This window comes from Halorubrum vacuolatum (assembly GCF_900188065.1).
GTDB lineage: Archaea > Halobacteriota > Halobacteria > Halobacteriales > Haloferacaceae > Halorubrum > Halorubrum vacuolatum.
Window position 1 is genome coordinate 1 of record NZ_FZNQ01000011.1, and the last position, 56,552, is coordinate 56,552.

Below are 56,552 nucleotides of genomic sequence, written 5' to 3' on the forward strand. Positions count from 1 at the left end.
GATATGAGTAACGGTCGTTTGGCAAGGCCAGTAGCCTACTTGTTCAACCAAACCTCGGGGCGTTTCGCACCGAACGAACAGGCGGGTTGCAAACCTTAATATCCCAACGCTCGGGAATCCTCGCGCTTCAGCGCGGGGAGGATGTCAAGACCGCGGCGTTACACGGCGATGAACTCAACGGCGTCAAGGTGTTACAGGAGGCCGCAGCCCGGTACGATCCGGCCGAGATCGCCGGGACGCTCGTGTTGTTACACGTGGTCAACGTCCCCGGCTATCTCGCACAGCAGCGCTATATCCCCATCTACGACCAGGACCTGAATCGGTCGTTTCCGGGGAAGGAGCGTTCGAACACGGCCGAGCGGATCGCGAACGCGGTATATAAACGGTTCATCGAACCCTGCGATTACGGCCTCGATTTTCATACCTCGACGCGGAACCGCACGACGATGTATCATGCACGGGCCGACATGACGGATCCGGAGGTGAACCGGATCGCGCGGGCGTTCGGGGCGAACCTCATCCTGAGCGGGGAGGCCGACCCCGGCAGCCTTCGGTCGGTCGCGACGCGGAACGGCACGCCCACGATCACCATCGAGATGGGGAAGGCCCACCGGTTCCAGCCGCCGCTCATCAAGCGCGCCCTCGACGGCGTCGAGTCCGTGCTCGCCGAACTCGGCGTGTTGCCCGGCGAGTCGGTCGACTGGCCCGGCTGGCGGCGGGTGATCGACTCCGCAAAGGAGAAAACGTGGCTCCGTGCCGACCGCGGCGGCCTCGTCGACATGCGATATGATCATCCGCTTGTCTATGAGGGCGACGCAGTCTGCCGGATTTCCGATCACTTCTCCCGGGAGGAGACCGTCGTCAGGGCGCCGTTTACGGGCCTGCTCGTCGGCGTCCTCCAGAATCCGGTCGCCGCGCCCGGGCACCCGCTCTGTCACCTCGTCGGCGTCGACGGCGAGACCCTCGCGGAGATCGAACGCGAGATCGAGACGGGCGAGTTCACGGAGGAACCCTGGGCCTGATCCGGCATCCTCCCGCCCTGATCCTACCGGCCATCATCCCGTCGGGATCGGTCGCTCACTCCGCTCGTTCGGCATCCGCCGTTTCGGTCACGACGCCCTCCGGCGCGGCGGTATCGGTCACGACGTTTTCGGTCCACGTCCCGCGGAGGAACCACGCGACCGTGATGATCGCTGCGCCGACATAGGAGATGGCGACGGCGTACCAGACGCCGACCACGCCCATTCCGACGACGGCGAGGAGGACGAAACCGATCGGGATGCGGAACACCCAGAGTTCGGTCGTCGAGAGCACCATCGCCGTGCGGGTGCTGCCGCTTCCCCGGATCCCGCCGAGGACGATCTGAAAGACCCCCAAGAACACGTATGCCGGGCCGGCGATCCGGATGTACTGGGCACCGATCCCGATCACGTCGCCAGTCGCGACGCTCCCACCTGCATCGACATCGAGGAAGATCGCGACGATCCCCTCGGCGAAGGGGTATGCCGCGGCGATGACGGCGGCGAAGGCGGCGACGACGATGGCCGTGCTCATATATATCGTCCGTCTCGCCCGATCGACGTGGCCCGCCCCGAGGTTCTGGCCGACGACGGTTTCGGTCCCACGGGCGAGCCCGAGCGCCGGGAGGAACATCAGCGATGAGAGACGGTTGACGATCCCGTAGGCGGCGACCGCGTCGTCGCCGGCGAGCGCGATGATCACGGTGAGCGCGGCGATGCCACCGGCCCGAAGCCCCTGTTCGGCCGCGATGGGCGCGCCGATATCGAGGATCTGTCGAACCGTCCCCGTCTCCAGCCGGAGGTCATGGACGGTGAGTTCGAGTCCGACCCGTCCGTCAAACAGCAGGTACAGACCGACCACCGCCGCGAGCCCGCGTGAGAACACCGTTGCGATGGCGGCCCCAGCGACCCCGTAGCCCGCGAAACCGGTCGCCTCGAACAGGGTCGCTTCAAGCGATTCCAGCCCGAGCCAGATGAAAAGCGGGTTGTCCTCGAAGCCCAGGATGAGGATCGGGTCGATGGCGACGTTGAGCATGACGCTTATAAACATGAGATACAGCGGCGTCCGCGTGTCTCCCCAGCCGCGCGAGAGCGCATCGAAGATGAAAAACCAGAACATAAACGAGATGCCGATGAAGATGATCCGCGTGTAACTCACCGCCATCTCGAACGGTGGGGTTCCGGGGGTCGCCCCGACGAGCGAGATGAGCGTCGGCGACAGGACGTAGCCGAGGATCGCGACGGCGACCGAGATGAGCGTCACGAACGAGAGGGTCTGCCCGGCGACGTGGTTCGACTTCGTGAAGTCCGCGGCACCCTTGTATTGGGCGACGAGCACGGTTCCGGCGACAGTGAACCCACCGCCGACGCTCACCATCAGAAAGACGATGGCCCAGGAGTACGAGAGCGCGGCGACCGGGTCACCGCCGAGCTGGCCGACCCAGAAGGTGTCCGCGAGGTTGTATCCGACCTGGAGGAGCTGTGAGAGGACGATCGGCGTCGAGAGGATCATCAGGGGTTTAAAAAGGGCCCCGTCGGTGACGTTCACCGAACGGTCCGTTCGCTTCCCCTCTGATCCCGCTGCATCCATCCTGACTGAACGTTCAGTCAAGGTGAGTATATCGATTGCGATCGACTGTGCATCGGCCGCCGCGACAGGCGTGCTTTGTGCACACGTTTCTCGAAGTGGTGTTTATATACGACAGACTCCACCCTAGACCGTGATGCGACGCATATTCACCGGTTGCGAGAGAGCAACTGGGTCGTCCGATAGACACCAATTCACGACGATCGAACCGACGACGAGACGGTGAAGAATGAACACGCAGGCACGATTTGGAATCGCCGTTGGATTGGTCGTTGTTTCAGCGATCGTGAGCGTCATTGCAGCCCCTGAGTTGCCCGATCACGTCGTCTCACACTGAAACGCTGCAGGCGAGCCGAGTGGCACGATGCCGAGGGAGACTGCACTCTGGGCGATACCGGCGGTTAGTGCGGGATTGCTCGCGCTGTTCGCGCTTATTCCCCGAATCGATCCGCTTCGTGGGAACATCGAGGCGTTCCGCGCCGAATATGACTGGTTCATCGTCATCTTCACGGCCTTCCTCGCTGCTATTCATGTCGGCATTCTCGCGTTCAACCTCGGCTATGAATTTGACATGATCTCGCTGATCCTGATTGGTATCGCCGGCCTCTTTTATTACTGCGGGGTGCTGCTCTCGAAGGCGAAACAGAACTGGTTCGTCGGGATCCGGACGCCGTGGACGCTCACCAGCGAGGTGGTGTGGGACCGAACTCATGCGCTTGGCGCGAAACTGTTCAAGCTGACAGCTGTTCTCGCGGCGATCGGCGCCTTCGCGAACGAGTATGCAATCTACTTGCTTGTCATTCCATTACTGGCGACGGTGGTGATCACCATTGCCTACTCATATTACGTCTATCAGCAACTGGAGAGCGAAGGGACGAATTCGGGATCGGCGTAGCCGCGTACAAGCATTGGAGGCCGGTCTCGGACAAAACTCCGCCCGGGTGGACTGACCCGAGGTGTTTTTGATGCGCCCCAAAAAAGGATGTGAACGGTGAACACGTGAATGGTCGAAGTCGGGCTCGCAAGCGACGTGGCGATCATCCTCGTGGCCGCCGCGTTCGCCGGCATCCTCGCGGTTAGACTCGGCCAGCCGACCATCATCGGCTACATCCTCACGGGCGTCGTGATCGGTCCGGTTGGGGTGGGAATCGTCGAACCGAGCCTCATTACGGAGGCGATGGCGGAACTCGGTCTCGCGTTTCTGTTGTTCTTACTCGGGATCAAGATGCGGATCAGCGAGATCCGTCATCTCATCGCCCCGATCGTGAAGATATCGATCCCACAGATGGCGGCGATCGGGCTGATCGGCTTCGGCCTGGCCGCCCTCCTGCCGTTCACGTTCGAACAATCGGTGATCATCGGCTTGGCGGTCATGTACAGCTCGACCGCAGTCGTGATCAAGATGCTCAACGACAAGGGCGAAGCGACCTCGTTACACGGCAAGATCGACGTCGGCATCCTCCTCGCACAGGACATCGTCGTCGTCATCATCCTCGCCGTGTTGGCCGCGGGCCGCCCGGAAGGTATCGGCGACGTCGCGACCTCGCTCGGGATCGTGTTGGTGCTCGTTACGGCCACGACGGCCGCCGCGATCGCCGCCTCCAGATACCTGTTACCGTCGCTTTTCAGGCGGATTGCCGAGGATACGACGTTGTTTTTCCTCGTCGCCATCTCGTGGCTCTTCATCTTCGTGCTCGTCTCCGATCAGGTCGACGTGTTGTTGGCTCCCGTGGGCATCGAGGCGTACCTCTCCGTCGAGATGGGGGCGTTCCTCGCCGGACTCGCCATCGCACAGCTACCCTACAGCAAGGACCTTCAGGGCCGGGTCAACCCGCTCACGGACCTGTTCGTGATGGTCTTTTTCGTCTCCGTCGCGCTGGATTTCGAGGCCGCGGATCTCCTCGCATACTGGCAGGAGGCGATTGTCGTCGCCGTGGCGCTGATGATCGCCAAGTTCGTCGTCTTCTTCGCGCTGTTGAACTGGCAACGGTTCGACCTCGAAACGACGTTCCTCGGCAGCGTGGGGATGCTCCAGGTGAGCGAGTTCGGGATCGTCGTCGCCGTCGCCGCCGCCGAGAGCGACCCGCCGTTTATCGGCACCGAAGAGCTCGGATTCATTACACTCGTGGCGCTCATGACGATGAGCGTCTCGGTGTATTTCATCCAGTACAACCAGCAGCTTTTCGAGCGGGTCGAACCGTACCTCACGCGGTTCGAACAGTCCGATCCCGTCAAGCCGGCCGGTACGGACCACAAAAACCACGTGCTCGTGATCGGCTACGACGAGATCACCCGCCGGGCGATCCGTATCCTCGAAGCACAGTACGACGACATCGTCGTCGTCGACCGCAACGTCGAACACATCAAGGCGGTCGAGGGGGCGGGTTACGAGGCGCTCTTCGGCGACTTCAAGTACGCGAAGATCCGAAAGGATGCCGGCGTCGCCTACGCCGATTTCATCTTCTCCTCGTCGGTCCAACTCGAGATCAACGAGATCCTCTTAGAGGAGGCGAGCGAGGAGACGACCGTGTTCGTCGAGGCCGCCACGACGGAGCAGGCCGATCGGCTCTACGACCTCGGTGCCGACTACGTCATCATGGCCCCACAGCTGAGCGTCGTGCAGTTCATCGAGTACCTCCGTGCCTATTTCTCGGATCGCTCGACGTTCGAGCGGGCGGTCGCTGCGGACATGGAGCTGTTGGAAAGCGGACTGCTGTTTCCGGAGATGAAAGACCGCGGAGGTGAGGATAATGACTGACGTCTCGCTGCTCACAGCGCTCGCGATCCTGTTCGTGATCATCGGACCGCTCCTGCTCATTGCCCGAAGCTTACGCCTTTCGGTCGTCCCCTCGCTCATCCTCGCGGGATTGATCGTCGGCCAACTCGGAATCATCGATGAGGAGCTCATGCTCGAACTCGCTCGGCTCGGGATCGCGTTCCTGATCTTCGCGTTCAGCGTACAGATCCACACGGAGCGGGTCCGTACGACCGTTTCCGATACGGAAGTGGTGGCGATCGTTCAGGCACTCGTGTTGGGGGCGCTGGGTGTCGTTTTCGCGCTCGGGATCGGGATCACACTGGAACTGGGCCTCCTCGCTAACGTCGGCTTCGAGGGGACGTTGGGGATCGAACAGGCGCTGTTCGTCGGGATCGCGGCGGCGCTCTCCTCGACGATCGTCGGCACCGCGCTGTTCGCGAAGGGACAGTCGGACATCGTTCACGACTATCTCTCCGCCGAGATCGACTCGTTCAACGACCTGCTGGCAGTGATCATTTTGCTCGTTGTGAGCGCCGGCGTCTTCACGCTGGAACCGATCGCGACACAGCTCGGATACGGCGTGATCCTCTTTGCGGCGGCGGTGATCGTGAATCGATACTTCTTCGGGGTCATCGAGCTGCTCACCGGCGGCTCCGATGAATCGATGCTCATCAGCATCGTCGCGCTGTTGATCGTCTTCCTCGCGGCGGCGGAGTTCCTCGAGACGTCTATCGTCGTCGGCGCGTTCGCCGCCGGCCTCGCCGTCAGGGACAACCCGGTCACCTACTCGGAGGTCTTCAACGGGCTGACTTCGATCCGACAGTTCTTCGTCGCGATCTTCTTTGCGACCGTCGGTGCGCTGGTGACGCTTCCCGCGCCGGGAGCCGTCATCGCCACCCCGGCCGAGACGCTCTCGCCGTTCCTGCCCGTTGCCGCCCTCGCGTTCGGGCTTGTCGTCTTGACGGTTATCGTCAAACCGATCGTCACGGTGGCGTTGCTCGTGTACAACGGCTACGATCGGCGCTCCGCGACGGTCGCGGGGCTCGATATGGACCACGTCGGCGAATTCAGTATCATCGTCGCTATCGAGGCGCTCATCCTCGGGTTGTTGATCGAGCCGGTGTTCGAGGCGATTATCCTCGCGGCCGCGGTGTCGATGCTGCTTTCGAACCTCACACAGACGTATGCAGAAGACATCTATCGGGCGATGCTCGATCGGGGGTGGCTCGGGCGACCGTATCACAACGTCGACGACTGGCACACCGTTCCCGAAGGGATCACGGACCACGTCGTCATCGTCGGCTACGGTCGACAGGGCCGACGGCTCGCACAGTTCTGTGAGGAGATCGATCAGCCGTACGTCGTGATCGAGAACAACCCACAGGCGCTCTCTGCCCTCCGTGATGAGTGTGCGGCATACGTGCTCGGCGATGCGATCGAACCGGAGACGGTTGAGGTGGCGAACTACGATCGCGCACGCCTCATCATCTCGACGGCCGAGCTGCCGGCGCTGACGGACTACTTCCTCTCGCTGAGCGACACCGTCGACGTGATCGTCCGGACCCGAGAGCTGCCGATGGCTGCCGAACTCCTCGAACGCGGTGCGACCTATGTCATCGTGCCGGACTTGCTTGCGGCCGATCAGCTCGCCTCCCGCCTTGAAGGGCTTTTAGATGGGACGTATGGGCCCGAGGAGATCCGTTCGGTCGGGCTCGAAGCGCTTGGCGTCGGGGACACAGCGCCCCACCCGTCCAGTACGGACCTGCCCACACAGACTGACGATTCCGAAGTGTAACGGTCGTGATTCAGCTGTCAACAGCCGAGACGTTCGAGGCGACCCAGTCGGCGAACGCTTCGGGTACGTCAGACTCCTTGAATCGCTCGATACACGGGACGTCGTGCGGGTGGAGCTCCTCGATCGCTTCCCGTAGAGCCGGGTAGGCGTCGGCGGTCGTCTTGATAAGCAGTATCCGCTCCGATTCGCTGTGGACCGCGCCGTCCCAGCGGTAGGTCGACTCGCAGTCAACGACGTTGACGCAGGCGGCGAGACGCCGTTCGACGAGGGTTTCGGCGAGTTCGTCGGCGTCCCCCTCCGGAGCGGTGACGTAGACGGTCGTCACGGGCGCTCCGTTATCGGGACGAAGGTCCCGTTGATGTCCCACTCGTGGAGGCAGTAGATTTGGCCGGCGTCCTCATCGATCCGCCACCCTTCAACGGCGTCATCCCATCGTTCGCTCCGCCCACATCGCTCACAGGTCCGCTCGGTTGGGGGGGTGATACGCACGCCCATAGGTGTATGCAGGACCAGCGAGATATATAAGCGTGTCCTGACCGCTTGGCGGCTCGGTCGGGATGTTCTTGCCGTACTGCCTATCGTTTGTCCACATATTCAGCTAGAATCAAACGATCAAAAATATAATTGGTATAAACATAGATGTTCAATATCAGGGCGGGACTTATATTCGTTTGTATGTAATCTCCCCCCATGACACGGAACCTCACATCGATCGATCCGTACAGTCCCTCGACGGGGTACTACGAGTGTCGTCTGTGTTCGTTCCGGTTGCGTTCGGATGACCGAGTGGAGCGCTGTCCCGAGTGTGGCGGCGCGGTTCGGAACATCGCGGTCCCGCGCGAGTGACGAAGACGCGGGAAACCAAAATGCCGCCAGGTCGGTCGAGGGGTGACGAGGCCGGCCGTTTCGGGCGACGGCGGTCGTCGGCCGTCCATCAGTCGGTGAACTCGATCCTGATCGTGGTCTGATGAATGAGGAACTCCGCGTCCGACCCCGGCTCGAAACATACCGTGACGTCACCGTCACCCTCACACTCCGGGGTGTCGCCGTCGTCCAGACGGATCTGCGAGTGTTCCGCCGCGAGCTCCTCGTAATGCCGCTCCCAGACGGACGCCCGCGGGGAGTCGATCTCCATCGTTACCTCCTCTGTGTCCCGCGGTCGGTCGACCACCTCGCGATCGGCGTTCGATCCAACCACCAACACGGTTCGATCGCCCGCGATCGAGCGGCTCACGCCGCCGATCCGAATCACCGAGACGATGATTCCGTCGTCGTTGACGAGCAGGTCGGGACCGTTGAGGACCGTGCCGTGATCGCCGTCGGTCACCAGCACCGCGCCGTTCTCGTAGGCGACCGCCGAGTCACCAGCCCCGCGATAGACGATCGGTCTGGTACGTTCGACGTACTCGCCATCTTCCGCCCACCCCGTTCCATTGAAGCGGATCTCCGTCCGCTCTTCAAGCGTGAGGGTGCCGCCGGCAAGCCGGATCTCGGTCGCCCGGCTCGGCACGCCGTCGCGTGAGATATCCCGCAGGTTGTCATGCATGACGTCGAAGGCCCGCTCCACGTTGGTGTCGCGTTCGGCGAGTTGGGCGTCCTCCAAGCCGCCGAGCCCGAAGGTGAACGTCACGGCGATGGTCGTGGTGACGAGCGCGAACACGAGGACGAACCCGAGGGTCTCGCTGACGGCACGCGACTCCCCGGTTGTCCCTGGATCGGTACGGATGGATGTGAAACCCGACGAGTCGTTCCGTCCCGAGCCGTTCACACCTCGACCAGCTTCGCGTTTCGGACCGTTCACGTCTCGATCACCTCGATTCTATCGTCATCCCATCGGATGATGAGGTCGCCACCGCCGACCGTCGTCGGCTCCACGTCATTGGTTGCCCGATACGGCACCTCGACGCTCACGTCGCTCCGTGGATGCGTCAAAATGACCACCTGCGATCCCGCGTCGATCTCGACCGTGTAGTCGTCACCGGAGACCCGTGGGGGGAATTCGGCGGTTCGCGTCGCCGTGAGCTCTTCGGCATCCCCCGAGTCGCTCGCGAGCCGATCGACGGTCATGATATCGGCGGCGACGCGTTCGCCGATCACGGTCATTTCCCCGTGGATCGCCTGCTCGCGTTCCCCCTGCACGAACGAGCCCCCGGCGATAAACAGCCCTGACAGGAGGAGGGTAGCGATAGTGAGCGTGAGGACGTAGCCGACGGTGACCGAGACGGCGCGTTCCTCCCGCCGTGTATCGAACGACGCCCGGCGACGATCACGCATCGCGCTCACCCGGGGCGACCCGAACCTGATCCTCATACCGGAGTTCCGGCGTGTGGTGACGCATCTCGAGATTGACGTCGTAGACCGCTTCGACGGCGTACGGCGACCCGGCAGTCGGGTCGTCATAGAGCGGCTCGTCCGGCCCGGCCTCCGCGGCCGGGTCGGGCGTGTCGAGGATGAACTCGTAGGTCCCGGACACCGTGTCGCCGTTCGCGTAGCTGATCGTATACGTCGTCCGACCGGTCAGATCGTCCGCGTCGTCCTCGACGCCCGCGGCCCACGCGAGCGGCTCCTCCCGTTCTCCGTCGATCGTTCCGCCGGTGAGATCGAGGGACACGTCATCGCCGTCACCGGTCCACGACTCGGTTCCATCCTCCGACTCGACCATCACGGTCACGTCCTCGTTTTCGAGTTGATAGACATAGAGCGTCCACTCGTCGCCGTCGTCGGACTCGACGTGGAGCCGAAACGCGTCCGATTCCCTCTGAGTGACGTTCTCAAGCTCGGTCTCGACCTGCAGATCGAGCACATATGATCGGGTACGGGTCGCATCCTCGACGAGCGTCCACTCGTCGCCGGCAGTCCCGGAGTTATCGAGATAGTCATCGCTCGGATCGAGCGTCCGGTTCTCCTCCTGTGCGATGTACGTCCCGTCCGTCAGCTCGCCATCGATACGGGCGAGTACGCCCTCACGGGTCCGGTGTTCGGCCGTCGTCTCCGCGTACCGGTCGAAGTCGTCTTCGAAGTCGTCGGTCGCATCCGGCGCAGACCAGTTCGCCCGCGTGAGGAGTCCGGTGACGTCGGCCGCGGTGCCTTCCCGGAACTCGGTCGCTTCGGTGCCGCCGGCATCGACGCCGCGGGTGGCGAGGTTCTCGGTGTAGATGGCGGTATTTAACAGCAACACGACGGCGACGAGGATGACCGCGAGGGTTAGCCCCGTGATGATGATAAGTTGGGCGCGCTCCGACTCGGTGCAGCCGCGTGCATCCGACCCGCCGTGGGTGTCCGGCCTCAGAGCTGCCATACGGTAATTCGCACCTCCACGACCGCATACAGCAGCTGACCGTCCTCCTCTCCCTCGATGAAGAAGGCGTCCGACTCGCCGAGCGGTGTTCCGTTGTATGCGCCATCGAGGTCGTCGCCGTCGGGATCGAAGAGTCTGTCGTCGGTATATAACGTGACGCGTGTCGCTGCCGTCGCCGCGTTGTCGCTCGGCTCGCCCATGTTGACGAGTCGCTGTCGTTCCCGCGTTTCGCCGGGCTCGGCGGGCCCGTACACGTCGATATTGAACGCGACCTGCCGCGAATCGAACGCCTCATCGAGCGGGTCGGAAAGGGGATGTTCATCCTGCGGCATCAACCCGGAGTAGTGGTCGGCGTTGGTCGCGCCCGTAAACTCACGGTCGCTTTCGTTCCATGCGAGCAGTCCCTGTTTGAGATCGCCGCGCTCTTTCGTCGTCGCGAGCAGATCGGCGGCGGCGATCTCCCCCTGATTTTCGACGTGCTGGTTCGACGTGCTCGCCGACAGCGGGGTCACGGCGGTCGCCTGCGTCGCGAAGATCAATCCCGTCACGAGCAACAGCGCGGCGACGAACGCCTCCAGCGTGTGTGCCTGTCCCCGGTCTGAAAGGTGTTCGATGAACATGGCTACCACACCCGCACCGTGAGACGGTGCGTCTCCCCGTTGAGGTCGACGATGCGACTCGCCGTCGATATGCTTGCATCCGGCGGCGGATCGTCGCCGCCAGCGAGCGACTCCCTCCCGATGCTTACGACCTCACCACCTCGTGTAATGGTGACGTTCACCGAGGTGAACTCGCCCGCGCCGATCTCCTCCTCGAGCGCGTCGGCGTCGTGCGTCCAGCCACACGCTTCACCACTGGGATCTTCCCCCTCGAAGAAACCGACCGTACACGCCGTTGAGAGCACTCCCGGCGCGCTCCCCGCCGAGAGGGACGTCTCGGTGAGATGGGCCGCCCCGCGCTCGGCGATGATGGTGTTCGCACCCTTGTTCGTCGCGAACGGCTCCAAAAGTGACGGCACGAACGCGAAGACGAACGCCACCGCGAGCAGGAAGACGGACATCCCGATGGCGAAATCGAGGACGGTTTGTCCCCGGTCGATCGCGCCGCTCCGGGAACGTGCCGGTGGGTGCCCGCACGGCCGCTCATCCGACATAGATCCACACCCCGAGCGCGAGCGTCATCAACGAGACCGCGAACTTGACCCCCGAGAGGACGTCGGCGTTCCTGATGTATCCGGCGATGAACCCCGAGAGCACCGCTTGGATCGTCACGGCGTGGAAAAAGAGCATCGAGAGGACCTCCGGGTCGACGCCGCCGCCGAAGTCCATCTCCCCGGGTGCGTCCTCCGCGCCGTTGCCGCCCTGCTCGACGAGCCCGCCCATGACGTCTATGAACTGCGTCTGGAGGATGGCCATCACGCCGAGCAGCGTGACGTACGTCATGAGGATGATCGCCACCTGCATGCGGGTCCGTGAACGACGTTCCCGCTCGATGTCGTCCTGGTTCTCGGAGGCCTGTGCGGCCGTCGTCAACACATCCGTGATCTGTGAGGAGGCCTCCTGTGCCTTCGAGATGAGTTTTACCGTCCGGGCCAACCGCGGGACCGCATAGCGGTTGTTGAACTCGATCATCGCCTCCTTGAGGCTCATCCCGTAGTTGACCTTCGCGTGCATCACCTCGAACTCATCGGCGAGTTTCCCCGAGGAGGTCTCCGCGACCGTCTCCAACGATTCAAGCAAGGTCTGTCCGGTGTCGTTCGCCGAGGAGAGCTTCCGGAGGTTCTCGGAGAGCGTCCCCGTGACCGCACGACGTGAGTGCTGGTTCCACTCGTGAAAGACCGCAAGCGGGACCAACACGAGGTAGGCCGGTACGTAGACCCAGATGAACGCCGACCAGACGGGACGGTCGATCCAGCCATCGACGGTGAGGGGCGCGCTGTCCGCCGCGACGGCGATGACGAGCAGCGCGAGCGCGGCCGGGACGGTAAATGCCATCGTGTAGAGCGGGTTCTCCTTTAAGAAGAGATGTGGGGCGCTCAGCAGCTGTTTGGTCTTGTAGGTCCCCTCGCGGTCCCGGATCCGCTCGAAGACGGTGAACTCCCCGACGAAGCCCTCGATCAACCCGAAATGAAACAGGCCCTCCTGGCTGGACTGTTCCAAGCGTTCGCTCTCGCCCTCGGCGCGGAGATAGCCCGTCCCCGGTTCGTCCTGTTTGACCGTCGAGACGAGCACGAGGAAGCCGATCCCGGTTAGGGGAATGAGCAGGTAGACGGTGGCATACAGCAGCATCTCGTCCGATTCGCCCATCATACCCATAATGACCAGAATGATGATGAGCAAAAGCGGGAACAGCGAGAGCGTCATATACATCTCGCCGAACAGCTCCAGCGTCTCCAGGGTCATCTCCTGTTCCTGTTTGGAGGTCCGCATGTGTTTGTCCTTCTTGTCGGACAGAAAGCTCTCCATATCGCCCCCGGAGTTGACGATGGAGAGCATATCCGCGAGAAACTGTGAGAGCTCCTCCGAGGGGGTTTCAAGCGACTGCTGGCGGATCGCGCTCCGATAGTCGGTGCCGAAGTACTCCGTCTCGTTGATGATGCTCTGGAACTCCGTGGAGACCTCCCCGTAGGTGTCTTCGGCGTTCGCCATCGCCCGCAGGATCTCGAGCTGGTTCAGCCCGCCGACCGAAAGGGCGTACATGAACGAAACCGCGTCGGCGAGCAGCAGGTTTATCTCCCGTTCGCGTGCGGACGCCCGGGAGTACGGAATGACGAGGAGGCTCCCGAAGCCCAACAGAAACCCCACGGTTCCGAAGAAGAGACCGCTTAAAAACACCGCCGTGGGAACGACGAGCGCCCGCAGCAGCTCCGCGGTGGCCGGATTCGGCGCGGGGATGCCGAGCGAGAGCACGTCCGGATCGAGAAACCCGAGCGCGAACACGCCGTACCCTCCCACCGTCCCAACGATCCAGAGAAGTATCCCCGCGATCAGGCCGAGCCCGAGCGATCGAGAGAGGTACATCTCGACGGGGTCCGGCATCCGGGCCTCGATGAGTTTTCGTTCGACGTCGGCGACGAACTGACCGTCCGGATCGAACAGGAACCGAAAGACCGGATAAAACAGCGCGGTGAAGAGGTCCTCACCGGCGGTTCCGCCGCCGGGCTGTTCCGTGAGGCTCATACGGAACGCCTCGCCGCGAACATCACCACACCCCCACCACCGTAGTCGATGCCTCGTGGTGCATTCCGCTCATTGTTCTTCCTCGTCGACCTCACGGCCGTCGGCGTCCGTTTCCCCTCCGGCCTCCCGTTTATCGACCGGATCCTTCTCATTCCTCTCACCTTCGATTTCGATCGACGGATCGGATCCCTGATCCCGGTCGTCAGGCTCTTCGGCCGGCTCCGTCCCGTCGGGTTCATCGGTATCGGTCCTGCCGTCGGGTTCCTCGACATCGGTCCTGCCGTCGGGTTCCTCGACATCGGTCCTGCCGTCGGGTTCCTCGACATCGGTCCTGCCGTCGGGTTCCTCGACATCGGTCTCAGCGGTGAAGCCGTCGGTCCCCACACGGTGGTCCTTGTGACCGCCGTCATCGACCGCTCGGTTCGGCTTCGAGGGATCATCGTTCGACCCTCCCATCGAGGGCGGTGCCGATCGATCAAGTGGCGTCGCGGAGACGGCGTCATCGTCCGGTCCGTCGGGCTCCTTCCGACTGACGTCGAGATACGGCTGGTCCTCCGCTCTGGCGATCGGATCGGGTTCCAACACGTCGATCCCTTCGTTCGGAAGGGCATCGAAGTCGGGCCGAGCCTCCGCATCAGCGGCGGTCGCCATCACCTCGGCGTCCCGCGTTTCAGCCTCGCGAGCGGTTGCCTCAAGCAACTCGTGCTCACCGTCCGGATCGGCCTCGACCGTCGGCGCGGATGTGATCTCGAGGAGGGCGTCCGTGACCGAATCCGGCGTCCCGCCACGATATTGCTCCAACAGATCCTCCGCCTCCTCGAGGATCCCTTTTGCCTCCTCACGGCCCGCCTCGTCGGGGTCGGGACGGGGAACCTGCGCTTCTTTTTCCGGGTCGACGTTGATAAGCACCGACTCCATCTGTCGGAGATCCTCGAGGGATCGCTCCAGTTTGTCGGTCGCTATCAGCGCGAGGATCGTCTCCGGGTCGTTAATGAACGCCTGGAACGTCGCCGCCACCTCGGCGTAGGTGTTAAGCCCCCTGTCGATCAGGTATGCGAGCACGACCCGCCGCTTTTGCAGCTCGTCATCGAGCGTCTCACGGCTCCATCCCCGGTCGAACATGATCTCCTCCAAGGTGTTCGAATTACCCATTCGGAGGAACTCGTCCGTCTCAGCTTGCCACTGGAAGACGTCTTGGACGTTTATTTCGTCGTTTTCGGCGTCGTAGTGGTTGATCTCGGTGATCGACTTGTTCCGGCGGACCTTCCGTCCCTGCACCCGGGTTGACGACTGGACGGACACCAGATCCAGCGCCGTGAACATCGTCTTCGAGACGTTGATCGGGTCCGTCGTGAACCGCTTGAGCACCTCCCCGACGCTATCCGCGTGGAAGGTCGTGTAGGTGGTGTGACCCGTCGACATGACCTGGAACGCCGTCCTCCCTTCCTCACCACGGATCTCACCCATGACGATGTAGTCGGGGCGCTGGCGAAGCGCCGCCTCCAGCAGGTCGAACTCGTCGACGTCGCCCTTGTCGTCGTCCGAAAAGGAGGGCCGGGTGACGCTCGCGATCCAGTTCCGCTGTGGCAGTTCGACCTCCCGGGTGTCCTCGATGGAGACGATCTTCGCGTTCGAGGGAATAAACAGCGAGACGGCGTTCAGGCTCGTCGTCTTCCCGGAGGCGGTTCCGCCGGCGAAGATCAGGCTCTTGTGGTTCTCGATACAGAGCCAAAGGAACGCCATCTCATCGAGCGAGAAGGTCCGCCAGTTGACCAGATCGACGGGGGTGTAGGGAACGTCGTTGAACTGGCGGATGGTGTAGTTCGTGCCGTGATCCGACACCTCCCGTCCGAGCGTGAGCTGTGCGCGGGAGCCGTCCGGGAGCGTCGCATCGACCTGCGGCCGACGTTTCGAGATCCCCTTCCCGGACCGCTGTGCAAGCTTGACGACGAAATCGTCGAGTTCGTCGGTCCCGTGGTGGATGTTCGAGATGATCTGTTCGTATTCGGTGTGATAGACGAACACCGGCGAGCTGTAGCCGTCACAGGAGATGTCCTCTACGTTGATGTCGTGTTTGATCGGATCGATCCGCTCATACCCGATGAAATCCCGGACGAGATAATAAAGCAGCTTCTCGACCTGATATTCGGTGAGCGTCTCGGCGTCCTCCGCGAGCACCGCCGGCTCCGGTCTCGCGGCGATCCCCGAGAGTCCCGGTCCGGACTCACGCGGTGGACGGTAGCCGAGCGCGTCAGCGATGCGCCCGAGCCGCCCTGCGGTCGGATCGACCCCGATCCGCTCCTCGACGGCACCGGGACCGCCGAGCCAGTCGAGCAACTCGTTCGCGATCCCCCGATCGGTCCCCTCCTCGTAGAGGTCATACCGGGCGAGCAACCGACGGGTCTCATCGACGATAATGTCCCGACGAAATTCCTCGTCGCCGCCGGCTATCGACTCGTCGGCGTATTTGATCGAGGTCCGAAGCTTTCCGGTTAGAAACTCCTTGAGGTCGGCTTCGATCCGCGTCAGATGTGGCTGAATCGCGTAGTACTTTCGCTCGTTCTCCTTCGTCGAGTGGAAGACGATCACGAACGCGTACGGCTCGTTCACCCAGTAGCGCTCGACTTCGCGGAAATGGGTTTTTTTTCGACGATGGAACCGCCTTCTCGAGGTCATATCGGTTGGCGATCGTCGTCTCGCCGTCGACGGTCGAAAAGAAGGCGTCCTCATCGAGGTCCGGATCGACGGTGACGGTCCGCTCATCGACCAGCGTACCGAGGGCTTCGGCCGCTCCCGCTCCGTTCGCCAGTCGGTCGACGAGCTCATTCGGATCGAAGCCGAGCGCCTCCGTTTTGTCCTCGTGGGTGAGTTCTGCCGATCGATCCTCCGAGTCGGTCGGTCCCTCCTCGTCGGCATCGACGACGAACTCGCGGCGATAATCCTCCCACGTGTACTCCCCTTTTCGGACCGGTGTCGCGAACCGCTCGGAACGGTCGCGACATCGATCGAACACCTCCTGTGCGGTCCGAACACCCGATCGGAGCGTGGACTCCGTCTCCGCCGGATGAAAGCCGAGAAGCTCGACCGGATCGACAGCCATCCGATCCCACTCCGCCGCCGTCGGCGGTCGTTCGGGCTGGGTTCCGACGTCCGTGGCCGCGACGAGGACCGGACCCGTCGAGCCGATCGCCTCGCCGTCGGGGGTTCGTTCGGAGCCGACGACCGCATGGCCGCTGACGACGACATCGTTGCGGTCGGTGTCATCGTTGCGGTCGGTGTCATCGTCGCGGTCGGTGTCATCGTCGCGGCTTTCGATCCCGTCGCGCCCGACGCCGTCGTCGCCATCGGCGCCTCGACCATCGTCCACCTCGTCCGGCCGTGTCCATTCCGTGCCGTCGCGGACCCACTCCGGTTCGAGCGTGTCTCCATTGAGCGTCGCTTTGACGGCCGACGCCGGAACCGCGGGCGCCGTTCCGATATCACGGTACAGCCGCTCGGCGGCCTCAGTGTGTCCGTGTTCCGTGAGAAACGTCCACCACGTGTAACGCTTTCCGGACACGTCGCTCATGGACGCCGACGACTCCCTCCCGCCCGTCCCGCCGGGCGAGCGTTCGGCATCCCTCGTAGCCATGGTAACTTCCATACCGTGCCCGGTGAAAAAGATTCCCCGCCGATGCTGATATTTGATAACGCCGGGGCGATCGATTTCATCGGATCCTGTGGCCCTCAATTCGGCTCTCGACCGTCGATCGGTTCACGCTCCGATCGCGGGAGTTCTATAGCGTTGACGACCGAACCCCGACCGTGCGTCGTCTCGAACGGATCGGTCGCCTCCGCGACCCCGTCGTCCGCCGTCTGGTCAGGGACGCCTTCGCCGAGGAACTCCTCGGCGAGCCTCGGAGCCTCGGCGTCGTCGTGGTCCTGACGGCGTTCATGTTCCTCGTCGGGGTCGCCTATTACGTCCCCACACTCACGGACGTGCCGCCGATACTCTGGCTGCTCTATGCGGACTCGGCGGTCGCCGTCGGCTTGGGGTTGCTCTCGCTCGCGACGCTCGTGCCGACGGTCCGCTCCGGCGAGGATCTGGGCGCCGTTCCGGCGAACCGCCCGCTCGCATACCTCCATACGCTCGCGTTCGTCTGGCTCGTCACCTTCGGGCTGTGGCCGCTCGTGGCGTTGAACCTCGCGTTCGAGGCGTATCTCACCGCGCCGGACGCGTGGATCTACTACTGGGGCGTTCTCGGAACCCACCTCTGTTTCGTCGCGCTCGCGCTGTTGTTTCCGGCCTTCGGATACACGACGCCCGGAGCGCTCGCGCTCGCGGCGGGGCTCGGCGTCGCCAACGTCATCGTCGACTACGGGTTTGGCTATCACCCGCCGCTTTTATACGAGCCTGGGCCCGGGCTCGCGGCGGCGACGCTCGGCATTACGGCGTTCGCCGTCTGGCTCGCGGCCCGATCGTTTCCGTGTCTCGGGGCGGACACACACGTCGAATAGGCGTCTCGGGAAGCACACACACGTCGGATAGGGATGTATGCCACCTTCAGGAGCTACCGTCGGCCTCCTGCAACGTGATGACGACCTCCTCGCCGTCCTCGGTCGTGTTTCGGGTTAGTTGTCCACCGTTCGATTCCGTGATCCACCGAGCGAGCCACAGGCCGAGGCCGCTCGCATGTGTCAACTGGTCGACTTCCTCTTGCCCGGAGATCACCGCCCATTCGTGATCGGGGATCCCGGTACCGCCGTCGATCACGGCGACTTCGACGGTATCGGCAGTCGAAGACCGGACCGCAACCGTCACTTCCGGTTGTGATCCGCCGTGAAGGATGCCGTTTTCAATGAGTTCCCTGATCGCTCGCTGGATCGTTTCATCGGATTTGACATGGATGGTCTCCGTGGTGTCGGTTTCGAACTCGAGTGAAATCTCTGCATCCGGATGCTCGGCCGCCGCCCATGAAACGACGTTTTGAAGCGGCTCGCTCAGATCCACCTGCTCCCGCTCGTCACTGCGGGTACCGATCACCTGCTCGATCTCTTTGGCTTTCTCCCCGAGGGTGACGACCCGTTCGGCGTTTCGACGCAGGATCTCCGCCCGCTCGGCGAGTTGTTCATCCTCAACTTCGGTCGCTCCGTCGAGTTCAACTACTCCGAGACGTGGCTCGCCTACTCCATGCTCGGGTTACGACTCGTGATGGCGTGGGTGTTTCTCCAAGCCGGCCTGGAGAAGCTGCTCGACGGCGGGATCGGTGACCCCTTGGCGTGGTCGTCCGCCGGGTTCCTTCAGAACGCCGTTCCCGAGGCCAACCCGCTGCAGGGGCTGTTCTTGTGGTTTGCGAACTTCTCGACGATCATCGACCCGCTCGTGATCTTCGGGCAGATCCTCATCGGCCTCGCGCTGCTTTTCGGCGTCTTCTTCCGATTTGCGGCGCTTATGGGGGCCATCCAGATGGCGATGTTCTGGACGGCCGCCTGGCAGGGTGGGCTGATGGAGGGGTTCCCCGTCGAGAACGGCTACTTCATCGACAGTTCGTTCGTCTACATGCTGTTGCTGTTCGGACTCGGCGCGTGGGGCGCGGGCCGGCTGCTCGGTGTCGATCGGGCGTTGGAGGGGACGGCATTCGTACAGAACAACCCTTGGATGCGCTACCTCCTCGGCTAGCGCCACCGTTTTATAACCACCGGTGACGTCACCGATTCCAGGCGGCCGCCTCGGGATCGATCTTCCGGTCGCCGTCGACGAGTCCGTCGATGGCGGCGAGATCCGCATCATCGAGCTCCAGTTCTAAAGCCGCCAGATTTTCGGTCACGTGGTCCCCGGTCGCTTTTGGAATCGGAACGACGTTCCGCGCGAGCGCCCAGGCGAGCGCGACGATCGCCGTGCTCGTTCCGTTTCGTTCGGCGACCTCGACGAGCGTCGGCTCATCGAGGATCTCCCCCCGGCCGAGCGGCGAGTAGCCGACGAGGTGGTGGTCGAACTCCGTTGCAAGTTCACGGAGTTCGGGCTGTTTAAATAGGGGATGACACTCGACCTGATGGGCGGCGATCGGCGCATCGAGGATCTCGCGTGCTTCACGGAACAGTTCGGGAGTGAAATTGGAGACTCCGATGTGTTCAGTTACACCCGCCTCATGGAGGGCATCGAACGCCGGAAGCGTCTCCTCGGGGTCGTACTCGCCCATCGGCCAGTGGACATACAGGAGGTCGATCCGTTCGAGGCCCAACCGTTCGAGGCTCTCGTGTGCGGTTTCCCGGACGTCCTCGGGCGCGAGGTTGTCGTGGTGGATCTTCGTCGCGATCACCACGTCCTCGCGATCGACGTCGCTGGCGCGAAGGCCCTCGCCGACGGCCGCCTCGTTGCCGTACATCTGTGCGGTGTCGATGTGACGGTATCCCGCCTCGAGCGCGGCTTCGACCGTGTCAGCACAGATCTCCGGGTCATCGAGCCCGGACGTTCCGAGCCCCAGTTCCAGCGTGAGCGATGGCATACCCACATGTCCTCCCCGACGGGATAAAAATCGGCCCGTTCGGGGTCACCGGGACGCCCGGTCACGGAACGAACCGACCGCTGCCCGCGTCGGCAACGACGACATCGCTCCCCGACCGGTCGTACTCCGGGCCGCCACCGCGTTCGCGAACGCGAGCGTCTCACGGAGGCGATCATGGGGTTCATCCTCGACGCCGACCCCTCCCGTACCGTCATTCGTCGTTCTCGATTCCGCATTCGGCCCTATCGCCCCGGAGAGTGCGGCGATAGATCCCGCGGTGAAGGCGTCGCCTGCTCCGGTCGTATCGACCGCATCGACCGAATAGCCGGGGTGTTCGACCACGAGGGGATCGTTCGTCGGATTCCACGGTGCCTCCGGCTCCGCGCGAACGAGTGACCCATCGGCACCGCGCGTGACGAGCGCCGTGTGCGGCCCGTATTCACAGACGGTCTCGGCGACGACGGCTGCGTCATCGTTCGTGGTTTCCGACGGGACGAGCCCCGCGACTTGGAGGTCCTCCACCGTCGTCTTCACCACCCCGGCGCTCCTGAAAGCCCGTTCGAAGCTCGCTCCAAGCTCGTGTCCCTCGAACAGCTCCGGACGGGCGTTCGGATCGAACGAGACGACCACGTCCTCGCGTGATCCCGCCCGTTCGAGGAGTTCAAAGGTCGCCTCACGGCTTGAACCGGACGTGAGCGTCACCCCGCCAGCATGGACCCAGTTCACGGTGGAAAGCGTCCCATCCGGTATCGTCCCGGGCTCCATGCGGGTGTCGGCGGTGTCGTCACGGTGGAAGCTGAAAGAACTCACCGCATCCGAGTCGAGACCCACGAACACGAGCGACGTCTTCGCGTCCGGGTCCCGCATCACGTAGCGGTCGTCGACGCCATTGTCCGTGAGCGTCTCACAGAGGAACTCGCCGAACGGGTCGTCGCCGACCCGCGTCCAAAGCAGCGGACTCGTTCCCAGCCGGGCGAGGCCGACGGCAACGTTGGCGGGTGCACCGCCGGCCCGACGGTGAAACGTCTCGACAGTCGGCAACGGCCCCTCAGTCTCCGGAATAAAGTCGACAAGCGCCTCGCCGGCAACGAGAATCTGTGTCATATTCGGTCGGTCGATGCGATCGGATAAGTGGATTTGGGTCCGATCTATTCGGCCACAACCATCTGTCCACATCGGTCCGGCCACATCCAACATCCTTCCAGGCACTGCCGACCCCACCCGCAGGCTTATTCGGCTGGATCGGCTCTCATGAACCGATGGCGACGATCCCCGCGCTGGAACTCGTCTCGGGGACCCTCCGATTTGACCGATATGTGGAGCCGTTGCTTGTCGATCCGGACCCATCGCTGTTTCAGTCCACGGTCGAGACGCTACGCTCGTCGCTCCCGGCGGTCGAAACTGACCACGATGCGGCGAACACCCGTCATCCTGAACCGTCCGACCCGAACATCCCTCGGCTCCGTGTTCTCGCGCGTGAGTCGACGCTGACAGCGATCACCGACGGGTTCCATCCGGCGGGCCGGGTTGCGGCGCTTCTCGAACGTGACTTGCTCTCGCTTCGGGTGTTGTCCACCCCCCAGCCGAACACGGTTCTGCTCGGACGAACCGAGACGACGGTACTGGTTTCGACGCCGGCTGGGGTGTATGCGATCGAGGCCGGAAACGACAGCCGTCTCCGGGACCGCTACGAGCCACGGTATCTGGAGAGCGACCGCTTCCGGCTCAGGGTTCCGAGCCGCCGGCGGATCCACCAGGCGTTCACGGCGCGCTGTGGTGCGTCGGTCGCATCGGACGTCCTCGCGGTACTTGCGGCCGGGGCCGACCCCGACGAGGACACGCTCGACGCCAGGCACCGGGCGGCGCTCGCCGCCGCTCGGTGTGGGGTCGACGACTACGAGTTCCGACGGGCCTGTGAGGAAGCCGGCCTCGGGAGTCCCTCGACGTTCACGGCGGTCAAACGGCGGCTCGTCGATGCCGGACTCCTCACCACCGAACGTGTTCCACAGCCGGTCGGTCGGCCACGCCAGCGACTCCGACCCGGAACGGTGCTCGATGAACGTGTCGACACGGACGATCCACCGGCGACGCTGCTGTCGGTCGCGAGGGAGCGACTCGACGTCTCGGACGCCACCGTCGACCCGGACGATTAACGTCACGCCCGCGAAGACACCACTCATGTACGTCCTCTCCGACGACGATGTCGCGGCCGTGTTGGACCTCGAAGCGCTCCTTGACGTGGTCGCCGACGGGTTGCGGGCACAGGGTCGCGGCGACGTGGAACGACCGCCCCGCCCGCACTTTCCGGTCGGGATCGACCTCGACGATGACTTCGAAGAGACTGGGGGGCGGAACGACGGTTCCGCTCCCGACGGGAACGACCGCGCGCTCGGTACGGGACTCGTTATGTCGGCGTACGTCCACGGCGCGAGCACGTACGCGACGAAGATCGTCGGCGTCCACGAGGGTAACTCGGCCCGGGGACTTCCGACCGTCAACGCCAGCATCACGCTCACCGCGGCCGACACCGGACGCCCGCTCGCGACGATGGACGGGACGCGGATCACGAACGCGCGAACGGGTTGTATCGGCGGGCTTGCTGCCCGCCATCTCGCCGTCGACGGCCCGGTGCGCGTCGGGGTCATCGGCGCGGGCCAGCAGGCGAGGTGGCAGACACGGGCGATCGCGGCCGCCGTCCCGGTCGAATCGGTCCGAATATACGCCCCGAGCGAGTCGCGGGAGCGCTGTGCGGCCGATCTCCGTGCCCGCGATATTCGGGCACAGACGGTCCCGTCCGCGGCCGATGCCGTCCGCGACGCCGACGTGATCGTCACCGCGACGACGGCTACCGAACCGGTGTTCGATGGGCAGGACCTCCAGCCCGGTGCGCTGGTCGTCGCGGTCGGCGCCTACACGGCGACGACGCGGGAGCTTGACGACCGAACCGTCGAACGCGCGGCCGCGATCTATGCTGACGTCCCCGAGGAGGTCGCGGCGACCGGCGATTTTCCGACACACGATCCGGCGGATCTCCTGCCGTTCGCCTCGGTGTTGGCGGGCGATCGTGGCCGGGAGCGCGAGACCGACGTGATCGTCGTTGCCTCCGTGGGAACCGCCGTGATGGATGCGGTCGCCGCGGAGGACGTCTACGAACGGGCGGTACGCGAGAACGTGGGAACTGACGTTCCGCTATCGGGGGACGAATACGGCCGGTGAAGCGGATAGACGCTCAGCCGTCGAATCCCTGAAACAGCTGTTCGAACTCGTCGTGCTCGTCGACCTCCGAAAGGACCCGATCGAGATCCGCGCGTAACTCCTCGATGCGTTCGGTTAGTCGCTGGTACTCCTCGTTGTCCGCGAGTTCGCTCGCGTTCTTTTCGGCCTCGAGGACCGCGCGTTTCGAGGTCAACGAGAACAGCTCCTGGACGCCGGCATCGTAGCTCCCGCGACGGAGCAGTCCCTCGACGGTCTCACGGAGTGCCTCCTTCGTCACGGGCTTGACGAGATAGTCGTCGAAGCCCATCTCGAGGATATCGAAATCCGGCTCGACGGCCGTCACCATCGCGACACGGCAGTCGATGCCGCGCTCGCGAACCTCCACGAGCACCTCGTCGCCGGAGAGCCCGGGCATGCGTCTGTCGAGGAGAATGGCATCCACGTCCGGATCGAGTTGGTCGAGCGCCTCCTGGCCGCCGTAAGCCGTCCGGACACGGTAGTCATCGCCGAGCCACGCGGCGTAGAGGTCTGCGAGATCTCGTTCGTCCTCGACTACGAGGATCAGCGGAGGATGCTCATTCATATGTCACCGAACGGGCGACGGACTCGCTCACACTCATTATCTCGGCGCACGCTATATGAAAATACCCCTTCATCGCTCGCCGTCCTCGACCAGTGCCGGCATACATCTCCGCGATCCGGAACACGTGGGTACCCCGACCGCGGGGTTGGTCTCCACGGATACTCGCGCACCGTCGGCCTCACGCATCGATCCCTCCCACGGCGACGTCCGTCGGATCGTCGATCCCGGTGATGGTAAGCCGGGTTGCCTCGACGTCCTCGACGACGGCCCCCCACCCGCCGACGGACACACGGCGCTCCCCGTCGTCAAGCTCGACGGTCACCTGTCCGGCGAGCTGGCCGATCGGGATCTCGCCGTCGGCCCGCGAATCGCCCGAGTAGACCACATCGACGATCTCGCCGGCCACAGTGACCGCCCGACCGGTTCCGACCTCCGAGCCTTCGACGGTCGCCTCGACGGCGAATCCCTCCGCGAGCAACGGTTGCACGTCACGGACGAACCGGCGGAGGTTCGCGTACACGATGGGTGGATCCGTCGCCCGATCATCGTACACGACGTCCCAGACCTCCCAGAGGCTCGTATCGAAGTACCACCGGAAGACGTAGGTCAGGGAAAAATCCTCGACCAACACTCCATATTCGTTGATCGACCGGCGATGCGGGGCGAAACAGGTCGTCGTTCGATCGACGATCGCGACGAACGGCGTCGGAAGGGTTCGATGGCGGATCTCGGTCGCCGCATCCTCGTAGCCGGTCGGAAGGCTCGCGGTCTCATCCTGTGTATGTATCGATACCTTGACCACCGCGCCGTTCGCCTTCGCGGTCGCGAGCGAGTCGCGCAACGTTTCGAATCCCTCGGGGGTGACCGCGACTTGGACCTCGGTCGTCGCTCCCTCGATCGCGCTCGCAGCGTGCTCAAAGACCGTTTCGAACCGCTTGACGATATCGACTCGGTGGTGATCGAGTGCCGGTGCCTCCCATCGGCGTTCTATCTCCTCGGCCGCGGCCGTCAGCCGCTCCGAGCGGCTTCGGAGGTCGGTGAGAACTTCCGCTGGGTTGCCCGCTCTGGCCCTGAGGCTATCGCTTTCATATGTTTCGACGTAGCCACGGTCCTCCAGATCACGGAGTACGTCGTAGATCCGCGCGGCCGGTACGTCGCTGGCGTTCGCGAGCTCCGTGGCGCTCGCGGTCCCCAATCCCAAAAGCGTCGTATACGCTAGCGATTGGTATTTCGAGAGCCCGGCGTCCCGCAGGACGCCACGCAGCTCGGCTGAATCCATACCCATATCACGGTCACCGTCGGCTTAATCCCTGTGTTCGGGGCAGTCCGCTTTCGGCTCGCCGGATCGGCGTGTCGGTGCTCGTTGGGCCGGCGCGTCGGTACTCGTTGGGCCGGCGCGTCGGTGCTCGTTCGGCCGTCCTCTCGTTCACTCGGTCGGGCTGTAGTTCGGGGCCTCGTCGGTTATCATTACGTCGTGGGGGTGGCCCTCGGTCTGTCCCGCGCTGGAGACGCGCACGAACCGCGCACGCTCGTGGACCTCCGGGATCGTGTGCGCGCCGACGTACCCCATCCCCGAACGCATCCCGCCGGTCAACTGGTACAGTTCCGACGCGAGGCTCCCTTTATACGGCGTCGCGGCCTCGACGCCCTCGGGAACGAACTCCTCGTCCTCGTCGGCGTCCTTCAGGTAGCGGTCGCCCCCGCCGGACTGCATCGCGCCGACGGAGCCCATCCCGCGGTACTGTTTGTACTTCTTCCCCTGCATCGTGATCACCCGACCCGGAGCCTCGTCGGTTCCCGCGAAGTACGACCCGAGCATGACCGCGTCCGCGCCCGCGGCGATCGCTTTGATCGCGTCGCCCGAGTAGCGGATCCCGCCGTCGGCGATAACCGGCACGTCGTGGTCGCTCGCGACGTCCGCGACCTCCGAGACGGCGGTGATCTGTGGCATTCCCGCGCCGCTCACGACCCGCGTCGTACAGATCGACCCGGGACCGATCCCGACTTTTAATCCGTCGGCGAACTCGACGGCGGCCTCCGCGGCCTCCCGTGTCCCGATGTTGCCGACGACGACGTCCGCCTCGACGGTGCCTTTTATCTCCGCCGCCGAATCGAGCACGTTGAGGTTGTGCGCGTGGGCACAATCGATAAAGAGCACGTCCGCGCCCGCCTCGTCCGCGGCGACCGCGCGCTCCTCCTCGAACGGCCCGACGGCGACACCGACGAGCAGGCGACCGTCCTCGTCGCGTGCGGCGTTCTCGTGCTCGCGCCGCCTCAGGATTTCGCCCATCGTGACCAATCCAACGAGCCGATCGTCGTCGACGATCGGTACCCGTTCGATCTTGTGGTCGTACATCAACTCGAGTGCGCCGCGCGCGTCGATGTCCGCGGAGGCGGTGATCACCTCGTCCGTCATCGCCTCACTGACCGCGTCCTCCTCGCCGACCTCGAGGTATGGACGGATGTCGGTCCCGGAGATGATCCCGAGGACGACGTCGTCGTCGTCGACGACGGGGGCACCGGAGACACCCTCACGCTCCATCGTCGCGTCGGCCTCGCTTATCGTGTCCGTCGGGCTTACGGTGACGACGTTCTCACGCCGGATGATGAGTTCGTGTGCCCGCTTGACCCGCTCGACCTCCGCGACGGTCTCCTCCACGGTCATGTTCCGGTGGAGCACGCCCAGGCCCCCCTCACGGGCCATCGCGATCGCGAGGTCGCTTTCGGTCACCGTGTCCATCGCCGCCGAGAGCACGGGGACGTTCAGATCGACGTTTCTCGAGACGCGGGTCGAGAGGTCCGCGTCGTCCGGCTCGACCCGACTCTCCATGGGTCGCAACAGCACGTCATCGAAAGTCAACGCCTCCGGCACCTCGAGTTTCGCCGAAAATCGTCCGGAATCGCTCGCCATGTAAACCGTCGTCAGGCCCCGCTCAAAAGGATTGCGAGTCGGCGAGGACGAGTGCGAGGAATACCGACCCTCCGTGCTTGATGTTAACGGAGCGAGCTGACTTCGGCCACGAGTACGGAGAGCCCCTCGGAACGCGCTTCCGAGTCGCGTTCGCTGAACCCATGATCGTGATAAAACGCAGCCACACCGGGTATGTCCGACTCGACGGTCACCCGGACCCGGGCGATCCCCCGTTCGGTCAACGCGGTTGCGACCCTCGTTAACAGCCGGTCGGCAACACCGCGTCCGCACCGTTCGGGATGGACCCACAGCGCCAGCAGTTCGGCCTCCCGGCCGTCCTCGTCCGGATGGGCGATGGCGATACCCACCGGTTGGCCGTTCTCCTCGACGACGAACGAACAGTCGGCCTCGCCGGCCGCCTCACGAACGCTGGCGGGCGAGGCGGGGAGCGGCGGGAGGTCGGCGTCCGCAAGCACCGACTCCCCTCGGGACCGTGCGACCGCCGCACGCAACCGCTCGGCATCGTCCGGGTATGCCGGTCGAACGCGCATGTTCGGATCCAAACCGCGACGCCGCCTATACCTTTTGGGCGGGGCAAAGAGCGTCGGGGGAGAGACGTATTCACTCGGATGCGTGTATCGACTATTCGCAAAAGTGCTCCCCGATCGCTCGTCACTCGGCGACCGGCTCCACGCCGAGCCTGACGGTCACGTCTTCGACGTCCCAGCGCTCGATCAGGCTGTCGGTACCCTCGGCGGCGTCCGGCGCCTCAAGCCAGGCGTCGGCACGGACCTCACCGGCGATCAGGTCGGCGTGCTCCTCGATGAAGCCGGCGACGCGGTCGTCGTCGATCTCGACGCCGACACGGATCCGTGCCTCGACGTCGAGGTCCAACTCCTTGCGCATCTCCTGGATCCGGCGGATCACGTCCCGTGCGTAGCCCTCGGACTCGATCTCGTCGGTAAGCGAGGCGTCGACATAGACGGTACCGCCGTCGAAATCGGTTCCCGAGACACCTTCGGGCGGCTCCGCGACGTACTCGACCATGTCCTCGTCGAGTTCGATCGGCTCGCCGTTCACCCGCACCTCGCCGCCTTCGATCGCCTCGCGGGTGGCCCCCTGCACGGCCGTCATTACCTCCTGTGCCTCGCCGCCGAACGCGGGGCCGATGGCCGCCATCACGGGCCGTGCGCGCTCGACCAACTCGTCGAAGACGTCGGTGACGACGACCTCCCGGGCGTTCACCCGGTCGGCGATGAGCGCCGTCAAGTTCTCCACGGCGTCGGCGACCGCCGGATCGTCCGTCTCGATGATGACACGGGGGACGGGCCAGCGGAGCTTTCGGCCGGCCTGCTGACGGGCGTTCGCGGCCGCTTCCTCAACGTCCCGAAGCACGCCGATATCGCGCTCCAGCTCCGCATCGCGCAGCGACGGATCCGGTTCGGGGTACGACAGCGCGTGGACCGTCGTCGCGCCGCCGTCGAACCGCTGGTACATCCGCTCCGTCAGATACGGCGCGATCGGCGCGAGCAGACGGATCGTCTCCGCAAGCACGGTCGAGAGCGTCGCGTACGCGCCGCGTTTGGAGGCGGAGTCGGCCTCCTCCCACATCCGGTCGCGGACGGCTTTCACGTAGAACCGTGAGACGTCCTTGGTGATGAACGACAACACGGTGTTCACCGCGTCGTGGACGCGGTAGTCGTCCCACGCGTCCGCGACGTCCGCTTCCACCGACTGGAGCCGTGAGAGCACCCACCGGTCGACGACTTCGAGTTCCCCGTCCTCGAGGGTCGCCGCCGCGGGGTCGTAGCCGTCGAGCGCCATGTATTCGAGCGGGAACCGGAAGACGTTCCAGAGGATGTTGAGTTTTCCCTGGATCTCGCCGAGTCCCTCCCATTCGAACGCGAGATCGACGCCCTGCTGGTCGTGGCTCAGGAGATACGTGCGGAGGGGGTCGCGCCCGACACGGTCGATGGCCTCCTGCGGCGTGACGATGTTGCCGACGGACTTCGACATCTTGCGTCCCTCGCTGTCGTTCGCGAAGCCGTGCATCAACACCTCCTCGTAGGGGACCTCGCCGACCGCGGCCGTGCCCATGCCGAGCTGTGACCAGAACCAGCCGCGCGTTTGGTCGTGCGCCTCGATGATCAGGTCAGCGGGCCACAGCTCGTCGAACGCCTCATCCGCGCCCGGATAGCCGAGCGTTCCCCACGTGGCGACCGAGGAGTCGAGCCACACGTCGAAGACGTCCTCCACGCGCCGATAGGTAGTTCCATCCTCGACGATCGTGAGGCCGTCGACGCTCGGGCGATGGAGGTCTATCGTCCCCGGATCGATCTCCTCTTCGACGCGTTCGGCCAGCTCCTCACGGCTCCCGATCACGATCATCTCGTCATCGAGCGCGCCGGGCTCGGCGTCCTCCGGTACCCAGATCGGGATGGGGATCCCCCAGTAGCGTTGTCTGGAGACGTTCCAGTCGGGCGCGTCCTCGATGAAGTCGCGGAACCGGTTGTCACGCGCCCACGACGGGTACCACTCGGAGGTCTCCATGTTCGCGAGGAGGTCCTCCTTCACGTCCGTGATCGAAATGAACCACTGGTCGGTGACGAGTTGGATCACGCCGGTATCACAGCGCCAGCAGTGCCCGTAGCTGTGGTTCACCGTGCCGGAAGCGAGCATGTGGCCGTCGGCTTCGAGGTCCGCGATGATCGCCTCGTTGGCGTCGCGGACGAACGTGCCCGCGTACGGTCCCGCCGCCTCGGTGAACTCGCCGTTCGGCTCGACGGGACAGAAGATCTCGAGGCCCAGATCGCGACCGCGATGGAAGTCCTCCTCACCGTGTCCGGGCGCGGAGTGGACGAGCCCGGTGCGGTCGGCCTCGACGTACTCGGCGGTGTAGACCTGTCCGGCACCTTCGAAGTCCGGGTACTCCGCGACGCGATCCGCGAGCGGGTGGTCGTAGGCCCAGCCGACCATCTCCTCGCCGGTGTACTCGTCCTCGACGGTGTAGTCGTCGTAGCGGCCCTCCTTCAGGACGTCCTCGACGCACTCGGCGGCGATGTAAAGCACCTCCTCGTCGCCATCCCGCTCGGCGCGAACGGCCTGATACGTGAGGTCGCCGTCGACGGCGACGAAGGTGTTCGCGGGGATCGTCCACGGGGTCGTCGTCCAGATGACGAGGCTCCCCTCCCGTTCCGCGAGCGGGAACTTCACGTAGATCGAGGGGTCATCGACGTGTTCGTACTCGACCTCGTTGTTCGCGAGTCCCGTCTCACACCGTGGACACTGTGAGATCGAGCGTTTCCCCTGCTCGACCAATCCGTTCTCGGCGACCTTCGAGAACGCCCACCAGGCCGCCTCCATGTACTCCGGCGAGACGGTCTTATAGGGGTCCTCCCAGTCCATCCAGACGCCGATCGACTGGAAATCCTCGTCCATCGCCTCGCGGTTCTCCTCGGCGAATCGGAGACACTCCTCGATGAACGGCTCCATGCCGTACGCCTCGATGTCGCGTTTACTCTCGAAGCCGAGCTCCTCCTCGACTTTTACCTCGATGGGAAGCCCGTGCATGTCGTAGCCCGGCCGGTCGGTCACCCGGTGGCCGGTCATCCGCTTATGCCGGATGACGGCGTCCTTCAGCGTCTTGTTCCAGGCGGTCCCGAGGTGCATCTGTCCGGAGGTGTACGGCGGGCCGTCGACGAAGAAGAACGGCGGGTCGTCGGCGTGTGCCTCCGTGGCCGCCTCGTAGGCGTCGTGTTCGTCCCAGTACCGCTCCACCGTGGACTCGACGTCCGCGGGGCGGTATTGGTCGTCGATCTGCTCCATACACCGTCAGTTTGCGTCCGCGTATTTCAATACGACGGAGTCGCGGGGGCGTTCTCACGCGAGACGGCCGCGTCGCTCGTGGGTCTGTCCGAATGAAAACGGGTCAGCAGGTGATCGGCGCCTTACAGCAGGCCGGTCTTCTGGAGCTTCATCAGGTCCTCGGTGTCGAGCGTCTCGCCCTCCTTGAACTTCTGATAGATCTCCTCGGCTTCCTCTTTCTCCTCCTCGCGTTTCTCGGCGCGCTCGTCCTTGCGCTCGCGCTCCTCCTTCTTGTCGAGCTCGCGGAGTCGCTTCTGGACGCGGACGAAGTCCTCGTGGTGGCGGTCGGCGGCCTCCTGGGCCTCCACGAAGAGCTCGTGCATCTCGTCGGCCTCGTCACGGACGTCGTCGGCCTCGCGGTAGGCTTCGATCATCCGGTTGTGGTGTTCCTGGGCCTTGTCGGCCAGCTCCGTCACCTTCTGGTGGTGTTTCGACGCCTCCGAACGGACCTCCTCGGCCTCCTCGACGAGCTCGTCGAGTTCGCCGGTGTCGCCGAGTTTCGCCTGCTTTTCGGCGAGTTGCTCGCGCTTGTCGTCGATCTTCTCGATGAGTTCGCGCTCGTCCTCCGCGGAGAGGACCTCCGTCTGCTGGCGGAACTCGAGCTTTTGGATCTCCTCTTTAAGCTCCTCGACGGACTTCCCCGAGCCGAGCTCGAGGTCCTGTTTCATCTCCTCGACGTTGTCGAACAGCTCGTTGGCTTTCGCGTTGAGCTCGTTCCGTTTGTCCTTGTGCTCTTGGACCTGTTCGTTGAGCTCGTCGCGTTTTTCGCGGTGTTCCTGGGCCTTATCAACCTTCTCGCGGGTCTTCGCGTTGAGGTCGTCGCGCTTGGAGGCGCGCTCGGAGGCCATCTGGTTGAGTTCGTTCCGTCGGTCACGAAGCTGGCCGGCTCGTTTGATGAGCTGGCCCTTCGAGCCGTTCTCCAGGTCCTCTTCAGAAAGGTCCACGTTGTCCGCCGATTCCATTGCTTCGATGCCGTACTGTTCGATGACTTCGTCTTTCGTTACCATTTTTCTATCTCTCCATCACCGCTCCGAGCGTGGCGAAGGCTCGCCGATGTGCGTCGAGTCGTCCACGAGAACTCCCGTTCATTTCAGCGTGCGATTCCACCAGCGCCGGAGGCGTTCTGGTAGCTGAAAATATGCCACTCCAGTATATAAATCCGTCGATGAATCCGAGCATGAAACTCGGTAACACGGGGCTTGAAACGGACGAATTCAACGGAATCGGTGAAACACCAAGAACTGACAGTACTGCATTTTTCACAGTCGGTACAGCGGTCGTTACGGTGGTCAAACGAACGAAAAACGGTCCCCCTACAGCGTCGGTGTCACCGTGCGAGGGCCGCGTAGATCACGCCCGCCACGACGCCGTAGACGGCGTGCCCCATCAGACTCTGCATGTTCCAGTCGGGGACGGGCGGGGCCATCTCGGTCATCGCGCCGACCCACGCGGGCATGACGAACGACGCGAGGACGATCCACAGGACGACCCCGTAGACCAGCCCGACACCGGCGATGGCGGGAGCGCTATCGAGTTTCTTGTCGAGTCCCGTCGGTTCCAAAATCAGTGCGAAGACGACGCCGAGAACGACCGAGTGAAACATGTGGATCACCCAGCCGACGGCAAGCGACGGCCCGAGCCCGTACATTCCCGGGATCGCCATCTCCATGATCATTCCCATCTGCATCGTCATCATCACGCCGAAGATGAGTCCGCCGCCGATTCCGCCGGCCAAGCCGGCCTGCCACGATGCGATCTCGGTTCCTGTCCCTGTGTTCGTCGGGGTGGCTGTTTCGGATGCCATGGTTACCCGTGGGGGGGATACGGTACTAGCGGTATCTCGGTAGCGCGTTGGAGATGCACAACAGCGAAAGAAGGCCCGAAACTGACTGATGAATGGGTCCCAACACGGGGAGACGGACGTCTCGCGGTTCAAGCAAGAGAGATTACGATGTTACCCGTGCGCCGATCCCGAAACGTCGATCTTCCCGGCGACGTATATCAGACTCACGAACAACAGGCCGATCCCGAGGGGTAACAGCCACGTGAACATCGTCAACAGCAGCCCGCTGGCCTGAATTCCCAGAACGAGTAGGACCACGGGACCACAACAGACCGTGCCGGCAAGCAAGGCAGGCATGGAAGCGAGCAGACCGGAACCCGTCCCGAGCCCGCAAGCAGCCGGCTGAACGACCGCGAGATAGCTCATCGCGAGGTTGAGGCCGACGAGTCCGGCGACGAAACCGCCGAGAAGCAGGTTACCCGGCGAAAATAGCAGCCGGGCGACGCCGGTGTCAACGATAGCGATCGCCTCGAACGTCGCCGGGCCGGTTCGATCGAAGACGCGCCACAGGGGATCGTCGACGATCAGCAATCCGGCAGGCATGTCGGGTCGCACGGAGAGGTCTCCGACGGCCCAGAGAAACGCCGTTAGATACCCGACCAGTACGAGGCCTGCAACCGCCACCGAATCATTCCGTCGGAGGACCAGCCGCGTCGCCGCGGCCGTCTCCGCGATCCGTGACCGCGGGCGGAGTTTCCCCGCGAGTCGCGTATCCACGCTCACTCGTGCACCTCCGTCGACGGATAGTAGCCGTACCAGGCGAACCACATGGCGTCGAATCCGATCTCGCGGTCGAGCGGCAGCGCGTCCGGCGCGTGGGTCTCGCCATCGACGAGGAACGTGTCCCCGTCCGGCTCGACGGACGTATCGTCCGGGTTTCGATACACATAGCCGGTGTCGAGCGCCTCGTCATAGACGGTCGCGTAGGGCGTCCCGTCGACCGTCCCCTCGATCACGGTCCGTTCACGGAGCGCGTCTTTGGGAACGGCCATCGCGCCATCGGCGTTTCGAGCCCCGATGACGACCTCCTTTCTCGGGAAGCGATCGTCGGACGCCAGCGGGGGAAACAGCGTTCGCTCGTTATCGTAGTAGCCACTTGGAGGATTGTACTCCCCGTACGGATCGCTGCCGTAGTCGCGGGCGTGACCGGTCTCCTCCGTGAGCACGGTCGTCTCGGGATACTGATCACGCCACCGATCCCACGTCGTCCAGATCACCTGAAACTCCTCAAGATACGCGCCTTCATGGGGCCCAGAGATACCGACCGGAAGCATCTGAGGCCACCAACTGTCCGTTCCGCGGTCGAACATCACGAGGTTGCTGTTGATTAAGCGACCGGAGACGCCGAACTCGCTTGCGCCCCGGTAAAAGCCTTGAGCGGTCCCGGTCAACGGACAGTACGTCACCGCCACCGACTCGTCGCCGACCACGTCGTTAACGATCTCGTGCCACACGAGGATGTACTGCGGATATGCCTTCGCCTCGCCGTCGAATTCGACCCCAAAGACGGGGTCGCCCCCGTCGAGGTTCGCCGGTGGATCGTCGGCGGCGGTGAACCTCGGATCGTCGATCGATGGAATGCCGTCCGGACCGGGCCCACCGGACATGCTCTCCTCGTTCAACCGATCGATCGAATACGCCTCGGGTATCGAGCGCTCGACGGTCGGTGGACCGTCGTTCACGTCGGCCGCATCGTCGTCATCGACCTCCTCGTCGGTCGATCCGGCGGGCATACCGGAGCCTTCGAGACAGCCCGCGAGTGCGGTTATACCGACGGCACCGATCCCACCAAGTACCTGCCGGCGACGTCTGCGATCACCCGTGGGAGTCCGTTCCATACGTGAATGACCCACTCTCATAGACATATCCATACCGCGGTTGTGCGTTCACGATGCACCAGCGTGAGCGGTCGATATCGGTGAAACGGGCGACCAATTTATACCATGGTCGACGTATGATGGGCGTGTAGATAGCGAGTCGAGATGAACGACTGCAACAGCGTCCCCCACCAATGACGAACGTTCTCCGTGTCGACAGAAAGGAGCTGACCTCCGGCGAAATCCTCGATGAAGTCGAGGCCGGCAAGCGTGTCATCATCGAGGTAGACATGCTCGGAAAAACGGTCCGAATGGCCATCCGAAAGCGGGAGGATACGTACTACTGTGATACGCCGATCAAACTCCTCACGTTCGACACCGAAGCGGAGTTACAGACGTGTCTGGAACGATATAAACTCGCAAAGGTGGAGGAGGGAATGGATGAAACCGGGGTGTCGCGGACCGAATGACCCGTGGGGATCCGGAGGATATGGAGGATCTCATGCGCATCGACGACCCGGCGTTCGATCGGGTCCTCGAGTGTGTGTTCGGGATCCATGCCCACGAGCGGCGGACGTATTTCGCGTTGCTCGAGATGCCCGGCAGCACCGTGTCGGAGATCGCGGACGAACTGGATCGCGATCGGAGTAACGTCAATCGCTCACTGTCGACGCTCGCTGAAAAGAGCCTGATCGAACGCGACCGCAAGATCCTCGACGGTGGCGGGTACATCTATCAGTACTATCCGACCCCGATCCCCGAGGCGAAGGAGCTGATGCACGACGCCGTCGATCGGTGGGCGGCCGACGTTCACGAGAAGATCGATTCGTTCGATACCTGAGCCGAATCACCCGAGTACGGCGACGCGGATCTCGTGACTGACGCCGTCGGGATCGATCTCGATCCGATCGACGACGGCCTCCCGAACCGCCACACGCCACTCCTCGATCGCCTCCAGATGACGCTCCCGCCGAGTCTCGAGGTCGACATCGGGATACCGCCGTGCGGTCTCATCGGCTTCCGGGTATGCCGGCACGTCGTCGACGAGCGTACGCGGGTCGAGGTGGATCGAACCGGCCGAGGCGGTCGGGTCCTCGCCGCCGCGTTCGTGGATCCGGGCCCGCATCCGGCGATAAAACGGCGGCGTGATACGCAAGACGACGTGGCGATCCGTTCGTAACGTCGCCTCGAGCGCGGTCGCGACGTCCTCACGATGGACCGCGATGGAGCGGATGCGCCGTGGGTCGTCGGTGTCATCGCGCGCGTCGCCATCGTTCTCACCGGTATCAGTCATCGTCACTCTCGGGTTTATCAGTCATCCTCCCTCTCCCCTCTCAGTCATCATCGGGTGACCAACGGGCGTCCGAAAGCGTTCGTTGCACGGCCTCCTCGCCGACGGCGGCCGCGAGGTGTTCGAAGCCGCCGCGGACGCCTCGGTCCGTCGCGTTCGCGACGAGCCGTGAGACGATGAACTCCGGGGTCGACTTCCCGATCGTCCCGTATCGCGGCTGGTAGTCGACCCGAAGTTCGAGGTCGTTGTTCAACCCTTCAGCGAAGATGCCATCGATCCGGGCCGCATCGGGAAGCGGACTCAAGTCCTCCGCGAGATGGGTGACGTAAACGCCGAGGGCGTCGCGCTCGACGGTCAACTCGACGAGTCCATTGAGGAGATCCGCGGCTCGCCCCGGCTCCGTGATCGCCTCGAACTCGTCGACGAGCATCAGGGTTCGCCCCTCCTCGACGAGCGGCGGAACGACCGACTTCAGCGTCGATTCGAGCACCCCCGCGTTGAACGAGGCGTGGCGTCGATGAAAGACGACGCGGTCGAACGTGCCGACCTCGGCCTCCTCGGCCGGCACCGGCAGCCCCATCGAGGCGAGCAGCGCGACCGCACAGAGCGTCTCCAAGAGCGTCGTCTTGCCCCCGGAGTTCGCCCCCGTGAGCACGCTCACACGGTCGCCGGAGGGCGGTCGTTCCGTCCCGCTCAGATCCGGCACGTCCGCCAACCCGTGCGTCCCGATCCCGTACGTGACCGGCTGAACGTCACCCGTAATGAAGAGGTTCCGGGCGTTTCGGACCGCGATCCCGTCATCGACAAACCTCGGGCGACGCAGATCGTGTTCGGCGGCAAACCGCCCGAGTGAGAGATGAACCGCGTTCGCCGAGACCGCCTCGACCGCGCGGGTGACGTCCTCGCCGGCCTCCGCAAGCCGCGCCTGGAGCGTCTCGGCCACCGCCTCCTCGCGCTCCGTGACGTCGGCTTCCAGCTCCGAAACGAGTTCGCGAAGGGTGCCGGAGACGAAGTCCGCGGCGTCGAGCGCGTCGTCCGGGGCGGCCGACCGGATCGTCGCCGGCTCGATCCCCGTCTCGCTTGCGAGATGCTCGACGACGCCCGCGCGGAACGCCTCGAAGTCCCGAGCGGAACCGTCACGCACCGCGTCGATCACGTCGAAGGCGGCGTTCTCCAGCCCCCGTGCCGCTTCGAGACGCTCGCGTCGGCGATCGAGTTCCTCGTCGGCCCCCGTCGCGATGGTCGCTTCTGTCGGGTCCCCGGAGCCCACGTTCGCAGCGTCACCGAGCGATCCCCTGACGCCCCCGAGCGCCCCGACGGCGTCACGCAGGGCATCGACGTCGAGCGCCGCGAGGGTGTCGAACGCCTCCCCGGACAGCCCGGCCTCACGAAGCGTGATCGCCGCCTCGACGGCGGCCCGATCGGTGGCGCCGGCCTCGTCATAGGCCCTGAACGCCTCGACGACCCGATCCCGCTCGGTCTCGGAGAGCCCTTCCCAGGCGTCACGGGCCGTCATCACCTCCGTCAACCGGTCCTCGATCGCCTCGCGGTCGGTGAGTGGTGTGAGCACGCGGATCCGATCGCCGGCGTGTGCGGTCAGCGCGTATTCGGCCGCCAAAGAGAGCAGTTCGTCGTAGACCGCGCGGGCGTCGCCCGTGGCGAGGACGTCCATCCCGGCCTTGCCGTTGGCCCGCCGGAGGATCCGGGTCGCGCGGCCGCGTTGGAGCCCGGCATCGGAGAGCGCCCGAACGTCCGCCGACTCGATCGCCTCGACGGCTCGCTCGGTTCCGAGCGCCTCAACGAGCGTCTCGCTCGTCTTCGGCCCGATACCCCAGTAATCCTCGAGTCGCATACGTTCGCGTCTCGGCGAGCGACCTTGGCGTTTTCGTCACTCGTCGCCATCCCGGCGATCAAAAAGCGGCTCACTCCGGCAACAAAAAGCGAGTCAGTCCGCCGGTGACGGGGCCGCTGCATCCGCGCGCGTCTCGCGGAGATAGCCCTGCAGATACGCACCGATAAACATCCCGAGCACGCCGTAGAGGATGACGACGTTGCCGATCCCGAGGCTCGCATAGGCGGCACCCGGGCAGATCCCGGACAGCCCCCAACCGACCCCAAAGATCCCGCCGCCGACGATCACGTCCCGATCCATCGACTTGAGTCGGCGACCGAACCGTTTGCCGGTCATCGGAGCCGAACGTCCCGACAGCGTCAACGCCCAGAAGGTGATCCCGACGACGACGCTTGCCCCGCCCATCACGAAGAGCAGCCCGAGGTCACGAAACTGCAGGAACTCTAAGACGATCTCCGGGCGGGCCATCTGACTCATCGCGAGTCCGACGCCGAAGATCGCCCCACCGAGGAAGACGAGCGGCAAAAAGAGCGGGTGGCTCTCGTGTTCGGCGATGATCCCGGCGCCGCTCATCGGCGACGCACCTCGCTCGGGCGGGGTCGGGTCGGTCATGGTCGCACCCCCAGCGCGAAGACGAACTGGGCGACGCCGATGGCGACGAGCATGAAGATAGCCACGTTGAGGATCGACGCCCGTGAGCCCGATCCGACGCCACAGACGCCGTGCCCGGAGGTACAGCCCTTGCCGAGCCGCGTACCGATCCCGATGAGGACGCCGCCGAGCAGGAGCCGCCACGGCTGAACCTCGGTCGTCCAGCCGAACTCGCCCGTCACGAGCGAGTACGCGGCCGCGCCGGCGACGATCCCGAGCGTGAAGACGACCCGCCAGTCACGCGAGGCGATAAACCGGGGCTGTTGGAAGCGGCGCAGCTTCGAGCCGTACGACAGCGTCGATTCGAGGAACGTACTCGCGCCCGCGTGTATGCCGGTTCCGGCGTAGATCACGGCGGTTCCGAGCCCGATCAGCAGCCCCCCGAACAGGTAGTGTTCCCACCCGCGCGGGAACAGCGTGTCGACGAGCAGGACGATCTCGTGCATACCCGTTCGCTGGTGTCGAAAGGTGGAAAGCGCTACGCTCCCGGCGGGATCTTGCCGTGCTCGCTGACGGACGGGGAGGAGATATACACAGCCGTCAGCCGCCGAATTCCGATTCGCTCACGCGGACGACGAGCGTCTCCTCAACCTCGCGAAGATCGTACTCGGGAATCGATCCCTGAACCCGTCGGACGAAGAGCGGTTCGACGAGTTCGTCCTCGACGAGCCCGAATATCTTGAGCCGCTGGTCGGTCTCCTCGGGCGGCACATCGCCGTCGCGGACCGCACCGGCGAGTTCGCGCGAGAGCCACTCGGTCCCGGAGATCGACGGTTCAAGCACGAGCGCTTCCGCGACGAAGCGGACGCAGTACCAGTTGAGGTCGTTGAGCAGCGCCACCGCGGCCCCGAGGCTCACCGTATCCACCGCGACGCTGTTCGCGAACGGCTCGTGGATCTCGTAGGTCGCGAGCGCGTCACGGGCGGTCTCCCGCGAGAGCAGCTCATACAGCAGGTTGATATCCGGGTCCCCGACGAGACACACCCGCGTCATGTTCGGTCCAAGCCGCGGCCCGTGCAAAGCGATTGTGGTCCGGGCCGGCCTCGTTCGAGAACGGACGCCTCACCGATCGACGAGCACCTGCTCGACCTTCGCTCCCGGCAGGTTCCGACCGGTGACTGGGATGACGATCGTTTGACCGTTGATCTCCTCGCTGAGATCCTCGAGAAGGGCGAACGGTGGGGCACACGCGCCCTCCATCAGGATCCGCTCCTCGCGAAACAGCTTCCCGACGGTCTCGATGATCGCCGCTTCGCTCACCGTGTACATCTCGTCTACGTGCTCGCGCATGACGGCCATCGGAAGGGCGTACGGGACGCGTGCGGCGATGCCGTCGGCGAAGGTGTTGGCCTCCTCCTGTGGGATGAGTTCCCCGCTGCGCCATGCCCGAGCGGCCGCATCCACTTCGGCCGCCTGCACGCCGATCACCTCGGCGTCCGTAACCGCCCCGACCGACAGGCCGTAGCCGGCCCCGATGCTGCCGGCGCCGATCGGTCCAATGACGAGGTCCACGTCGGGGAGGTCCTCGGCGATCTCGAGTCCCGCGGTGCCGGTCCCGGCGATCACCCCCCGTTCGTTTCCGGGATGGACGTATCGGTAGCCCTCCTCGGCGGCGAGGTCGGCGGCCCAGTCCGCGGCGTCATCGTAATCCGCCCCGACGATTTCGACCCGCCCACCGAGCCGTTCGATCCCCTCGATCCGGTTCTTCCCGGTTCCCTCCGGGACCGCGACGATCGCCTCGGTGTCGAACCAGCGGGCGGCCTGTGCGAGCGCCCGTCCGTAGTTGCCGACGCTCGCCGTTATCACCCCTTGCTGCCGGAACGCGGGGTCCAACCCGGCGACGAGCGTGGTAATGCCACGGATCTTGAACGATCCCGTCGGGAGGGTGTCCTCGCGTTTCAGGTAGATCTCGGCCCCGTACGTTTCCGACAGCCATTCGCTTTTTATAAGCGGCGTCCGCGGGAGGTGATCGCTGAGCACCCGTCTGGCGCGGTAGACGTCGGCGGTCGTCGGCGGGGTCAGATCGTGATACTCGAAGATGGTCGAGGCGTCGGGGGACTCGACACGCTCGAACGATGACGGTGGCATACCGAACGCAGTGTTTCCGAGGAGCCTGAAACTATCCCTTGCCGTCTCGGTCCGTCGATCCGTACTCTGCAAGCCTCCACAGCCTCGTCGCGACCGATCTCCGCGGGCTCCGGTACAGCTGCGCGGTCTCCTCGCACCCTTGGGGCGCTCGGAGTCGTGCGCCGGAATCAGCTTATAGGAATTCGAAAAGAATGCCCACGGCTTTCGTCGCGGAAGATGTCAATCGGTGTCTTCGTCCAGTTCGTCACTCAGGAGATCTCGAACACGCTCGAAATGCTGGCTAATGCGGTTCGGCATCTCCATATATTCCGCCTCGCTCACGGGTCGATCCCGCCGTTGACGTCGTGTCATGACTCACCCTTTTGATATACGATTCGACGTTTTCGTGTATAATATATCCGGCCAAAGAACGGTTCAACTACCCGATCTCCCCCGATCCATTTAAAACAGTCCGTCGACCGCCTCGGCGGCGAGATCGATGCTCGCCTCCAGATCGGGCCCGAGCGGCGATCCGACGACGAGGCCATCGGCGTACTCGGCGACGGCAGCGGCCCGCTCGCGCACCGTTTCGGGCGTCCCGGCCATACAGAACGCGTCGATCATCGCCGGCGTCACCCGCTCGAAGGCCTCCGAGAACTCCCCGGCGGCGACGTGCTCGCCGATCGCTTCGGCCGCCTCGGGATCGATCCCATGACGTTTCAGGACGGGCGGGGCCGCCCCCGCCGTTATAAAGGCGACCGGTGGACGGGCGGCCTCGCGGGCGGCTTCCTCGTCGGTATCGACGCTCACGGCGGCGTAGGCGATCAGCTCGAACGCGCCGCGCTCGTCGGGGCGGGCGTCGAGCCCGTCGTCGACCTGCTCGCGGGCCCACGCGAGGTCGTCGGGGTGTGAGCCGTTATATAAGAGGCCGTCGGCGTGTTTCGCGGCCATCCGACACATGTGTGGGCCCTCGCCGCCGACGTGGACGGGGATCGACGCGCCCTGTGGCGGTTCGTAGTTCAGCCCGGCGTCGGTCGCATCGAACGTGCCGTCGTGATCGACGCGCTCGCCGGCCCAGAGCCGCTGGGCGACCTTGAACGCCTCCAACACGGACCGGAGCCCGCGCTTGTCCGCCAATCCGAGGTTCGAAAGCGTGGAGGGGTCACCGGGGCCGAGCCCGAAGACGGCTCGCCCGCCGGAGGCCTCATCGAGGGTGGCGATCCGGGAGGCGAGGGTGACGGGGTGGGTCTCATACGGGTTGGCGACGCCGGGTCCGAGTCGGACCTCGTCGGTCGCCATCGCCAGCCGTGAGAGGAACGCCCACGGGTCGCGGTTGTTGTAGTGACACGTCGAGTAGACGGCGTCGTAGCCGGCCGCTTCGGCGCGGACGCCGAGGTCGACGAGACGATCCAACTCGTGTTCGGGGGTGAGTTCGATTCCAAGCATCGGTTAGTGTATCCCTCCAGTATATCGCCACTCGCGAAGCGCCTGCCGGACGTAGTCGCCGTCGACCTCGCGGAAGTGCGCATCGGAGCCCGCATGGTCGCCGAAGGACCACCCGCGGACGACGACGACCGGCGTTCCGCCGTCGCCCTCGCCGGCGACGAGGTTGGCCGCGCTCGCTAGCTCATCGATCACGTTCTGGACGGTGACGCCGAGTTCGCGGCCGTCGCGGTCGCGTTCGCCGCGCCAATCGCGGCTGGCGGGCAACCCGGCCCAGCCGAGCGCGACGCCCCGCTGTCCGTGTCTGAACGGCCGCCCGCAGGTGTCGGTGACGATCACCCGATCGGCGTCGAGTCCCGCGCGGATCCGTTCGGCGCTCTCGGTGGGGCGTTTCGGCAACAGGAGGAGGTCGCCGTCGGCGACGTTCGAGCGGTCGATGCCGGCGTTGACGCCGACGTGACCGAACCGGGTGGCGGTGAGGAGGAACGGGGCCTCCATGATCAACTCGGTCGATTCTTCGAGAACGGCCTGGGCGAATCGCGGGTCTTTCTCCTCGCCGGTCAGCTCGCCCAGCCGGGTCGCGAGCTCGTTCGCCCGTGGGCTCGGCGGGAACTCCTCGAGGTCGAAGAGGCGACCTTCGGCCTTCGAGACGACGGTGCTCGCGACACAGACGACGTCGTCCTCGCGGAGGTCGACGCGCTCGCGAATCAGCGCCGCGAGGTCGTCCCCTTCCCGGATCTCCGGGAGGTCCGGCACGGCGAACAGCTCCATATCACCCCTGCGTGTCGGCGAGTGAAAACCCCGCCGGTACCGGGTGGACTTGACGGCGTTCACCACGGGCGTCTCGGGGAAGGTTCGGCCCACGGGTCGCCGTGTGTTTAACACGCTTCGGGACGTGGATGAGACATGGCAGGGTCCGCGCTCTATTTCACCGCGCCCGGCTCCGTCGAGACCGAGCCGATCGACGGAGGACCACCCGATCGCGACGAAGTCGCCGTCGAGACGGTCGCCTCCGCCATCAGCGCGGGGACCGAACTCCTCGTCTATCGGGGGCAGGCACCGACCGAAATCCCTCGGGACAAGACCATCGAGGCGCTTTCCGGCGAGTTCTCCTATCCGATGCGCTACGGCTATGCGGCCGTTGGTGAGGTACAGGCAGTTGGCGAACACGTCTCGAACGAATGGGCCGGACGGACGGTCTTTTCGTTCACCCCACACCAGACGCGTTTCACCGCGTCGCCGGACGTGCTGGTTCCGGTGCCACCCGAAATGGACGCCGAGACGGCGACGCTCATCCCCTCCGTTGAGACGGCGACGACGCTGGCACTCGATCTCGGAGCCCGACTCGGCGAGGAGATCGTCGTCTTCGGGGCCGGCGTGATCGGGCTCTGTCTGGTCCGACTGCTCGCCGCGTTTCCGCTCGATCGCCTCGTCGTCGTCGATCCGATCGAGCGGCGGCGAACCGTCGCCCGTGAATTAGGTGCGGACGAGACGATCCATCCCGATGACGGTGCGGAGGGCATCGACGGGTTCGATGCCGCCGTCGAACTCTCCGGCCGTCCCGCCGTGCTCGATGACGCCGTTTCCGCCGTCGGGTACGGCGGTCGGGTTATCGTCGGCTCCTGGTACGGAACGAAACGGGCACCGATCGATCTGGGCGGCCGGTTCCATCGTGACCGGATAACCATCAGATCCAGTCAAGTGAGCACGATCGCCCCCGAACTCCGGGGTCGGTGGGACACCGAACGGCGGATCTCGACGGTGCTCGACCGATTGGACGGCTCCCTCGCCGAGACGCTGATCAGCCACCGGGTTCCCTTCGAGCGTGCCGAGGAGGCATACGAGCTCCTCGATGGGCGTCCCGAGGAGGCGCTTCAGGTCGTATTGACCTACTGATCGCTCGCTTGAGCGTCCGGTCAGTAACTTCGCACCTTCGGTTCGTACGTCCGCATCTCACCCCTCAGCAATACCGGCCCGAAGTGAACCGCCGGCCGCCCACCGTTCCACGTGACGTACGTGTGGCGTAACCACTCCTCGTCGTCGCGCGTCTGATGGTTCAGCCGCCAGTGTGCTCCGCGGAACTCCTCGCGGACGAACGCGCCGATCGTGATCGCCTCGGCGACGTCCAGCATGTTTCGCGTCTCGATCGTCTGGATGAGATCGGTGTTGAACGTGTGGGATGGATCCGAAACGCCGACCTCCTGATACTGCCGGCGGCATCGTGCGAGCGTCTCCAGCGTCGATTCGAGCCCGGAGCGCGTCCGGAAGACGTTGACGTGCTCCTCGAAGGCACGTTGAAGCGTCGAGCGGATCACGGCGTGGTTGGTTCCATCGCGTTGCATCAGCCGGTCGATCCGACGGCGCTCTCGTTCGACTGCGCGGGAGACGACCGCTGCTGGGGAGTCATCGACCGTGGATTCATCGGCCCGTCCACCGTCCATCGCCGTGAGCGGATCGGGCTCCGGATCCCCGATCGGCGCGTCGATCGATCCGCCCCACGTCCGGGTCCTCGCCTCCGCGCCGGTCGGGATCGACGCCGAAACGGGATCGTCGCTCGCGGCCCGCTCGCCGGCCCGTTTCCCGAAGACGATCAGCTCGGGAAGCGCGTTACCGCCTAGTCGATTCGAGCCGTGGACGGATGCACAGGCACACTCGCCGGCGGCGTAGAGTCCCTCGATACTCGTTTGTCCGTACTCGTCCGTCTCGATCCCACCCATCGCGAAGTGCTGTCCGGGTTTAACCGGCATCGGCTCCGCGGTCGGATCGACGCCTTCGAAATCCTCAGCGAGGTGGATGATGTTCTCCAACCGGTCGCGGATCCGACCCTCGCCGATGTGTCGCATGTCGAGATGAACGTGGTCGTCATCGAAGCCGCGCCCGTCCTGAATCTCGAATAGCTCCGCCCGCGAGACGACGTCGCGGGAGGCGAGCTCGCCGGCGTTGTTCGCGTAGCCGCGTTCGAACATGAACCGCTCGTTCTCACGGTTGTAGAGGACCCCACCCTCGCCGCGGACGCCCTCGGAAATGAGCACGCCCGTGGAGGGAAGCGTCGTCGGGTGGAACTGCACGAACTCCATGTCCTGTACGGCCGCGCCGGCCCGGTAGGCCATCGCGACGCCATCGCCGGTGTTCGAGACGGCGTTCGTGGTGTGGTTGTACACCTGTCCGAGCCCGCCGGTGGCGAGGACGACGCCGCCGTCCGCCCGGAAGCCTTCGAGCGAGCCGGTCGCGAGGTCGTAGGCGACCACCCCGTGACATCGACGGTCGTCCGGGTTCGGCACGTCAGTCACGGCGAGCGAGAGCACGTAATACTCGTCGTAGATCGTGATCCCACGCTTCACGACCTGCTGATAGAGCGTGTGAAGGAGGTGATGGCCCGTTTCCGCACCGGCATACGTCGTTCTCGGCGCGGAATGACCCGCGAGATATCGCAGGTCGATCTCGCCCGCGTCGTTTCGTGAAAACGACATCCCCCAGCGTTCGAGTTGGATCACCTCTTTGGGGGTCTCCCGACACAACGCCTCGACGGCGGGCGCATCGGCGAGATAGTCAGCGCCCTTCATCGTGTCGTACGCGTGGGTTTCGGGCGAGTCCCGCTCGTGGAACGCGGCGTTGATCCCTCCCTCAGCGGCACCGGTGTGCGAGCGGACCGGATGGAGTTTCGAGACGATCGCGACGTCGGCGCCGGCTTCGTGTGCGGCGACCGCCGCGCGCAACCCGGCCCCGCCGCCACCGACCACGATGACATCGTGCTCCCTCATTCGTCTGTCCGTCAGCGATGAAGATCCATTAACATATGGGTATGCCGGAAGCCTTCGCCGTTCGGGAGGGCTTCGGCGCGTGGATCGAACACTCCCTATCGGTCGATGTGCGCCGCGTACCGTCGCTTGAACCCCTCGTACGCCGCCGGTTCGATGTCGATACAGCGGAACCGCGCGTCGTCACCGAAGGTCTGCCGTGCCGCGATCGCCGCCGGCGCGGTGCCCGCACAGGGGATGATCACGAGTTCGCCGGGCTCCACCAGCCCGGAGAGCCACGCCGCATACGGCTCGACCGGTTTGGCGCGTCCGCCACGGCCGTACGTCTCGGTCGGCCATCGGGCTACCTGTCGGGCCGAGACGGCGGTGCGTCTCTCGGTCGGGCCCTTGTGGGCGAAGACGACGCTGTATCCGCCGGTTGAGAGAAACGGACCGTGGGTGTCGCGGTCGGGCTGGCCGTCCGCGGTGAGGTACGTGACGCCACCGATCCGCCGGAAGCCGCCGCCCTCGTGCTGTTCGGTCGCATCGCCCCACGTCTCTCGGAGGTACGAGACGAATCGAGGGAGGAGCCAGTCGTCGACGTCGGCGATGAGCCATCCGCCCGGCATGAGCGCCCCATAGCAGGCGTCGATGATCTGGGTCGTCGTCAACGCGTCGGTAACCTGCGGGCCGTCCGCGGGTTGATCGTCGTCGAACGGATGCAGTTGGTAGCTGACGCTCGTCTGCTCGCGCCGACCGGGTCGTGCCCAGGCGTCGTCGAGGAAGATCGCTGCCGCCTCGTCGTCATCGTCCGCAAGCGCCGCGAGCGCGTCGCCAACGATGTACTCGCCGCCGGGGCCGACCGTGTGTCGCTCGAACCCATCACCGGTTGTCATCGATCGCCTTTCGGCTCGCCCGCCCCTGAACGTTCCCCATCGTGCACCGTCCAGCCTCCATCGCGCACCGTTCTCCCTCGACGTCCGCGACGGCCCGAAACCCCGAAATAATCCCATACGAAGTGTGCGAGGATCGGTCCGGTGACGAGCCAGCCGACCGCCCGCGAGACGGCGGGATCGACCGTCGGAAGCAACCCGAGGGCGATGGTTCCCATGATCAGCGCGCCCGTCACCTTTCGGTACCGACTCGCTTCGAGGTCATACACCGGCAGCCCACGCCGTCGTCGGAGCGCGACGCCGCCAACGAACCCGTAACGGGCGAGTCCGACGAGCAGGAACACGGCGGGTACGAGACCGAGCGCGACCGTCGCGACCGTCCCGACGAGCACGATGAGCGCGTCGACCTCGGTGTCGAGACGCGCGCCGAGTGCCGTCTCCGTCTCGGTGCGACGGGCGACCGCGCCGTCGACGGCGTCGAGCGTGATCGCCGCGAGGAACAGCCCGAGGGCGATCCACCCGATCCGTGTGGCGGTGGGTGCGAGCGCGACGACCCCCGTGAACACCACGAGCGCCCAACCCCGACAGAGCGTGATCCACGTGGCTGCGGTGATACGTCGTTCTCCCGCCCGCGGCGTCGTCGACGCCATCACCCAGCCGATGACGACCGTCAGCGCTGCGAACGAGCCCGCGACACCGCCACCGACCCACCCGGTGATGGCCACCGTCTCCATCGTTGCGAGCAACCCCACCGTCCCGCTGACGACCAGCAGACCACAGAGCGTCACCAACGCGTAGGGCCGCCACGGCGGTGTGCGTCCCGCCGCCCCGACCGTGGCGGTCATCGTGTCACCGCTCGCGTGCCGCCGGTGCGTGTCGTCAGCGGAGTGAGGTCCGGATGATCGACGGTCGCCTTGGTCGCACCCGTTAGCCGACGGCGGTCCCGTTTTGCCTGCCATTGCCGGTGTCGTCGATGGCACAACACGGGGATCGATTCGAGGTCGAGCAGTTTGGCGATGGCGAGTCGATGTTGACCATACGCCCGCCAGTACAGCGTTCCGTCCCGCCCGATGTCGACGTTTATCTCGTCGGCGCGATCGGCAAGCGTCGGTCGGTCGCGGCCCGCGAGCGTCTCCTGTCGTCGGTAGCCATCGGTCGAGAGCGACGTATACAGCCGCTCGATCTCTCGGCATCGCGGCTCGAACCCCTCGATGCTGCGGTAGCCCCAGGCGTTGCCGAATCGCGAGAGCTGCTCACGGAAGGCCGCAAGCAACGCCGTCTCGCGCCACGGCGTCCCCTCCTCGAAGTGTTCACGGAGCCCGCGGACGACCGCACGGTCGGCGAACCGCTCGGCATGCTGATCCCAGTCGCCGTCGATCACCCGGCCCCACTGGGGTCGTTTCGGCGCGTGCGGAAGCAGGCTTCCGGTGATCGAGGCGGGGTCCACCTCGATCAGACGGAACGGATGAGCGTCGGTATAGCGCCTTGGCTCAAGCCGTCGTCGCAGTCGGTGTATCCGTCGACACCACGCGATCGGTATCCGACGGGCCACCGGTTGGGTGAGGCCGTCGCGGACCGCTAGCACGCCGTGAGCTCGAAGGCGTTTCCTAAGCGGGGGCGACTCGGCCGCCACCAACGGGGGTGACTCACTCACGGCGGAGCAACACGACGAGCGCCACGATCAACCCGATCTGTGCGAGTTTATCGACCACTTCTATCGTCTCGATCGTCGCGAGCGTCGGTTCATTAAGCAGGGCCCATAACACGATCTGCCCGGCCGTGAACGGGATCCCGACGAGGTAGACAAGCCGCCGCCGGACGTCGAACAATACGAGCAACACGCCTCCGATGAACCCGGCAAAGGCGATCAGGAAGCCGATCCCGAAGGGGCTCGTCAACGGCAGGTCTACGACCGCGATAATGAGATGGACGGCTGCGCTCACGAGCGCCATCGCGATGGCCCCCCAGTGTAGCGGGGTCAATGAGGCCGTCTCCAAACCGAGGCGGCGAGCGGACATGCCGATCCGATGGGACTACGGTTAAAAAGGTGTTTTCCCCGAAAACGGCGAACGTTCCATCGGCCGTGAATCGCTGGATTCAGCATTATGCAACATGGTGCTCCGTCGCCGACTCACTGTGGCTCCGCTCCCCAGCAACGTGCCGGCTTCGTCAATTACTACCCGCCGCGGGTGCCACTCACGGTATGAGTGCTGCCTCGTATCTCCCGTACGCCCTGCTCTCGATGGGTGCGTATGCACTCGTCTCCCCGCTCATGCGGGTCGCAACGACCGGTCCCGACGCCATTCCGAGCGACGTCGCCGTCATCATCACGAACCTGATCTTGGTCGGGCTCGCGGCGAGTATCGTCGTCTACACCGGTCAGGAGGTCACCGGGACGCTCGGTTCCTCGAAACTCCCGCACGTCATCGCGGCCGGGATATTCCTCGGGATCGGGATCATCGCGCTCTATCGGGCGCTCGCGTTGGGTCCGGTGAGCGTCGTCACCCCGATCTTCGCGATGTTCCTCGTGTTCTCCTCGGTCATCGGCATCGTCCTTCTCGGCGAGTCGTTCACGGCACGGAAGGGTATTGGTATCGTGTTCGCGGTGATCGCCGTCTATCTCGTCTCCGGGACGTGAGCGTTCCCGTGGCATCGTCCGCTGATGATCTCCCGTCGGGCCCGGAGGCGGTGACCGCTGCCGGGTAAGGAAGGCCCTTTTATACCGAGATAAAACTCCCCGTGTTCGCAGTGTCCCGCGTCCCCAACCCGATCCGCCTCGTCGTCCTCTCCATCGGCCTCGCGCTGGCTCGCGCCGGGCTGATCGACCGCCACCGAGTCGTCCGCACTACGGATCTCGCCTGGCCGCGGATCGTCACCGGTATCGCCCGCATGTCGAAGAACGCCGTCGACGTGGCGATGGTCGGCGTCGCCGTCGGGACCAGCGCGGTCGCGGGTGTCGGGTTCGCCGGGCCCTTTTGGGGGCTGGCGTTCGCCATCGGTGGCGGCGTCGCCGGCGGAACCATCGCGCTCGTCTCCCAGCGATACGGGGCGGAGGCGTTCGCGGAACTCGGGGACGCGGTCCGGGCGAGCGCGCTCCTCGTCGTCCTCATCAGTCTCCCCGTCACCGCCGTCTTCTGGACCATACCGCACGAGCTTATCGCGCTTCTCAGCAGCAACGAGCGGGCTATCGGCCTCGGTGCTGAGTACCTTCGGATCGTCGGGCTCGCCGTCCCGCTTGCGGGATTGAACCTCGTCGGGAGCCGTATCCTCGTCGGCTGTGATGACGCCTACACCGCCATGCTCGTGCGGGCCGGCGGAGCGGTCGCGAACGTGATACTCACGGCGTGGCTGGTGCTCGGGCTTGGCTGGGGTGTTGCGGGGGCGGCGATCGGCACCGTCCTCGCGAACGCGACGGTGACCGGGGCCTTCGCGCTCGGGCTCACGTGGGGTCGGCTCCCCGGGATCGGCGAGTTCCCCGTGCGGATCGACCCGTTCGGCTCGTATCTGAATCCGGATATGCTCCGGGATCTCGTCGAGATCGGCCTGCCGGTCGGCCTCCGGAACCTCGTCTGGGTCGTCGCCGAGTTCCCGATGCTCGCCATCGTCGACGTCTTCGGCGAGAACACCGTCGCGGCGTTCGTCATCGCCCGCCGTATCTGGGGGATCATGAACACGCCCGGGTGGGGGTTCGGGCTCGCCTCCTCCAGCCTCGTCGGCCAGGAGCTCGGCGTGAACGATACGGCGGAAGCGGAGGCGTATGCCCGCGACATCATTCGGTTCTCGGTCGCCACCTACCTCGTCTCCGCCGCGCTGATCGCGTCCTTTGCCCCGAACATCGTGCGGCTCTTCGCGGAGCGCCCGGAGAGTCCCGAGGTGCCCATCGCGGTGACGCTCGTCTACGCGGCGTGCGTGGCGGTGACCTTTCAGGGCGTCTCGGGAGGTGCCGCGGGCCCGCTCGATGCCGCCGGCGACACGAAGGTGCCGTTCGTGAGTCAGTTCATCGGGATGTTCCTCGTCGCGATCCCGCTCGCGTATATCGGTGCGACGACGGCGCTCGGGCTCTGGGGGCTCTATCTGGCATTTCTCGCGGAGACGAGCGTGCCAGCGGCGATCAACTACTGGCGCTTCCGATCGGGCAAGTGGAAGGGTATAAGCGAGGCGTATCGTCCGGACATGGCGCGGAACGATTGAGACGGCGGGGGACGACTGAGAGGGCGAGGGCTGCTTTTTGACGGATGGGATGCCGACCGTTTCGGATCTCGTAGCGTCGACACAGCCGATATTCACGAGGGTGCATACTGACTGGCGGCCCCCAGCCGGGAGATTCAAGGTCGCTGCCCGCACCCTCTCTGACGATGCGTCAGGACCACCTCATCACCGCGACACAGCTCTCGCGGGATGACATCGAGGCGGTGCTCGACCGGGCCCGCAGGATCGCGGCCGACCCCGCCGCGTTCGCGGACCGGCACGCCGAGACGGTGCTCGCGCTCTGTTTTTTCGAGCCGAGCACGCGAACGAAGATGAGCTTCGATACCGCCGCAAAGCGGTTGGGGGCGGACACGATCGACATGGGGACCGTCGAGTCCTCGTCGGTGACCAAAGGCGAGTCGCTCGCGGACACCGTCCGCGTCATCGAGGGCTACGCCGACGCCATCGTGCTTCGCCATCCGAGCGAGGGCGCGGCGACGCTCGCCGCCGAGTTCGTCGACGTGCCGGTTATCAACGCCGGCGACGGCGCGGGTCAACACCCCTCACAGACGTTGCTTGATTTATATACCGTTCGGGAGAATCACGGTCTCGACGGGCTGACCGTCGGGATCATGGGCGATCTGAAGTACGGACGGACGGTCCACTCGCTGGCGGCGGCGCTCACGAACTTCGACGTCAACCAGCACTTCATTAGCCCCGACTCGCTTCGGCTCCCACGCTCGGTGCGGTTCGATCTGCATGAAGCGGGCGCACAGCTGCGTGAACACACGGATCTGGAGGACGTGCTCCCGGAACTCGACGTCCTTTATGTGACCCGGATTCAAAAGGAGCGGTTCCCCGATGAGAACGAGTACCACCGGGTCGCTGGCCAGTACCGGATCGACGCGGGGACGCTCGCGGACGCACGCGAGGATCTCATCGTGATGCACCCGCTTCCCCGCGTCGATGAGATCGCCGCCGACGTGGACACCTCCGGTCACGCGCGGTATTTCGAGCAGGCACACAACGGCGTCCCGGTACGAATGGCGCTTTTGGACACCTTACTGGAGGGCACACAATGAGCGACCACGAACTCCGCGTCTCGAAGATCCGCAACGGAACCGTCATCGACCACGTCGAGGGGGGACAGGCGCTGAACGTGCTCGCCATCCTCGGGATCGACGGCTCGGAGGGGCTTGGCGTCTCCATCGGCATGAACGTCCCATCCGATCGGCTCGGCCGCAAGGACGTCGTCAAGGTTGAGGATCGCGAACTCTCCTCCTCGGAGGTCGATGTCCTCTCGCTCATCGCCCCGGAGGCCACCATCAACATCATTCGGGAGTTCGATGTGGTCGAAAAGAATCGCGTCATTCGGCCGACGCACGTCTCCGGTGTGCTCTCGTGTCCAAACCGGAACTGTATCACCAACGCCGGCGAGCCCGTCGAGACGGAGTTCGCGGTCGTCGGCAACGGCGTTCGGTGTGGCTACTGTTCGACGATCATTCGCGACGACATCGCTGCACACATCGACGTCTGACCGACGGACCGATCGGCAACGCGTTCGGCGGTAGATTTTAGCCGCCACCCGTTCGATATGTATCCATGAGCAAGAAGGCCAAGCTCGTCCTCGTGCTGTCGCTCGTAGTCCTCGCGTACTTCCTTCTCGCCGGCGACAAGGAGCCGGTTGAAGTGGAGTAACCTGGGTTCACGCCAGTCCGATCGTACCGCCCGGTGACTGCCGAACCGTTGCGCGCCCATGTCCGCGTCGTTGCGGGTCCATGCCCGCGTTTTTATGACCCGCACCCGTAGCGTTGGGCATGTACGGTGTCGTCACGCGAAACGCCGACGAGGTCGACATGGACCCGTTCGACCTGGGATTTTATGAAGTTAAGGACGTCACGGGGCGTGCGGCCGCGCCGCTTCCGAACGCCATCAACATGGTGTCGTGTTTCGGGGACAACGCGGCCGCGGGCGAGAACGCCGACCTCGTGCCGGTCAACGAACGGGGCGAGCCGGCCAACCGCGACCGCACGTACTTCGATTGGGCCTACGTCTGCCCGACCCATCCGGAGTATCGTGCCGGGCTGTTGGAGATCATCGACGACTGCGTCGCCGTGAACGACGACGTGCGCCTCGATGACGTGGGCTTTCCGCGGGAGGGATACTGTCGCTGTGACCGCTGTCGACGGCTCTTTGCCGAGAGCGACCACGACGAGTGGACCGACTGGCGTGCCGCAGTTATCACCGAGTTCGTCGCCGAGGCGGCCGACCGAATCCCCGGACGGACCCTCCTGACGCTCTACCCCGACCCGTACCCTGGACACCTCCATGCGCGCGCCGGACTCGATATCGACGCGCTTGCCGAACACGTCGACGAGTTCGTCGTCCCGGTCTATGACCTCCACTACGGGACGACCTACTGGCTGGAGTCCATCGCACGTGGATTCCGGTCGCGGCTCGGTGGCGACTACGACGTGCACGGTGCGCCGCCGGAGACGCCGTTTTCGATCGAGCTGTACGCCGTGAACGTCGACGTGGACGACCTGATCCATGCGACGGCGGTCGCGGAGACCTACGCGAAGGACGTCTTCTTCGGCTACGACGCGAGCAACGCGGCCGCGGCGCTCCGCCGGAAGGCCGCCGACGCCCGGGAGGGGAAGGTGCACCGGCCGGAGTGATCGCGGGCCGGATAGGTTGCGGTCGCGCCGGGTTTATAACCAGCCCTCAGTGGACGGTTCGGTCGTCGGAGGTATCGATCCCCTCTATCGGATCGGCGTTACCGAAGGCGGGGGTCGGCCCGTCGGTGGGCGCGGCCCACTCGACGGCGTTGCAGAGCACCCGCTGGACGTCCTCGTCGTAATACACCGGATAGGTCTCGTGGCCGGGGCGGAAGTAGAACACGTTGCCCGCGCCGCGCCGATAACAACACCCCGAGCGGAAGATTTCGCCGCCCTCGAACCAGGAGGAGAAGACGAGCGTGTCGGGTTGCGGGATGTCGAACCGTTCGCCGTACATCTCCGTCTCCTCGAGTTGGATGTACTCGTCGATCCCCTCGACGATCGGATGGCCGGGCTCGACGACCCAAAGTCGCTCACGTTCGGCCGCCTCACGCCACTTCAACGAACAGGTCGTGCCCATGAGCCGGGTGAATATCTTGGAGTAGTGGCCCGAATGGAGGACGATCAGCCCCATCCCATCGAGCACGTGTTCGTGAACGCGGTCGACGACCTCGTCGCGGACCTCGTCGTGGGCGGCGTGGCCCCACCAGGTGAGGACGTCGGTCTCCGCGAGGACCTTCTCGGTCAGCCCGTGCTCGGGACCCTCATCGAGCGTCGCCGTCCGAACCTCGTGGCCGGCTTCCTCGAAGACGTCGGCGAGGACCGCGTGGATGCCGTCCGGATACACCTCGGCGACGACCTCGCTTTCGCGCTCATGGCGGTACTCGTTCCAAACGGTTACTCGGACCATAGTGAACGTTTTCGGAGATGGCTTATAAACATGGGCCTCCCGGCGGGGCGATCGTCCGAGTTGCACCGTGGCGGCTGACGTAAGCGGGACGTTGATGACCGTCCGTTCCGTAGTATGGAACGTGAACGCACACGACGCGACGACCCCCGGAGAGACACCCGAGCGTCGGTTCAACGGGCCGTGGCTTCGGATCCTGCTCGCCGCGGTCGTCGGCTGGGGACTCCTATATGGACTCGATCAGCTGTTCCTCTCGCCGGCGACGCCCGCCGGTGCCGCGATCGGGTTCGGTCACGCCTACATCCTCGCGCCGCTCGTCACCGCCGCGATCCTCCTCGATGCGCTCTCGCTGGCCGAACAGGACGTTGCGGATCTGGGCCTATTTAAATGGCTCTACGGCCTCATCGCGCTCTTTGCCCCACCGATCGCGATCATCTACTACCTCCACCGCGAGTGGCTGAAACCCGAACACCCGGAGCTGCTCGGAGCGATATGATGGAGGGGGCGGATTCGCCGGTGGACTCCGCCTCGGGAACGGTCACGTCGTTGGTTACCGCGCCGACCGCCGGCGCCGATCCGGTCCGAAAAGACCGGGTTGCGATCGTCGCCGGCGGCGTTGCCGGCGATCGCTACTGTGTGGATGAGGACGTGGGCGGGGAGGGTGGGCACTTCGCGCTGGACGCCTGTGCGGTGACGCTCGTCGCCGCCGAGGCGCTGGCAGCGGTCCAAGACGCGACCGGGATCGACGTCTCCGACGGCCGTCATCGGCGGAACATCGTCGTCCGTGGCTTTGGGGAAGGGATGGATGCGCTCCTCGATGCGACGGTCGCGATCGGGGACGCACGCGTACGCCCCACACGCCGGAGACCGCCGTGTGCTCACGTCGAGCAGCTCGCGGGCGAGGAGGGGCTCGCCTCCGCGCTCTCGGGACGTGGCGGGCTCTGTTGTACGGTGCTCGAACCGGGCGCCGTCGGCGTTGGCGACCCCGTTCGGATCGTCGAGCCGGATCCCGGGACTGCCGGGGAAGCGATCGCGGCGCGGCTTCGCGAGGCGGCGGACGACGACACCTGAGCCCCTCAGCCGGTCTCCAGCACCTCCACGAGGTTGCCCTCCGGGTCGCGAACGAAGAGTATCTCGGTCCCACTTTCGGTCCGTTTCGGATCACTGATCGTCTCGACTGCCGGATCGAGGGTCGAATGGAAGACCTCGAGGTCCTCGACGCAGAGTCCGAAATGGACGGCGCCGGATCGGTTGAGCGATGGCGACGGAAGCGGCTCACCCGCCGGCTCGTACTCGACGAGTTCGAGGCGAACGCCGTCGGCATCGAGGTGGGCGAACGTGCCGGTCGCATCGGGCACACCGACCCCCGACGAAAACGCCTCGCCGCCCACGGAGAACTCCGCGATCAGGTCGAAGCCGAAGGTCTCGGTATAAAAATCGACGGCGCGGTCGAGGTCCGCGACGGTGATGCCGACGTGGTGAGCGCGTGGCTGGGTCGTCGTCTCGTGGTCATCCGCTGCGGGATCGCTCATGCGGATGCATCGATCGACGGGGGCAAAGCCATGTCGACCGACCGGGCGTCCACGCGATCGAAACGACCATTCGGGGTGCGGGCGACCGACCCGATATGCACGTCGTCGTCAACGCCGCCCAGAGCGTCGACGGAAAGCTGTCCACCCGCCGCCGCGAGCAACTACGGATCTCGGGACCCGAGGACTTCGACCGCGTCGACCGGATCCGCGCGGCCGCCGACGCGGTCTTGGTGGGGGTCGGAACGGTCCTCGCCGACGATCCGAGCCTCACGATAAAAGAGGAGGCACGGCGCGTGAGCCGGCTCCAGAACGGCCGTCCCGGAAATCCCGCCCGGGTCGTCGTGGACTCACGAGGCCGGACCCCGACGGATGCCGCCGTCCTTGACGATGCCGCGGAGACGTTCCTGCTCGTATCCGAAACAGCGACATCCGATCGGCGAGAGGCCCTCGAAGCGGCCGGTGCGGAGGTCATCGTCGCCGGCGAGGAGCGTGTCGACCTCGAAGCGGGATGCACCGAACTCGCGAAACACGGTGTCGATCGGCTGATGGTCGAGGGCGGCGGCGAAGTGATCCAGTCATGTTTCGCGGCGGGGCTCGTCGACGAACTCGACGTGTACGTTGGGTCGCTCGTCGTGGGCGGACGGGATGCCCCGACGCTTGCTGACGGCGACGGTTTCATCGAGGCGTTTCCGCGGTTGGAACTCCGTGGAACCGAGCGGCTCGACGACGGTATCGTGCTTTCGTATGCCGTCGGTGAAACCCGGTGATGAAGGGCGAAGCGATCAGAACGTGTCCGCGAGTTTGTCCCGCCGGTAGCAGTCGATCTCGAGCGGGGCCGTCCCGCCGGCGGCGGCCGCGAAGGCGATCGCCTCGGCGATCTCAGCCGGTTCGGTGACCGTTCCCGGCTCGAATCGCTCCTCGAACGGATCACCGTCCGCGCTCCCGAACTCGGTCCGCACCTCCGAGGGGTTGATCACGGAGACGGCGACGCCGTCGTCGCCGACCCGTGCGGCGACGCTCTGGGCGAACCCGCGCACCCACCACTTCGTCGCGGCGTAGACCGGGTTGAACGGTCGT

The 56,552-nt window shown here is 64.9% G+C and carries 56 protein-coding genes and 2 pseudogenes (1 of these 58 running past the window's edge); 20 read left to right on the forward strand and 38 right to left on the reverse strand.

The features are described 5' to 3' along the window. Positions 1–98 precede the first annotated feature (98 nt). Positions 99–1,022 carry a succinylglutamate desuccinylase/aspartoacylase family protein gene (locus CHB65_RS10735; protein ID WP_245809963.1) on the forward strand — a complete coding sequence of 308 codons (924 nt, stop codon included), beginning with the start codon at positions 99–101 and terminating at the stop codon, positions 1,020–1,022. Between the two features lie 55 nt (positions 1,023–1,077). On the opposite strand, the gene CHB65_RS10740 is transcribed toward CHB65_RS10735, so the two are convergent. Continuing rightward, positions 1,078–2,610: an MATE family efflux transporter gene (locus CHB65_RS10740; protein WP_089385073.1), complete on the reverse strand. Its 1,533-nt coding sequence runs from the start codon at positions 2,608–2,610 to the stop codon at positions 1,078–1,080. Between the two features lie 226 nt (positions 2,611–2,836). Between CHB65_RS10740 and CHB65_RS10745 the strand changes: the two are divergent. The 3 genes and pseudogenes from CHB65_RS10745 (at position 2,837) to CHB65_RS10755 (ending at position 7,160) form a co-directional block, all read left to right on the forward strand. Continuing rightward, positions 2,837–3,502 (forward strand): annotated as a pseudogene (locus CHB65_RS10745) (SdpI family protein). A gap of 108 nt (positions 3,503–3,610) precedes the next feature. Further along, the gene (locus CHB65_RS10750) at positions 3,611–5,365 is read left to right on the forward strand and encodes a cation:proton antiporter (RefSeq protein WP_089385074.1); all 1,755 of its coding nucleotides are present in this window, start codon (positions 3,611–3,613) and stop codon (positions 5,363–5,365) included. Continuing rightward, positions 5,358–7,160, forward strand: a complete 1,803-nt coding sequence (locus CHB65_RS10755) for a cation:proton antiporter (RefSeq protein WP_089385075.1) — start codon at positions 5,358–5,360, stop codon at positions 7,158–7,160. The genes CHB65_RS10750 and CHB65_RS10755 overlap by 8 nt, the downstream gene beginning before the upstream one ends. A gap of 10 nt (positions 7,161–7,170) precedes the next feature. On the opposite strand, the gene cutA is transcribed toward CHB65_RS10755, so the two are convergent. Both cutA and CHB65_RS17455 read right to left on the reverse strand, forming a co-directional pair. Further along, the gene (gene cutA / locus CHB65_RS10760) at positions 7,171–7,485 is read right to left on the reverse strand and encodes a divalent-cation tolerance protein CutA (RefSeq protein ID WP_089385076.1); all 315 of its coding nucleotides are present in this window, start codon (positions 7,483–7,485) and stop codon (positions 7,171–7,173) included. Beyond that, positions 7,482–7,655 carry an HEWD family protein gene (locus CHB65_RS17455; RefSeq protein WP_179213644.1) on the reverse strand — a complete coding sequence of 58 codons (174 nt, stop codon included), beginning with the start codon at positions 7,653–7,655 and terminating at the stop codon, positions 7,482–7,484. Before CHB65_RS17455 ends, cutA begins: the two co-directional genes overlap by 4 nt. Positions 7,656–7,850: 195 nt before the next feature. Here CHB65_RS17455 and CHB65_RS16930 point away from each other — a divergent pair, with 195 nt between their 5' ends. Further along, entirely contained in the window at positions 7,851–8,006 is a 156-nt protein-coding gene (locus tag CHB65_RS16930) for a rubrerythrin-like domain-containing protein (protein ID WP_143420407.1), read from the forward strand. An 88-nt stretch (positions 8,007–8,094) separates the two neighbouring features. On the opposite strand, the gene CHB65_RS10765 is transcribed toward CHB65_RS16930, so the two are convergent. The 7 genes and pseudogenes from CHB65_RS10765 to CHB65_RS10795 form a co-directional block, all read right to left on the reverse strand. Further along, positions 8,095–8,961 carry a DUF7289 family protein gene (locus CHB65_RS10765; RefSeq protein WP_245809959.1) on the reverse strand — a complete coding sequence of 289 codons (867 nt, stop codon included), beginning with the start codon at positions 8,959–8,961 and terminating at the stop codon, positions 8,095–8,097. Continuing rightward, a complete protein-coding gene (locus tag CHB65_RS10770; RefSeq protein ID WP_089385155.1) occupies positions 8,958–9,434 on the reverse strand; it encodes a DUF7266 family protein in 477 nt (158 codons plus the stop codon). Before CHB65_RS10770 ends, CHB65_RS10765 begins: the two co-directional genes overlap by 4 nt. Continuing rightward, positions 9,427–10,458, reverse strand: a complete 1,032-nt coding sequence (locus CHB65_RS10775) for a DUF7261 family protein (protein ID WP_089385077.1) — start codon at positions 10,456–10,458, stop codon at positions 9,427–9,429. Before CHB65_RS10775 ends, CHB65_RS10770 begins: the two co-directional genes overlap by 8 nt. Then, positions 10,446–11,078, reverse strand: coding sequence for a DUF7288 family protein (locus CHB65_RS10780; RefSeq protein WP_089385078.1), 633 nt, complete (start codon positions 11,076–11,078; stop codon positions 10,446–10,448). Before CHB65_RS10780 ends, CHB65_RS10775 begins: the two co-directional genes overlap by 13 nt. Before the next feature lie 2 nt (positions 11,079–11,080). After that, the gene (locus CHB65_RS10785; RefSeq protein WP_089385079.1) at positions 11,081–11,611 is read right to left on the reverse strand and encodes a DUF7287 family protein; all 531 of its coding nucleotides are present in this window, start codon (positions 11,609–11,611) and stop codon (positions 11,081–11,083) included. Beyond that, the gene (locus tag CHB65_RS10790; protein WP_089385080.1) at positions 11,601–13,637 is read right to left on the reverse strand and encodes a type II secretion system F family protein; all 2,037 of its coding nucleotides are present in this window, start codon (positions 13,635–13,637) and stop codon (positions 11,601–11,603) included. The genes CHB65_RS10785 and CHB65_RS10790 overlap by 11 nt, the downstream gene beginning before the upstream one ends. Positions 13,638–13,706: 69 nt before the next feature. After that, positions 13,707–17,205: pseudogene (locus tag CHB65_RS10795) on the reverse strand (ATPase, T2SS/T4P/T4SS family). Between the two features lie 236 nt (positions 17,206–17,441). Between CHB65_RS10795 and CHB65_RS10800 the strand changes: the two are divergent. Then, positions 17,442–18,134: a DUF1405 domain-containing protein gene (locus tag CHB65_RS10800; protein ID WP_089385081.1), complete on the forward strand. Its 693-nt coding sequence runs from the start codon at positions 17,442–17,444 to the stop codon at positions 18,132–18,134. A 46-nt stretch (positions 18,135–18,180) separates the two neighbouring features. Here CHB65_RS10800 and CHB65_RS10805 read toward each other — a convergent pair whose 3' ends face one another. Beyond that, positions 18,181–18,627, reverse strand: coding sequence for a sensor histidine kinase (locus CHB65_RS10805; RefSeq protein WP_179213645.1), 447 nt, complete (start codon positions 18,625–18,627; stop codon positions 18,181–18,183). A 180-nt stretch (positions 18,628–18,807) separates the two neighbouring features. On the opposite strand from CHB65_RS10805, the gene CHB65_RS10810 reads away from it, so the two are divergent. Further along, positions 18,808–19,296, forward strand: a complete 489-nt coding sequence (locus CHB65_RS10810) for a DoxX family protein (RefSeq protein WP_089385156.1) — start codon at positions 18,808–18,810, stop codon at positions 19,294–19,296. A 28-nt stretch (positions 19,297–19,324) separates the two neighbouring features. Here the strand turns inward: CHB65_RS10810 and CHB65_RS10815 are convergent, their stop codons facing one another. Together CHB65_RS10815 and CHB65_RS10820 are read right to left on the reverse strand one after the other, a co-directional pair. Further along, entirely contained in the window at positions 19,325–20,122 is a 798-nt protein-coding gene (locus tag CHB65_RS10815; protein ID WP_089385083.1) for an aldo/keto reductase, read from the reverse strand. 45 nt (positions 20,123–20,167) lie between these two features. Further along, positions 20,168–21,226, reverse strand: a complete 1,059-nt coding sequence (locus CHB65_RS10820; RefSeq protein WP_089385084.1) for a carbohydrate kinase family protein — start codon at positions 21,224–21,226, stop codon at positions 20,168–20,170. Positions 21,227–21,381: 155 nt separating this feature from the next. Here CHB65_RS10820 and CHB65_RS10825 point away from each other — a divergent pair, with 155 nt between their 5' ends. Next, entirely contained in the window at positions 21,382–22,275 is an 894-nt protein-coding gene (locus CHB65_RS10825) for a transcriptional regulator TbsP domain-containing protein (RefSeq protein WP_089385085.1), read from the forward strand. Positions 22,276–22,300: 25 nt separating this feature from the next. After that, positions 22,301–23,338 carry an ornithine cyclodeaminase family protein gene (locus CHB65_RS10830; protein WP_089385086.1) on the forward strand — a complete coding sequence of 346 codons (1,038 nt, stop codon included), beginning with the start codon at positions 22,301–22,303 and terminating at the stop codon, positions 23,336–23,338. A 13-nt stretch (positions 23,339–23,351) separates the two neighbouring features. On the opposite strand, the gene CHB65_RS10835 is transcribed toward CHB65_RS10830, so the two are convergent. From CHB65_RS10835 to CHB65_RS10875, 9 genes are all read right to left on the reverse strand, one after another. Further along, positions 23,352–23,921, reverse strand: coding sequence for a HalX domain-containing protein (locus tag CHB65_RS10835; protein ID WP_089385087.1), 570 nt, complete (start codon positions 23,919–23,921; stop codon positions 23,352–23,354). A 178-nt stretch (positions 23,922–24,099) separates the two neighbouring features. After that, positions 24,100–25,200 carry a TrmB family transcriptional regulator gene (locus CHB65_RS10840; RefSeq protein WP_089385088.1) on the reverse strand — a complete coding sequence of 367 codons (1,101 nt, stop codon included), beginning with the start codon at positions 25,198–25,200 and terminating at the stop codon, positions 24,100–24,102. 147 nt (positions 25,201–25,347) lie between these two features. Beyond that, positions 25,348–26,832, reverse strand: a complete 1,485-nt coding sequence (guaB, locus tag CHB65_RS10845) for an IMP dehydrogenase (RefSeq protein WP_089385089.1) — start codon at positions 26,830–26,832, stop codon at positions 25,348–25,350. Positions 26,833–26,915: 83 nt separating this feature from the next. Then, positions 26,916–27,383 carry a GNAT family N-acetyltransferase gene (locus tag CHB65_RS10850; RefSeq protein WP_089385090.1) on the reverse strand — a complete coding sequence of 156 codons (468 nt, stop codon included), beginning with the start codon at positions 27,381–27,383 and terminating at the stop codon, positions 26,916–26,918. Positions 27,384–27,504: 121 nt separating this feature from the next. Beyond that, entirely contained in the window at positions 27,505–30,657 is a 3,153-nt protein-coding gene (ileS, locus tag CHB65_RS10855) for an isoleucine--tRNA ligase (protein ID WP_089385091.1), read from the reverse strand. Positions 30,658–30,779: 122 nt separating this feature from the next. After that, on the reverse strand, positions 30,780–31,703 hold the full coding sequence (locus CHB65_RS10860) for a coiled-coil protein (RefSeq protein ID WP_089385092.1): 924 nt from the start codon (positions 31,701–31,703) through the stop codon (positions 30,780–30,782). Positions 31,704–32,023: 320 nt separating this feature from the next. Then, on the reverse strand, positions 32,024–32,500 hold the full coding sequence (locus CHB65_RS10865; RefSeq protein WP_089385093.1) for a hypothetical protein: 477 nt from the start codon (positions 32,498–32,500) through the stop codon (positions 32,024–32,026). Between the two features lie 150 nt (positions 32,501–32,650). After that, positions 32,651–33,262 carry a hypothetical protein gene (locus CHB65_RS10870; RefSeq protein ID WP_089385094.1) on the reverse strand — a complete coding sequence of 204 codons (612 nt, stop codon included), beginning with the start codon at positions 33,260–33,262 and terminating at the stop codon, positions 32,651–32,653. Further along, the gene (locus tag CHB65_RS10875; RefSeq protein ID WP_089385095.1) at positions 33,259–34,377 is read right to left on the reverse strand and encodes a DUF3179 domain-containing protein; all 1,119 of its coding nucleotides are present in this window, start codon (positions 34,375–34,377) and stop codon (positions 33,259–33,261) included. The genes CHB65_RS10870 and CHB65_RS10875 overlap by 4 nt, the downstream gene beginning before the upstream one ends. 173 nt (positions 34,378–34,550) lie before the next feature. Between CHB65_RS10875 and CHB65_RS10880 the strand changes: the two genes are divergently transcribed. Together CHB65_RS10880 and CHB65_RS10885 are read left to right on the forward strand one after the other, a co-directional pair. Further along, positions 34,551–34,826 (forward strand): hypothetical protein, encoded by a 276-nt coding sequence (locus CHB65_RS10880; RefSeq protein ID WP_089385096.1) that lies wholly within the window; start codon positions 34,551–34,553, stop codon positions 34,824–34,826. 20 nt (positions 34,827–34,846) lie between these two features. Then, entirely contained in the window at positions 34,847–35,197 is a 351-nt protein-coding gene (locus CHB65_RS10885; protein WP_179213646.1) for a helix-turn-helix domain-containing protein, read from the forward strand. A 6-nt stretch (positions 35,198–35,203) separates the two neighbouring features. Here CHB65_RS10885 and CHB65_RS10890 read toward each other — a convergent pair whose 3' ends face one another. The 8 genes from CHB65_RS10890 to CHB65_RS10925 all read right to left on the reverse strand — a co-directional run bounded on the left by CHB65_RS10890 (position 35,204) and on the right by CHB65_RS10925 (position 42,431). Continuing rightward, the gene (locus tag CHB65_RS10890) at positions 35,204–35,650 is read right to left on the reverse strand and encodes a hypothetical protein (RefSeq protein ID WP_089385098.1); all 447 of its coding nucleotides are present in this window, start codon (positions 35,648–35,650) and stop codon (positions 35,204–35,206) included. Positions 35,651–35,690: 40 nt separating this feature from the next. Beyond that, complete coding sequence (locus CHB65_RS10895; RefSeq protein WP_089385099.1) at positions 35,691–37,499, reverse strand: MutS-related protein; 1,809 nt, start codon at positions 37,497–37,499, stop codon at positions 35,691–35,693. Between the two features lie 93 nt (positions 37,500–37,592). Further along, the gene (locus CHB65_RS10900; RefSeq protein ID WP_089385157.1) at positions 37,593–38,057 is read right to left on the reverse strand and encodes a DUF6691 family protein; all 465 of its coding nucleotides are present in this window, start codon (positions 38,055–38,057) and stop codon (positions 37,593–37,595) included. A 50-nt stretch (positions 38,058–38,107) separates the two neighbouring features. Then, entirely contained in the window at positions 38,108–38,596 is a 489-nt protein-coding gene (locus CHB65_RS10905; RefSeq protein WP_089385100.1) for a YeeE/YedE family protein, read from the reverse strand. Positions 38,597–38,690: 94 nt separating this feature from the next. Next, positions 38,691–39,143 (reverse strand): DUF5804 family protein, encoded by a 453-nt coding sequence (locus tag CHB65_RS10910; protein WP_089385101.1) that lies wholly within the window; start codon positions 39,141–39,143, stop codon positions 38,691–38,693. 69 nt (positions 39,144–39,212) lie between these two features. Further along, entirely contained in the window at positions 39,213–40,238 is a 1,026-nt protein-coding gene (locus CHB65_RS10915; RefSeq protein ID WP_089385102.1) for a threonine ammonia-lyase, read from the reverse strand. Between the two features lie 441 nt (positions 40,239–40,679). Beyond that, positions 40,680–41,663: a 5,10-methylenetetrahydromethanopterin reductase gene (locus CHB65_RS10920; RefSeq protein ID WP_089385103.1), complete on the reverse strand. Its 984-nt coding sequence runs from the start codon at positions 41,661–41,663 to the stop codon at positions 40,680–40,682. A 3-nt stretch (positions 41,664–41,666) separates the two neighbouring features. Continuing rightward, positions 41,667–42,431, reverse strand: a complete 765-nt coding sequence (locus CHB65_RS10925) for a coenzyme F420-0:L-glutamate ligase (protein ID WP_089385104.1) — start codon at positions 42,429–42,431, stop codon at positions 41,667–41,669. A gap of 135 nt (positions 42,432–42,566) precedes the next feature. On the opposite strand from CHB65_RS10925, the gene CHB65_RS10930 reads away from it, so the two are divergent. After that, on the forward strand, positions 42,567–43,556 hold the full coding sequence (locus tag CHB65_RS10930) for a zinc-dependent alcohol dehydrogenase (RefSeq protein WP_089385105.1): 990 nt from the start codon (positions 42,567–42,569) through the stop codon (positions 43,554–43,556). Positions 43,557–43,576: 20 nt separating this feature from the next. Here CHB65_RS10930 and CHB65_RS10935 read toward each other — a convergent pair whose 3' ends face one another. The 5 genes from CHB65_RS10935 to CHB65_RS10955 form a co-directional block, all read right to left on the reverse strand. After that, positions 43,577–45,421 carry an FAD-binding protein gene (locus CHB65_RS10935; protein WP_089385106.1) on the reverse strand — a complete coding sequence of 615 codons (1,845 nt, stop codon included), beginning with the start codon at positions 45,419–45,421 and terminating at the stop codon, positions 43,577–43,579. A gap of 95 nt (positions 45,422–45,516) precedes the next feature. Then, positions 45,517–46,293, reverse strand: a complete 777-nt coding sequence (locus CHB65_RS10940; RefSeq protein WP_089385107.1) for a hypothetical protein — start codon at positions 46,291–46,293, stop codon at positions 45,517–45,519. Further along, on the reverse strand, positions 46,290–47,135 hold the full coding sequence (locus CHB65_RS10945) for a CDP-alcohol phosphatidyltransferase family protein (RefSeq protein ID WP_179213647.1): 846 nt from the start codon (positions 47,133–47,135) through the stop codon (positions 46,290–46,292). The genes CHB65_RS10940 and CHB65_RS10945 overlap by 4 nt, the downstream gene beginning before the upstream one ends. Further along, on the reverse strand, positions 47,132–47,944 hold the full coding sequence (locus tag CHB65_RS10950; protein WP_179213648.1) for a hypothetical protein: 813 nt from the start codon (positions 47,942–47,944) through the stop codon (positions 47,132–47,134). Before CHB65_RS10950 ends, CHB65_RS10945 begins: the two co-directional genes overlap by 4 nt. After that, positions 47,937–48,308, reverse strand: coding sequence for a DUF7475 family protein (locus CHB65_RS10955; protein WP_089385109.1), 372 nt, complete (start codon positions 48,306–48,308; stop codon positions 47,937–47,939). Before CHB65_RS10955 ends, CHB65_RS10950 begins: the two co-directional genes overlap by 8 nt. Positions 48,309–48,493: 185 nt before the next feature. Between CHB65_RS10955 and CHB65_RS10960 the strand changes: the two genes are divergently transcribed. The 5 genes from CHB65_RS10960 to CHB65_RS10980 all read left to right on the forward strand — a co-directional run bounded on the left by CHB65_RS10960 (position 48,494) and on the right by CHB65_RS10980 (position 53,156). Beyond that, positions 48,494–48,928, forward strand: a complete 435-nt coding sequence (locus CHB65_RS10960) for an EamA family transporter (protein WP_089385110.1) — start codon at positions 48,494–48,496, stop codon at positions 48,926–48,928. A gap of 110 nt (positions 48,929–49,038) precedes the next feature. Further along, on the forward strand, positions 49,039–50,481 hold the full coding sequence (locus tag CHB65_RS10965) for an MATE family efflux transporter (RefSeq protein WP_089385111.1): 1,443 nt from the start codon (positions 49,039–49,041) through the stop codon (positions 50,479–50,481). A 164-nt stretch (positions 50,482–50,645) separates the two neighbouring features. Beyond that, positions 50,646–51,560: an aspartate carbamoyltransferase gene (gene pyrB, locus CHB65_RS10970; RefSeq protein ID WP_089385112.1), complete on the forward strand. Its 915-nt coding sequence runs from the start codon at positions 50,646–50,648 to the stop codon at positions 51,558–51,560. Further along, complete coding sequence (gene pyrI, locus CHB65_RS10975; RefSeq protein ID WP_089385113.1) at positions 51,557–52,015, forward strand: aspartate carbamoyltransferase regulatory subunit; 459 nt, start codon at positions 51,557–51,559, stop codon at positions 52,013–52,015. The genes pyrB and pyrI overlap by 4 nt, the downstream gene beginning before the upstream one ends. Positions 52,016–52,295: 280 nt before the next feature. Beyond that, positions 52,296–53,156, forward strand: coding sequence for a hypothetical protein (locus tag CHB65_RS10980; RefSeq protein ID WP_089385114.1), 861 nt, complete (start codon positions 52,296–52,298; stop codon positions 53,154–53,156). A 46-nt stretch (positions 53,157–53,202) separates the two neighbouring features. Here the strand turns inward: CHB65_RS10980 and CHB65_RS10985 are convergent, their stop codons facing one another. After that, positions 53,203–53,946 (reverse strand): ThuA domain-containing protein, encoded by a 744-nt coding sequence (locus CHB65_RS10985; protein ID WP_089385115.1) that lies wholly within the window; start codon positions 53,944–53,946, stop codon positions 53,203–53,205. Between the two features lie 121 nt (positions 53,947–54,067). On the opposite strand from CHB65_RS10985, the gene CHB65_RS10990 reads away from it, so the two are divergent. Further along, on the forward strand, positions 54,068–54,439 hold the full coding sequence (locus CHB65_RS10990) for a hypothetical protein (protein ID WP_245809961.1): 372 nt from the start codon (positions 54,068–54,070) through the stop codon (positions 54,437–54,439). Beyond that, complete coding sequence (locus CHB65_RS10995; protein ID WP_089385117.1) at positions 54,436–55,014, forward strand: MOSC domain-containing protein; 579 nt, start codon at positions 54,436–54,438, stop codon at positions 55,012–55,014. The genes CHB65_RS10990 and CHB65_RS10995 overlap by 4 nt, the downstream gene beginning before the upstream one ends. Before the next feature lie 5 nt (positions 55,015–55,019). Here the strand turns inward: CHB65_RS10995 and CHB65_RS11000 are convergent, their stop codons facing one another. After that, a complete protein-coding gene (locus tag CHB65_RS11000) occupies positions 55,020–55,475 on the reverse strand; it encodes a VOC family protein (RefSeq protein WP_089385118.1) in 456 nt (151 codons plus the stop codon). Positions 55,476–55,570: 95 nt separating this feature from the next. On the opposite strand from CHB65_RS11000, the gene CHB65_RS11005 reads away from it, so the two are divergent. Next, positions 55,571–56,242 (forward strand): 2,5-diamino-6-(ribosylamino)-4(3H)-pyrimidinone 5'-phosphate reductase, encoded by a 672-nt coding sequence (locus tag CHB65_RS11005; protein WP_089385119.1) that lies wholly within the window; start codon positions 55,571–55,573, stop codon positions 56,240–56,242. 15 nt (positions 56,243–56,257) lie between these two features. Here CHB65_RS11005 and CHB65_RS11010 read toward each other — a convergent pair whose 3' ends face one another. Beyond that, positions 56,258–56,552, reverse strand: the end of a protein-coding gene (locus CHB65_RS11010) for an SDR family oxidoreductase (RefSeq protein WP_089385120.1). 443 nt of this gene lie beyond the right edge of the window; only the last 295 of its 738 coding nucleotides appear in the window; its start codon lies beyond the right edge, outside the window — the gene reads right to left on this strand; it ends in the stop codon at positions 56,258–56,260.

Coding starts and splice junctions, on each gene's coding strand:
- CHB65_RS10740 (WP_089385073.1), bottom strand. CDS start 2,610: ATGGATGCAGCGGGATCAGAGGGGAAGCGAACGGACCGTTCGGTGAAC.
- CHB65_RS10750 (WP_089385074.1), top strand. CDS start 3,611: ATGGTCGAAGTCGGGCTCGCAAGCGACGTGGCGATCATCCTCGTGGCC.
- CHB65_RS10755 (WP_089385075.1), top strand. CDS start 5,358: ATGACTGACGTCTCGCTGCTCACAGCGCTCGCGATCCTGTTCGTGATC.
- CHB65_RS17455 (WP_179213644.1), bottom strand. CDS start 7,655: ATGGGCGTGCGTATCACCCCCCCAACCGAGCGGACCTGTGAGCGATGT.
- CHB65_RS16930 (WP_143420407.1), top strand. CDS start 7,851: ATGACACGGAACCTCACATCGATCGATCCGTACAGTCCCTCGACGGGG.
- CHB65_RS10770 (WP_089385155.1), bottom strand. CDS start 9,434: ATGCGTGATCGTCGCCGGGCGTCGTTCGATACACGGCGGGAGGAACGC.
- CHB65_RS10775 (WP_089385077.1), bottom strand. CDS start 10,458: ATGGCAGCTCTGAGGCCGGACACCCACGGCGGGTCGGATGCACGCGGC.
- CHB65_RS10780 (WP_089385078.1), bottom strand. CDS start 11,078: ATGTTCATCGAACACCTTTCAGACCGGGGACAGGCACACACGCTGGAG.
- CHB65_RS10785 (WP_089385079.1), bottom strand. CDS start 11,611: ATGTCGGATGAGCGGCCGTGCGGGCACCCACCGGCACGTTCCCGGAGC.
- CHB65_RS10790 (WP_089385080.1), bottom strand. CDS start 13,637: ATGAGCCTCACGGAACAGCCCGGCGGCGGAACCGCCGGTGAGGACCTC.
- CHB65_RS10810 (WP_089385156.1), top strand. CDS start 18,808: ATGCTCGGGTTACGACTCGTGATGGCGTGGGTGTTTCTCCAAGCCGGC.
- CHB65_RS10815 (WP_089385083.1), bottom strand. CDS start 20,122: ATGCCATCGCTCACGCTGGAACTGGGGCTCGGAACGTCCGGGCTCGAT.
- CHB65_RS10820 (WP_089385084.1), bottom strand. CDS start 21,226: ATGACACAGATTCTCGTTGCCGGCGAGGCGCTTGTCGACTTTATTCCG.
- CHB65_RS10825 (WP_089385085.1), top strand. CDS start 21,382: ATGGCGACGATCCCCGCGCTGGAACTCGTCTCGGGGACCCTCCGATTT.
- CHB65_RS10830 (WP_089385086.1), top strand. CDS start 22,301: ATGTACGTCCTCTCCGACGACGATGTCGCGGCCGTGTTGGACCTCGAA.
- CHB65_RS10835 (WP_089385087.1), bottom strand. CDS start 23,921: ATGAATGAGCATCCTCCGCTGATCCTCGTAGTCGAGGACGAACGAGAT.
- CHB65_RS10840 (WP_089385088.1), bottom strand. CDS start 25,200: ATGGATTCAGCCGAGCTGCGTGGCGTCCTGCGGGACGCCGGGCTCTCG.
- guaB (WP_089385089.1), bottom strand. CDS start 26,832: ATGGCGAGCGATTCCGGACGATTTTCGGCGAAACTCGAGGTGCCGGAG.
- CHB65_RS10850 (WP_089385090.1), bottom strand. CDS start 27,383: ATGCGCGTTCGACCGGCATACCCGGACGATGCCGAGCGGTTGCGTGCG.
- ileS (WP_089385091.1), bottom strand. CDS start 30,657: ATGGAGCAGATCGACGACCAATACCGCCCCGCGGACGTCGAGTCCACG.
- CHB65_RS10860 (WP_089385092.1), bottom strand. CDS start 31,703: ATGGTAACGAAAGACGAAGTCATCGAACAGTACGGCATCGAAGCAATG.
- CHB65_RS10865 (WP_089385093.1), bottom strand. CDS start 32,500: ATGGCATCCGAAACAGCCACCCCGACGAACACAGGGACAGGAACCGAG.
- CHB65_RS10875 (WP_089385095.1), bottom strand. CDS start 34,377: ATGGAACGGACTCCCACGGGTGATCGCAGACGTCGCCGGCAGGTACTT.
- CHB65_RS10880 (WP_089385096.1), top strand. CDS start 34,551: ATGACGAACGTTCTCCGTGTCGACAGAAAGGAGCTGACCTCCGGCGAA.
- CHB65_RS10885 (WP_179213646.1), top strand. CDS start 34,847: ATGGAGGATCTCATGCGCATCGACGACCCGGCGTTCGATCGGGTCCTC.
- CHB65_RS10890 (WP_089385098.1), bottom strand. CDS start 35,650: ATGACTGATACCGGTGAGAACGATGGCGACGCGCGCGATGACACCGAC.
- CHB65_RS10895 (WP_089385099.1), bottom strand. CDS start 37,499: ATGCGACTCGAGGATTACTGGGGTATCGGGCCGAAGACGAGCGAGACG.
- CHB65_RS10905 (WP_089385100.1), bottom strand. CDS start 38,596: ATGCACGAGATCGTCCTGCTCGTCGACACGCTGTTCCCGCGCGGGTGG.
- CHB65_RS10910 (WP_089385101.1), bottom strand. CDS start 39,143: ATGACGCGGGTGTGTCTCGTCGGGGACCCGGATATCAACCTGCTGTAT.
- CHB65_RS10915 (WP_089385102.1), bottom strand. CDS start 40,238: ATGCCACCGTCATCGTTCGAGCGTGTCGAGTCCCCCGACGCCTCGACC.
- CHB65_RS10920 (WP_089385103.1), bottom strand. CDS start 41,663: ATGCTTGGAATCGAACTCACCCCCGAACACGAGTTGGATCGTCTCGTC.
- CHB65_RS10925 (WP_089385104.1), bottom strand. CDS start 42,431: ATGGAGCTGTTCGCCGTGCCGGACCTCCCGGAGATCCGGGAAGGGGAC.
- CHB65_RS10930 (WP_089385105.1), top strand. CDS start 42,567: ATGGCAGGGTCCGCGCTCTATTTCACCGCGCCCGGCTCCGTCGAGACC.
- CHB65_RS10935 (WP_089385106.1), bottom strand. CDS start 45,421: ATGAGGGAGCACGATGTCATCGTGGTCGGTGGCGGCGGGGCCGGGTTG.
- CHB65_RS10940 (WP_089385107.1), bottom strand. CDS start 46,293: ATGACAACCGGTGATGGGTTCGAGCGACACACGGTCGGCCCCGGCGGC.
- CHB65_RS10945 (WP_179213647.1), bottom strand. CDS start 47,135: ATGACCGCCACGGTCGGGGCGGCGGGACGCACACCGCCGTGGCGGCCC.
- CHB65_RS10955 (WP_089385109.1), bottom strand. CDS start 48,308: ATGTCCGCTCGCCGCCTCGGTTTGGAGACGGCCTCATTGACCCCGCTA.
- CHB65_RS10960 (WP_089385110.1), top strand. CDS start 48,494: ATGAGTGCTGCCTCGTATCTCCCGTACGCCCTGCTCTCGATGGGTGCG.
- pyrB (WP_089385112.1), top strand. CDS start 50,646: ATGCGTCAGGACCACCTCATCACCGCGACACAGCTCTCGCGGGATGAC.
- pyrI (WP_089385113.1), top strand. CDS start 51,557: ATGAGCGACCACGAACTCCGCGTCTCGAAGATCCGCAACGGAACCGTC.
- CHB65_RS10980 (WP_089385114.1), top strand. CDS start 52,296: ATGTACGGTGTCGTCACGCGAAACGCCGACGAGGTCGACATGGACCCG.
- CHB65_RS10985 (WP_089385115.1), bottom strand. CDS start 53,946: ATGGTCCGAGTAACCGTTTGGAACGAGTACCGCCATGAGCGCGAAAGC.
- CHB65_RS10995 (WP_089385117.1), top strand. CDS start 54,436: ATGATGGAGGGGGCGGATTCGCCGGTGGACTCCGCCTCGGGAACGGTC.
- CHB65_RS11000 (WP_089385118.1), bottom strand. CDS start 55,475: ATGAGCGATCCCGCAGCGGATGACCACGAGACGACGACCCAGCCACGC.
- CHB65_RS11005 (WP_089385119.1), top strand. CDS start 55,571: ATGCACGTCGTCGTCAACGCCGCCCAGAGCGTCGACGGAAAGCTGTCC.